The organism is Nocardia sp. CA-120079 (assembly GCF_050955745.1).
GTDB lineage: Bacteria > Actinomycetota > Actinomycetes > Mycobacteriales > Mycobacteriaceae > Nocardia.
Genome location: NZ_CP192088.1, coordinates 7835784 through 7893454 on the forward strand (window position 1 = coordinate 7835784; position 57671 = coordinate 7893454).

The 57671-nt window shown below is 66.3% G+C and carries 44 protein-coding genes, 3 tRNA genes and 6 pseudogenes (2 of these 53 cut by a window edge); 20 read left to right on the forward strand and 33 right to left on the reverse strand.

Annotated elements, in window-relative coordinates:
• Both ACQPYR_RS35720 and ACQPYR_RS35725 read right to left on the reverse strand, forming a co-directional pair.
• Positions 1-314, reverse strand: the 5' portion of a protein-coding gene (locus ACQPYR_RS35720; RefSeq protein WP_433623455.1) for a MarR family winged helix-turn-helix transcriptional regulator. It extends 67 nt beyond the left edge of the window; 314 of the gene's 381 nt are visible here — the first part of the coding sequence; it begins with the start codon at positions 312-314; its stop codon lies beyond the left edge, outside the window.
• A 32-nt stretch (positions 315-346) separates the two neighbouring features.
• Positions 347-2173 carry a helicase HerA-like domain-containing protein gene (locus ACQPYR_RS35725; protein WP_433635331.1) on the reverse strand — a complete coding sequence of 609 codons (1827 nt, stop codon included), beginning with the start codon at positions 2171-2173 and terminating at the stop codon, positions 347-349.
• Between the two features lie 260 nt (positions 2174-2433).
• Between ACQPYR_RS35725 and orn the strand changes: the two genes are divergently transcribed.
• Positions 2434-3087, forward strand: coding sequence for an oligoribonuclease (gene orn, locus ACQPYR_RS35730; protein WP_433623457.1), 654 nt, complete (start codon positions 2434-2436; stop codon positions 3085-3087).
• 54 nt (positions 3088-3141) lie between these two features.
• Positions 3142-3214, forward strand: a tRNA-His gene (locus tag ACQPYR_RS35735).
• A gap of 47 nt (positions 3215-3261) precedes the next feature.
• Here ACQPYR_RS35735 and ACQPYR_RS35740 read toward each other — a convergent pair.
• Together ACQPYR_RS35740 and menC are read right to left on the reverse strand one after the other, a co-directional pair.
• Positions 3262-3384, reverse strand: coding sequence for a hypothetical protein (locus tag ACQPYR_RS35740; protein ID WP_433623459.1), 123 nt, complete (start codon positions 3382-3384; stop codon positions 3262-3264).
• Complete coding sequence (gene menC, locus ACQPYR_RS35745; protein ID WP_433623461.1) at positions 3381-4493, reverse strand: o-succinylbenzoate synthase; 1113 nt, start codon at positions 4491-4493, stop codon at positions 3381-3383. The genes ACQPYR_RS35740 and menC overlap by 4 nt, the downstream gene beginning before the upstream one ends.
• 143 nt (positions 4494-4636) lie before the next feature.
• On the opposite strand from menC, the gene ACQPYR_RS35750 reads away from it, so the two are divergent.
• Entirely contained in the window at positions 4637-4915 is a 279-nt protein-coding gene (locus tag ACQPYR_RS35750) for a hypothetical protein (protein WP_433623463.1), read from the forward strand.
• An 8-nt stretch (positions 4916-4923) separates the two neighbouring features.
• On the opposite strand, the gene ACQPYR_RS35755 is transcribed toward ACQPYR_RS35750, so the two are convergent.
• The gene (locus ACQPYR_RS35755; protein ID WP_433623465.1) at positions 4924-6138 is read right to left on the reverse strand and encodes a L,D-transpeptidase; all 1215 of its coding nucleotides are present in this window, start codon (positions 6136-6138) and stop codon (positions 4924-4926) included.
• A 314-nt stretch (positions 6139-6452) separates the two neighbouring features.
• Between ACQPYR_RS35755 and ACQPYR_RS35760 the strand changes: the two genes are divergently transcribed.
• Positions 6453-6525, forward strand: a tRNA-Lys gene (locus ACQPYR_RS35760).
• Between the two features lie 140 nt (positions 6526-6665).
• Here the strand turns inward: ACQPYR_RS35760 and ACQPYR_RS35765 are convergent.
• Positions 6666-7040 carry a cupin domain-containing protein gene (locus ACQPYR_RS35765; protein WP_433623467.1) on the reverse strand — a complete coding sequence of 125 codons (375 nt, stop codon included), beginning with the start codon at positions 7038-7040 and terminating at the stop codon, positions 6666-6668.
• A gap of 77 nt (positions 7041-7117) precedes the next feature.
• Between ACQPYR_RS35765 and ACQPYR_RS35770 the strand changes: the two genes are divergently transcribed.
• From ACQPYR_RS35770 to ACQPYR_RS35780, 3 genes are all read left to right on the forward strand, one after another.
• Positions 7118-7588 (forward strand): MarR family winged helix-turn-helix transcriptional regulator, encoded by a 471-nt coding sequence (locus ACQPYR_RS35770; RefSeq protein ID WP_433623469.1) that lies wholly within the window; start codon positions 7118-7120, stop codon positions 7586-7588.
• Between the two features lie 532 nt (positions 7589-8120).
• Entirely contained in the window at positions 8121-8753 is a 633-nt protein-coding gene (locus ACQPYR_RS35775) for a transglycosylase SLT domain-containing protein (RefSeq protein WP_433623471.1), read from the forward strand.
• 94 nt (positions 8754-8847) lie between these two features.
• Positions 8848-9159, forward strand: coding sequence for a hypothetical protein (locus ACQPYR_RS35780; protein WP_040687518.1), 312 nt, complete (start codon positions 8848-8850; stop codon positions 9157-9159).
• A gap of 1 nt (position 9160) precedes the next feature.
• Here the strand turns inward: ACQPYR_RS35780 and ACQPYR_RS35785 are convergent, their stop codons facing one another.
• Positions 9161-9625, reverse strand: a complete 465-nt coding sequence (locus ACQPYR_RS35785) for a MarR family winged helix-turn-helix transcriptional regulator (protein WP_433623473.1) — start codon at positions 9623-9625, stop codon at positions 9161-9163.
• Positions 9626-9683: 58 nt separating this feature from the next.
• Between ACQPYR_RS35785 and ACQPYR_RS35790 the strand changes: the two genes are divergently transcribed.
• Together ACQPYR_RS35790 and ACQPYR_RS35795 are read left to right on the forward strand one after the other, a co-directional pair.
• Positions 9684-10661 carry a pirin family protein gene (locus ACQPYR_RS35790; protein WP_433623475.1) on the forward strand — a complete coding sequence of 326 codons (978 nt, stop codon included), beginning with the start codon at positions 9684-9686 and terminating at the stop codon, positions 10659-10661.
• Positions 10662-10797: 136 nt separating this feature from the next.
• Positions 10798-11094 carry an excalibur calcium-binding domain-containing protein gene (locus ACQPYR_RS35795; protein WP_040687515.1) on the forward strand — a complete coding sequence of 99 codons (297 nt, stop codon included), beginning with the start codon at positions 10798-10800 and terminating at the stop codon, positions 11092-11094.
• A gap of 60 nt (positions 11095-11154) precedes the next feature.
• On the opposite strand, the gene ACQPYR_RS35800 is transcribed toward ACQPYR_RS35795, so the two are convergent.
• Positions 11155-11376, reverse strand: coding sequence for a DUF3618 domain-containing protein (locus tag ACQPYR_RS35800; RefSeq protein ID WP_040687513.1), 222 nt, complete (start codon positions 11374-11376; stop codon positions 11155-11157).
• A 110-nt stretch (positions 11377-11486) separates the two neighbouring features.
• Here ACQPYR_RS35800 and bcp point away from each other — a divergent pair, with 110 nt between their 5' ends.
• Positions 11487-11960, forward strand: a complete 474-nt coding sequence (gene bcp / locus ACQPYR_RS35805; RefSeq protein WP_433623478.1) for a thioredoxin-dependent thiol peroxidase — start codon at positions 11487-11489, stop codon at positions 11958-11960.
• A gap of 107 nt (positions 11961-12067) precedes the next feature.
• Here bcp and ACQPYR_RS35810 read toward each other — a convergent pair whose 3' ends face one another.
• Positions 12068-13327 (reverse strand): hypothetical protein, encoded by a 1260-nt coding sequence (locus ACQPYR_RS35810; RefSeq protein ID WP_433623480.1) that lies wholly within the window; start codon positions 13325-13327, stop codon positions 12068-12070.
• Between the two features lie 313 nt (positions 13328-13640).
• Between ACQPYR_RS35810 and ACQPYR_RS35815 the strand changes: the two genes are divergently transcribed.
• The gene (locus ACQPYR_RS35815; protein WP_245721387.1) at positions 13641-14261 is read left to right on the forward strand and encodes a TetR/AcrR family transcriptional regulator; all 621 of its coding nucleotides are present in this window, start codon (positions 13641-13643) and stop codon (positions 14259-14261) included.
• Between the two features lie 66 nt (positions 14262-14327).
• Here the strand turns inward: ACQPYR_RS35815 and acpS are convergent, their stop codons facing one another.
• Positions 14328-14762: a holo-ACP synthase AcpS gene (gene acpS / locus ACQPYR_RS35820; RefSeq protein WP_040687506.1), complete on the reverse strand. Its 435-nt coding sequence runs from the start codon at positions 14760-14762 to the stop codon at positions 14328-14330.
• A 91-nt stretch (positions 14763-14853) separates the two neighbouring features.
• Positions 14854-24207 (reverse strand): fatty acid synthase subunit beta domain-containing protein, encoded by a 9354-nt coding sequence (locus ACQPYR_RS35825; protein WP_433623482.1) that lies wholly within the window; start codon positions 24205-24207, stop codon positions 14854-14856.
• Positions 24208-24592: 385 nt separating this feature from the next.
• Here ACQPYR_RS35825 and ACQPYR_RS35830 point away from each other — a divergent pair.
• Positions 24593-24674, forward strand: a tRNA-Leu gene (locus tag ACQPYR_RS35830).
• An 869-nt stretch (positions 24675-25543) separates the two neighbouring features.
• Here ACQPYR_RS35830 and ACQPYR_RS35835 read toward each other — a convergent pair.
• The 10 genes and pseudogenes from ACQPYR_RS35835 to ACQPYR_RS35880 all read right to left on the reverse strand — a co-directional run bounded on the left by ACQPYR_RS35835 (position 25544) and on the right by ACQPYR_RS35880 (position 36389).
• Positions 25544-26680 carry an Mrp/NBP35 family ATP-binding protein gene (locus ACQPYR_RS35835; protein ID WP_433623484.1) on the reverse strand — a complete coding sequence of 379 codons (1137 nt, stop codon included), beginning with the start codon at positions 26678-26680 and terminating at the stop codon, positions 25544-25546.
• A 63-nt stretch (positions 26681-26743) separates the two neighbouring features.
• Complete coding sequence (locus tag ACQPYR_RS35840) at positions 26744-28126, reverse strand: FAD-dependent oxidoreductase (RefSeq protein WP_433623486.1); 1383 nt, start codon at positions 28124-28126, stop codon at positions 26744-26746.
• The gene (fdxA, locus tag ACQPYR_RS35845; RefSeq protein ID WP_433623488.1) at positions 28123-28458 is read right to left on the reverse strand and encodes a ferredoxin; all 336 of its coding nucleotides are present in this window, start codon (positions 28456-28458) and stop codon (positions 28123-28125) included. Before fdxA ends, ACQPYR_RS35840 begins: the two co-directional genes overlap by 4 nt.
• Positions 28455-29222, reverse strand: a complete 768-nt coding sequence (locus ACQPYR_RS35850; protein WP_433623490.1) for an ABC transporter ATP-binding protein — start codon at positions 29220-29222, stop codon at positions 28455-28457. The genes fdxA and ACQPYR_RS35850 overlap by 4 nt, the downstream gene beginning before the upstream one ends.
• Complete coding sequence (locus ACQPYR_RS35855; RefSeq protein WP_433623492.1) at positions 29219-30091, reverse strand: ABC transporter permease; 873 nt, start codon at positions 30089-30091, stop codon at positions 29219-29221. The genes ACQPYR_RS35850 and ACQPYR_RS35855 overlap by 4 nt, the downstream gene beginning before the upstream one ends.
• Before the next feature lie 34 nt (positions 30092-30125).
• On the reverse strand, positions 30126-31556 hold the full coding sequence (locus ACQPYR_RS35860) for an ABC transporter substrate-binding protein (RefSeq protein ID WP_433623494.1): 1431 nt from the start codon (positions 31554-31556) through the stop codon (positions 30126-30128).
• A 21-nt stretch (positions 31557-31577) separates the two neighbouring features.
• Positions 31578-31805, reverse strand: coding sequence for a 4Fe-4S dicluster domain-containing protein (locus tag ACQPYR_RS35865; protein WP_357313342.1), 228 nt, complete (start codon positions 31803-31805; stop codon positions 31578-31580).
• Positions 31805-34470, reverse strand: a pseudogene (locus ACQPYR_RS35870) (fumarate reductase/succinate dehydrogenase flavoprotein subunit). Before ACQPYR_RS35870 ends, ACQPYR_RS35865 begins: the two are co-directional and overlap by 1 nt.
• 12 nt (positions 34471-34482) lie before the next feature.
• Entirely contained in the window at positions 34483-35337 is an 855-nt protein-coding gene (locus tag ACQPYR_RS35875; RefSeq protein ID WP_433623497.1) for a GntR family transcriptional regulator, read from the reverse strand.
• A gap of 122 nt (positions 35338-35459) precedes the next feature.
• On the reverse strand, positions 35460-36389 hold the full coding sequence (locus ACQPYR_RS35880) for a LysR family transcriptional regulator (protein WP_433623499.1): 930 nt from the start codon (positions 36387-36389) through the stop codon (positions 35460-35462).
• Between the two features lie 118 nt (positions 36390-36507).
• Here ACQPYR_RS35880 and ACQPYR_RS35885 point away from each other — a divergent pair, with 118 nt between their 5' ends.
• Both ACQPYR_RS35885 and ACQPYR_RS35890 read left to right on the forward strand, forming a co-directional pair.
• A complete protein-coding gene (locus tag ACQPYR_RS35885; protein ID WP_433623501.1) occupies positions 36508-37503 on the forward strand; it encodes a YeiH family protein in 996 nt (331 codons plus the stop codon).
• Between the two features lie 119 nt (positions 37504-37622).
• Positions 37623-37784, forward strand: a complete 162-nt coding sequence (locus ACQPYR_RS35890; protein WP_433623503.1) for a hypothetical protein — start codon at positions 37623-37625, stop codon at positions 37782-37784.
• 65 nt (positions 37785-37849) lie between these two features.
• Here ACQPYR_RS35890 and ACQPYR_RS35895 read toward each other — a convergent pair whose 3' ends face one another.
• Genes ACQPYR_RS35895 through ACQPYR_RS35910 form a run of 4 tightly spaced genes read right to left on the reverse strand, consistent with a single transcriptional unit; the run spans position 37850 to position 42033 of the window.
• Entirely contained in the window at positions 37850-38314 is a 465-nt protein-coding gene (locus tag ACQPYR_RS35895) for a nitroreductase family deazaflavin-dependent oxidoreductase (RefSeq protein ID WP_433623505.1), read from the reverse strand.
• A 32-nt stretch (positions 38315-38346) separates the two neighbouring features.
• A complete protein-coding gene (locus tag ACQPYR_RS35900; protein ID WP_433635332.1) occupies positions 38347-40698 on the reverse strand; it encodes an FtsX-like permease family protein in 2352 nt (783 codons plus the stop codon).
• A gap of 5 nt (positions 40699-40703) precedes the next feature.
• Complete coding sequence (locus tag ACQPYR_RS35905; RefSeq protein WP_433623507.1) at positions 40704-41444, reverse strand: ABC transporter ATP-binding protein; 741 nt, start codon at positions 41442-41444, stop codon at positions 40704-40706.
• The gene (locus tag ACQPYR_RS35910; RefSeq protein WP_433623509.1) at positions 41419-42033 is read right to left on the reverse strand and encodes a TetR/AcrR family transcriptional regulator; all 615 of its coding nucleotides are present in this window, start codon (positions 42031-42033) and stop codon (positions 41419-41421) included. Before ACQPYR_RS35910 ends, ACQPYR_RS35905 begins: the two co-directional genes overlap by 26 nt.
• 395 nt (positions 42034-42428) lie before the next feature.
• On the opposite strand from ACQPYR_RS35910, the gene ACQPYR_RS35915 reads away from it, so the two are divergent.
• Positions 42429-43574, forward strand: a complete 1146-nt coding sequence (locus tag ACQPYR_RS35915) for an alpha/beta hydrolase (protein WP_433623511.1) — start codon at positions 42429-42431, stop codon at positions 43572-43574.
• A gap of 274 nt (positions 43575-43848) precedes the next feature.
• Here the strand turns inward: ACQPYR_RS35915 and ACQPYR_RS35920 are convergent.
• Together ACQPYR_RS35920 and ACQPYR_RS35925 are read right to left on the reverse strand one after the other, a co-directional pair.
• Positions 43849-45122, reverse strand: a pseudogene (locus ACQPYR_RS35920) (chloride channel protein); the annotation flags it as partial.
• A 54-nt stretch (positions 45123-45176) separates the two neighbouring features.
• Positions 45177-47414 (reverse strand): hypothetical protein, encoded by a 2238-nt coding sequence (locus ACQPYR_RS35925; RefSeq protein WP_433635333.1) that lies wholly within the window; start codon positions 47412-47414, stop codon positions 45177-45179.
• Positions 47415-47597: 183 nt separating this feature from the next.
• On the opposite strand from ACQPYR_RS35925, the gene ACQPYR_RS35930 reads away from it, so the two are divergent.
• From ACQPYR_RS35930 to ACQPYR_RS35950, 5 genes and pseudogenes are all read left to right on the forward strand, one after another.
• Positions 47598-48083, forward strand: coding sequence for a MarR family winged helix-turn-helix transcriptional regulator (locus tag ACQPYR_RS35930; protein WP_433623513.1), 486 nt, complete (start codon positions 47598-47600; stop codon positions 48081-48083).
• Between the two features lie 304 nt (positions 48084-48387).
• Positions 48388-49695 (forward strand): IS4 family transposase, encoded by a 1308-nt coding sequence (locus tag ACQPYR_RS35935; protein WP_433621300.1) that lies wholly within the window; start codon positions 48388-48390, stop codon positions 49693-49695.
• Between the two features lie 150 nt (positions 49696-49845).
• Positions 49846-49941 (forward strand): annotated as a pseudogene (locus ACQPYR_RS35940) (NAD(P)-binding protein); the annotation flags it as partial.
• 148 nt (positions 49942-50089) lie between these two features.
• A pseudogene (locus tag ACQPYR_RS35945) lies at positions 50090-50188 on the forward strand (hypothetical protein); the annotation flags it as partial.
• Between the two features lie 71 nt (positions 50189-50259).
• Positions 50260-50373 (forward strand): annotated as a pseudogene (locus ACQPYR_RS35950) (NAD(P)-binding domain-containing protein); the annotation flags it as partial.
• 55 nt (positions 50374-50428) lie between these two features.
• On the opposite strand, the pseudogene ACQPYR_RS35955 reads toward ACQPYR_RS35950, so the two are convergent.
• From ACQPYR_RS35955 to ACQPYR_RS35980, 6 genes and pseudogenes are all read right to left on the reverse strand, one after another.
• Positions 50429-50620 (reverse strand): annotated as a pseudogene (locus ACQPYR_RS35955) (LysR family transcriptional regulator); the annotation flags it as partial.
• A 168-nt stretch (positions 50621-50788) separates the two neighbouring features.
• Positions 50789-54067, reverse strand: coding sequence for a protein kinase domain-containing protein (locus ACQPYR_RS35960; protein ID WP_433635334.1), 3279 nt, complete (start codon positions 54065-54067; stop codon positions 50789-50791).
• A 351-nt stretch (positions 54068-54418) separates the two neighbouring features.
• Positions 54419-55330 (reverse strand): LysR family transcriptional regulator, encoded by a 912-nt coding sequence (locus ACQPYR_RS35965; protein WP_433623516.1) that lies wholly within the window; start codon positions 55328-55330, stop codon positions 54419-54421.
• Between the two features lie 76 nt (positions 55331-55406).
• Complete coding sequence (locus ACQPYR_RS35970; protein WP_433623518.1) at positions 55407-56192, reverse strand: HpcH/HpaI aldolase family protein; 786 nt, start codon at positions 56190-56192, stop codon at positions 55407-55409.
• Positions 56193-56222: 30 nt separating this feature from the next.
• On the reverse strand, positions 56223-57404 hold the full coding sequence (locus ACQPYR_RS35975; RefSeq protein WP_433623520.1) for a DUF3500 domain-containing protein: 1182 nt from the start codon (positions 57402-57404) through the stop codon (positions 56223-56225).
• Positions 57394-57671, reverse strand: partial view of a zinc-dependent alcohol dehydrogenase gene (locus ACQPYR_RS35980; protein ID WP_433623522.1) — the 3' portion only. The gene runs 823 nt beyond the window's last position; 278 of the gene's 1101 nt are visible here — the last part of the coding sequence; its start codon lies off the right edge, out of view; its stop codon occupies positions 57394-57396. Before ACQPYR_RS35980 ends, ACQPYR_RS35975 begins: the two co-directional genes overlap by 11 nt.

Sequence of the window (57671 nt, forward strand, 5' to 3'; positions counted from 1 at the left end):
GTCGAGAACGGCGCGAGCAATTCGACCACCGCCACATCGGCGGTGCGACTGGCGGCATCGAGCCGATCCCGTCCGCTCGGCATCAGATGCACGGCATAGCTGCGCCGAGCCCGCTCGTCCTTATGCCGTTCGGCCAGCCCCCGCCGCTCCAGCTCGCTGATGATGTAGACCATCGATGACTTGTCCAGCTGCAGCCGGTCGACCAACGCGCGCTGACTGAGCGGCCCCACCTCGGCCAGACAGCCGAGCACCCCGAGATGACGCAGCTCGAGCCGCTGTTCCCGCCACCCTCTCGTTGGTCCGCAGACCAGCACCGCCCGGCCCGGCTCGGGGTCGGTACTCGCGCTCAGCGCTTGCGGGTGCCGAAAATGCTGCGGCTGATCTCGCGGCCCGCGGCGGTCGCGGCCGAACGCAGGAAGCTCTTCACCGCCGGATTCCTCATGATGCGCTCGGCGGCGGATTCCTCCTCGGGGGCGGCCTTCGAGCGCCCCGGAGCCGGAGCCGCCTCCGGTTCCTGTTGTGCCGCAGTAACTTTCGCGGCCATGACCTCGTAGGCCGACTCACGATCGATGGTCTGGCCGTATTTGGCGGCCAGCGCGCTGGACAGCGCCCGCGACTTGATCTGATCCTCCCCGATGGTATCCATCAGCGAGCGCGGCGGCTGAATCCTGGTCCACGCCACGGGCGTCGGCGCGCCCTTCTCGGAGAGCACCGTCACGATCGCCTCCCCGGTGCCCAGCGAGGTGAGCGCCTGCTCCAGGTCGTAGACGCCGGTCTTCGGATAGGTGCGCACCGTCTTGGACAGCGCCTTCTGATCGTCGGGCGTGAAGGCTCGCAGCGCGTGCTGAATGCGCGCACCCAGTTGGGACAGGACCGGATTCGGGATATCGGTGGGCAGCTGGGTGCAGAAGAAAACGCCGACACCCTTGGACCGGATCAGCTTGACCGTCTGCTCCACCTGCTCCAGGAAAGCCTTCGAGGCATCCGCGAACAACAGGTGCGCCTCGTCGAAAATGAAGACCAGCTTGGGCTTTTCGACATCACCGACCTCGGGCAGCGTCTGGAACAGATCGGCGAGTACCCACATCAGGAAGGTCGAGAACATCACCGGCCGCGCCGCCTGCGCACCGAGCTCGAACAGCGTGATCACGCCCTGACCGCCCGCGGTGCGCAGCAGATCGGCCGGATCCAGTTCGGGCTCACCGAAGAAGGTGTCGCCGCCATCGGCCTCGAGATTCACCAGCGCGCGCAGGATCACCCCCGCGGTGGCCGCCGAAACCCCGCCGATGCCTTTGAGATCCTCCTTGCCCTCCGGACTCGTGAGATGGGTGATGACCGCGCGCAGGTCCTTCAGATCCAGCAGACCGAGACCCGCCTTATCCGCCCAGTGGAAAATCAGCCCGAGCGTCGACTCCTGAGTTTCGTTGAGCTCCAACACCTTACTGAGCAGCACCGGGCCGAATGCGGTGATGGTCGCACGGATCGGCACCCCGACACCGCCGGTGCCGAGCGAGACGAATTCGGTCGGATAACCGGCCGGCGCCCAGTCCGGTACACCCGTCTCGGCGGCCCTGGCGCTGAGCTTTTCATCGGCCTGCCCCTGCTGTGCGAGCCCCGACAGGTCGCCCTTGATATCGGCGAGTACCACCGGAACCCCGGCCCGCGAAAGCTGTTCGGCGATGCCCTGCAATGTTTTCGTCTTGCCGGTGCCGGTCGCACCGGCGACCAGCCCGTGCCGATTCATGGTGCGCATCGGAATTCGCACGTGCGCAGTCGAGTCCACGGCGCCGTCCACGACGACCGTGCCCAATTCCAGCGCTGCTCCGTCGAACGCGTATCCGGCGGCGATCTGCTGCGCCACCGACTGCTGCGCGGCCTGCGCGGTCTTGGTCGCCGCCAACTGTGCGGATTCCACCGCGGCAGCGCTGGCAACCGCGGTCTCCGCCGTCGCGGCGGCCTTGGATTGCGCCGCCTCGGCCTGTCCCACCGCAGGCGCCGCATTCGGATCCGCGCTCGCGGCCGCCGCCTCCTGCTCGGCCAACTCGCGCTCGGCGGCTTCCGCGGCAGCGGCGGCTTCCGCGGCCACGCGCGCTGCCTCCTCGGCTGCCTTCCGTGCCGCGGCCGCCTTCTCCTGAGGGGTCGGCCCACCCGTCGCCCGACCGCCACCCCCCATCGAATCGCTTCGCGATCCTGCGTTCATCGCGTCCTCCGTCTGGTCCGCAGTGTTAGCTGTCGTGCCGAAAACGCATACGCCGATCTCCCGCAAACTCTATCGCCGCTGCTCCCCTCGAGACGGCTCAACTCAGTGGTGACGTGCCCTCCTGAGCAACCAGCACGGGCACAACCTCCGGTTTCGAGCGAAGCGAGACATCCGGGGGCCGCGAACACGCGATGCCGAAGGCATCGCCGATAAATACAGCTAATGTTGCCGGGGTGTCCGACAAATACGTGGTGTGGATGGATTGTGAGATGACCGGCCTGCGCCTCGACAGCGACAAGCTGATCGAGGTGGCCGCGCTCGTGACCGACAGCGACCTCAATGTTCTCGGTGACGGCGTGGATATCGTCATCCACGCCGACGACGCGGCCCTGGCCGCCATGCCGCAGGTGGTCGCCGATATGCACGCACGTTCGGGCCTGACCGAGGAAGTGCGCCGCTCCACGGTCACACTCGCCGATGCCGAAAAGCAGGTACTCGACTACATCCGCGAATACGCCCCGACCGCGGGCACGGTCCCACTGGCCGGCAATTCCATCGCAACCGACCGCGGCTTCATCGCCCGCGATATGCCCGCACTCGATGCGCATCTGCACTACCGGATGATCGATGTGAGTTCCATCAAGGAGCTGTGCCGCCGCTGGTACCCGCGCATCTACTTCGGCCAGCCGGAGAAGGGCCTGACGCACCGCGCCCTGGCCGACATCAAGGAATCCATCCGCGAGCTCGAGTACTACCGACGCACGGCCTTCGTCGCCGCCCCCGGCCCGTCGACCACAGAGATCACCGCCATAGCGAACGAGCTGAGCGGGGCCGCCGCCGCAGCCCGCGAATCGGGTGGGCAAAACGCCACGTCAGAAACCGATTAGGGACTCACGGGGTCAACACGCTAATATCGACCGCGCCGGTAGTAACCGGCGATGGTGGCTGTAGTTCAGCTGGTAGAGCACCAGGTTGTGATCCTGGGTGTCGCGGGTTCGAGTCCCGTCAGCCACCCGAAGCGGGCCAGGTCGGAGCATACTTGCTCCAACCTGGCCCGTTGTCTACTCGAGGCATAGCGTCTCCAGGGCCATCGGCCAGTCCAGCAGCGCGGTGCCGAGCGCGAGACCGACGGCGGTACCCGCGCCGCCGATCGCACAGATGATCCCGAGTTCGCTGCGATTCATGTCGGCGACAACCATTCCTTGCTCGTCGTTGCCGCCTTCAGCACATCCGGCAACGGGTCTACACCGAGGCCGTGCCCGTCAGGCACGGGGATGTATCCGGCTTCCAGCCGCAGCGGTTCGATGATGTCTCGTTCGTAAGAGCGATCCGAGGCCACGATATCCGCGGGCAACGTACAACCGGGTAGCGCCGCTACCGCCAGATTCGCCGCCTGACCGAGCCCGGTTTCCAGCATTCCACCGCAAAATGCCGGTGCGCCGTGCGCCGCACAGACATCGTGCGTCGAGCGGGCCTCGAGATAGCCGCCGACTCGTCCGGCTTTGATATTCACCACCGAGCACGCCCCCACCTCGATCGCGTCGGCGGCGCCCCGGGCCGAAAGAATCGATTCGTCCAGGCAGATCGGTGTACGCAAGCGACGGGCGAGCATCACGTGATCGCGACAGCGGTCCTCGGCAAGAGGCTGTTCCAGCATTTCCAGTTCGAACTCGTCGAGACCGGCAAGGTGGTCCGCATCGGCCGATGTATAGGCGCCGTTCGCGTCGACCTGTAGCTCGAGAGCGGCGCCGAAGCGCTCCCGTACCGCCCGCACCGGCGCGATATCCCATCCTGGCTCGATCTTCAGCTTGATCCGCTGGTAGCCCTGTTCCAGATATTCCGTGACGGTATCCAGCAGTTCGGGTATCTCGTCCATGATCCCGATCGAGACACCCGCGGCAACCGAGGTGCGGGTCGCGCCGAGATATCCGGCGTAAGACCGTCGTCGGGACCGCAGCCAGGCATCGAGGATCGCCATCTCCAACGCGGCCTTGGCCATTCGATGACCACGAAACCGCGCAAGCGTGGGCGCTACATCTTCCGGGGTGAGATCGCGGCCGGCCAGCGCAGGCAACAGAAACCGGCGGATGACGTCGGCGGCACCATCGATGTACTCGGAGGAAAAACTCGGAGACGGCAGGGCCACGCACTCGCCCCAGCCCTCGGCGTCCGAGGCAACGACCCGCAGCAGGAGAATGTCACGCCACAATTCGACCCCGAACGAGGTCCGAAAAGGGCTGCGTAGCGGCAGGCCCAGCCGACGCAGCTCAACGCCCTCGAGCCGCACCTTCACAGCTTGGCATATCAGCGCTTGTCGCTAGCCGCTTACCATCACGATTATCTGACATATAACTGTTTCACTCCGTAGACTGCGGGCATCAGGGGCGGTGTCACCGGGACGCCACCCCGACCGATCAGAAAGACACCAGGTTCGTGATGCGTTCGGCGGTAATCGCAGCTCTCGTCGGCACAACCCTGCTCGCCGGCGCCACCGGTACCGCGACCGCGGATATCGTGGTCGAACCGGGCACCGGATCCAGTACGGGTTCGAGCTCGACCACTACCGGCTCCGCCGGTGGTGTCACCACCACCGGCTCCTCGGGCACCGGCTCGGCCGGCGCCGCGATGTCCGGCTTCGAGAATCTGCTGTTCGGCGGGCCGCTGCTGTGCGCCGCGCTCGGGAGCGCCGTCGGGGCGACGCTCAGTTGCGCGTAGGCGATTGCCTAGCGATTGTCGGCGTTGCCCGCCTTCCACTCCGCCCAGGGAATGTTCCAGTCACCGAGTCCGTCGACGCCCGAAAGCGTGCCGCCCACGGTGTTCTTGACGATGGTGATGTCGCCGCGCTTGGCGTTCTGCAAAACCCACAGCGCGTTCGCGGGGCTCAGGTTCAGGCAGCCGTGGCTGGTATTCGAGGAGCCCTGCGCACCGACCGACCAGGGCGCGGAATGAAAGAAGATGCCGGAGTAGGAAAGTCGGGTCGCGTAGTCGACCGGCGTCTTGTAGCCGTTCGGCGAACTCACCGCGACACCGTAGGTCGAGGAGTCCATGATGATGCGGTCGAATCGGTCGCCGACGATGTAGATGCCGTTGTCGGTGGGGGTGCTGTCCTTACCCATCGAGGTGGGCATGGTCCGCACCACCTGACCGTTCATCTCCACCGTCACCTGCTTGGTGTTGTCGTCCGCGGTGAAGATCGTCGGGTCGCCCACGGTGAAGAACGAGTGGATATTGTCCTGGCCGAACAGCCCGCTGCCGAGATCACGGCCGTAGACGTTCACATCGATGGTGACCTTGGTGCCCGGCGCCCAGAAATGCTCCGGCCGCCACCGGACCTCGCGCTTGTTCACCCAGTAGAAGGCGCCCTCGACCGGCGGCTCGGTGGTGATCTTGATCGCCTTTTGCGCGGCCATGCGGTCGGGGATGTTCTCGTCGAACTGCACGGCCACCGGCTGGCCGATGCCGACCACTTCGCCTTCGCCCGGCAGCAGATAGGGCTTGGTCTGGCTGTCCGGGGAGCTGGTGGTGAAACTCAATACCGTGGAGTTCGCGCCGCCGAGACCGATTGCGTCGGCCTTCAGCTTGTAGGTCTTGCCGTAGCCGAGTACCTCGGTGTTCTCCCAGGCCCGGCCGTCCGCGGCCAGCTTGCCGGCGACCGGAACACCCTGCGGGCTGGTCAATGTCACGGTGGTGAACTTGCCGTCGTCGACCTTGAAGGTCAGCGGCACGCCCGGCGAAACTCCCATGTCACCGTCCTTGACCGGCGACAACAGCTTGGGCTTCATCAGTTCGGTGATCGGATTACGGTCGATAGCCACTGTCGAGGCGTCGGTGGCGTTGGACGACGAACACGCCGTCAAGGCCAGCGCCAACACCGCGCATACGACTACCGGTCCCGTGATCTTTCTCATCGACCGATGTCGACCCTGACCAACGTTCATTACCAACCCCGTTTCAAGTCCCGATGCAGCCAGGGCACCGACGGCTTCGGATCCAACCCGACCACGCTCCTCCCGCAACGCCACGGAGTTTGGTCCGGACCACGCTCCAGACATTCTGCCAGCGCAACGGGTCCGGTCCAATGGAAAATCACTCCGCCACAGGCGAGTTCCATCGGTTAGATCATCCGCACCCCGCCGGGCGTTAACACCCATCGCGAACTCTCCATCGCCCCCGGTCAGAAACCGATTTCACTTCTGGGCACTCGGCCTGTTAATGTTTGTCCCGCACCGGAACACGGAGCGCAGCAAGACACGCGCCATTAGCTCAATTGGCAGAGCAGCTGACTCTTAATCAGCGGGTTCGGGGTTCGAGTCCCTGATGGCGCACAACAGCAAAATCCCCCGCCGGAGGCCGAACCTCCGGCGGGGGATTTTTCGTTTCATCAATCCAGCTGCGCACGGCCATCGAAGCGGTGGCGCCGGGAGTGTTGTTCGTCACCCCGTCCGCCACGCGGGAGCGGCGCGGCTCAGCCGACCCAGGGCGGGTTGATGACGGTTCCGTCGAGCAGTTCACCCTGGAATCCGACCGGGACGGTCACGACGAGCACGGCCGGCTCGGCGGCCGAATTCGTCAGGGCGATCAGCGAATTCGCGGGCGCCACCGCGGCGTCACCGGCCACCAGCGCCTCCGCCCGGCCATCGATCGTGATCGTCACCGCTCCCTGGATCACCACGAACGCCTCCTCGCGCAACACCTTGTGCGGCACGCCTTCCGTCTCGGCCGACACCTGGATCTGCCAGACACAGAGTTCGGCGCTGCCGGTCCCGGGACGGATGTAGGAGGTGAATCGGGTGCCGTGCATTTCGTGGACTTCGGCATCGGCGGCGCGGGTTACTGGCATGTCTTAACTCCTTCATTTGGTCAAGCAGCTTGACTATATAGTCAAGCAACTTGCCTATCCGTGTCAAGATGGCAGTCATGTCGAATCCGAAACCCGCTTCGACCCTGCGGCCCGGCCAGGATCTCGCGCTGCTGCTACTCGCCGCAGGAGCGGCTGCCACCGACGCCATTCACGCCGGGGTTGTCGCGGCCGGGTTCGCCGATGTGCGGCCGACGCACGGGTTCGCCTTCGTGCGGCTGTCACCGAACGGGGCGACGGTCGGCGAGTTGGCCGAACACCTGGGCGTGACCAAACAGGCGGCCAGTCAGTTGGTGGACGAACTCGTGCGCAAGGGTTACGCCGAGCGCAACGCACACCCGGACGACGCGCGCGCACGGTTGATCACAATGACCGCGAAGGGGTGGGCCTGCACGCGCGCGGCCGATGCCGCGGCGGCCGAATTCGCCGACCAGTGGGCGTCCGTTTTGGGTGATTCCGCGGTGGCCCAATTGCGTAACAGTTTGACCCGCGTGGTGGCCCCCGGAAGGGTCCGTCCGGCCTCTTGGTGACCAAATCGAGACAAAGTGGCCTGCGTTACCCTGAAAATTCAGTGAGCTGCGTCACATAAGGTTTGACAGCAAACTCCCAGCATAAATGGGGTTTCGAGAAGCCCGACCTGGGCTTTCCAAGATCGGCAACCCCTGCCATTCATTATCCGTTCATGTTGCGTTAACCGACCGTGACCAAGCTGAGATCAGGTCGCAAACAGACCTACAGTTTGGTTACACCGTGGAGCGATCCACACACAGTCGGAAAACGACCGCAACGGCAGACGAGTTTCACCCGCCGCGGTCGCCGGAGATATCAGCGGCACCACGTCCGCAATCTCCCCGCTCGACAGCGGCACCCGCCGGGAACCGACCCCGGGTGGCTTACACCGCGTCGCGCGCCAGGGCTCGCCTGGCCTTCACAACAAAACCCGAAAACAGCATACGGAACCGATTCAGGCGGGCCTTCCCACCGGGTGCCCCGTCGGAGATCCGCGCTGCCTCAACCGGGCCGGATCCCCTCTCTGGACACGATCAAGGAACTGATTTCGAAATGCTCGACAAACGCCTCACCTCTTTCCGCCGCCTATCGCTGCGTGACAGTGTCACCCTCGCTGTGGCCGCGGCCGGTCTAATCGCCGTCGGCACCTCCTCCGTAGTCGCGCTGGCCGACGACAGCGTTCCGTCGCGCATTGCCATGGTCGCCGAGGAGCAGCCCGCCCCCGCGGTCGCCCCCGCGGTCGCGCCGGCGGTCGATGCGGCGGCCACGCCGGTCGATGCCCCGCTCGTCCCCGGCCTGCCCGCGCTGCCGGAACTGCCCCCGGTCCCCGGCCTGCCCCTGCCGCCGCCCCCGGCCCCGGTCTACGAGGACAACCTCGACGGCTGGATCCACCACGCCCTCGACATCATGGCGGCGAACGGCATCCCGGGTAGCTACAACGGCATCTACCGCAACATCATGCGCGAATCGGGCGGCAACCCCCAGGCCATCAACCTCTGGGACTCCAACGCCGCCGCCGGTATCCCGTCGAAGGGTCTGCTCCAGGTGATCGACCCGACCTTCAACTCCTACCACGTCGAAGGCACCGCCTGGGACATCTGGGACCCGGTCGCCAACATCACCGCGGCCTGCAACTACGCGGCCCACCGCTACGGCTCGATGGATAACGTCAACTCGGCGTACTGATCCACGACTTCGCGAACAATGCCTCCCCGCCCGATGGCGGGGAGGCATTGTCGTATGGTCGACCAGGCCCGACCACCACCGAGCGGATTCCGCCATGACCGATTACGCCCACTCCGACCATGCGTCGAAGAGCCGCGCCGAGAAGGCGCGCCGCCTCGCCACCTTTATCTGGGACCGCGGCATCACCGGAACGGAACTGCTGGACATGCCTGCGGCGGTCCGCCGGAAGCTGGCGCGCGCGGCCGAGACGAATCCGCCGAGCACCGACGAGACGTGGACGACGGTGGCGAAGCTGCTCGACGAGAAGGACACCTGGGCCGCTCGGCATCCGAATCACCCTGCCGCACAGCGTAATAACAGCGACGAGAAGCTGCTGTGGGTGAAGCCGCCGATCACCCCGTGGTGATTCAGTAGCCGAGTTCGGACTCGGTCTCGGCCTCGACGACCACCTTGTCGGCCAGCGCGCGCAGCGCCCGCGCCTCGGCGGGCGTCATCGGATCGATGAAGATCCGGCGCACCAGTTCGACATGGTTCGGGGCCGCCTTCTCGAGCACCTTGCGTCCCTCGGGGGTGAGTTCGACCAGAATCCCCCTGGCGTCGTCCTGGGCCGGTCGCCGGTCGACCAGTCCGCGAGCGGCCATGCGCGCCAAGTGTTTCGAGAGCCTGCTCTTCTCCCAGCAGACCTCGGCGGCCAATTCCTTGGCGCGCAGACAGCCGCCGGGTGCGGCCGACAACGGCACCAGGAGTTCGTAGTCGGCGGCGGACAGGCCGTCCTGGGCCAGACCGGCCGATAGCGCCGCATCCAGGCGCTGGCGCAGCCGGATGAAGGCCTGCCAGGTCTGCTGCTCGTCATCGCTCAACCAACGCACCACGGGAATGATCCTAGCCAGCGATTGGTTGACATGGACACCAACTACTCAGGAGGTGCCAATGCCGGCCATCACCGTCCCCGACATCATGGTGCTGCCGCGACTCCCTCGACCCACGGATTCGACGCGGGAACGCAAGGTGAGCAGCATCAGCACCGCACATCAGCAGCGCGAAGGCGCGGGCTTCGAGGTGCGCAGGCCGTTCCCGAGCATGGATCTGCGCTCGGCCGATCCGTTCATCCTGCTCGACCAGATGGGTCCGGTCGCCTATGAGCCGTACGAGGCCAAGGGCGCGCCGTGGCATCCGCACCGCGGCTTCGAGACCGTCACCTACGTCATGGACGGCACCATGGTCCATCACGATTCCAATGGCGGCGGTGGCGTCATCAGCGAGGGCGATACCCAGTGGATGACGGCCGGTTCCGGCATTCTGCACGATGAACTGCCCGCCGAGGAATTGGTCATCGCGGGCGGCTGGTTCCACGGCATCCAACTGTGGGTCAATCTGCCGCGCGCGCAGAAGATGGCCGCACCGCGCTATCAGGATCTGCGCGGCAGTGAGTTGACGCTGGTCAGTTCGCACGACGGTGGCGCACTGGTGCGCATCATCGCGGGCGAGATGGGCGGCTTCGAGGGTCCGGGTTCGACCTATACCCCGATCTCCTACGCACATGCCTCCATCACCCCGGGCGGCCAGCTGGAAACCTCATGGCCGCAACGGTTTACCGCGATGGCATACGTACTGTCCGGCAGCGGAACAGTTGGCGCCGAGCGCCGGCCGATCAGCGAAGGCCAACTCGCGGTATTCGGCCCCGGCGACTCGATCACCGCCGCCGCGGATGCATTGCAACACAACCGAACCGGCGACCTGGAGGTACTGCTGCTCGGCGGCCTGCCGATCAAAGAGCCTGTGGTGCAATACGGTCCGTTCGTCATGAACACCCGCGCCGAAATCATCCAGGCCATGGCGGATTACCAGGCCGGACGCATGGGCAATATCCCGGCCGGACATCTGGCGGGTAGGCGTTTGGGCGAATAACGAACGAAGGGGCGTTGTCCCCTAATGCCCCTAATTGTTTTGCTGCGCGGTTGACAAGTACGCGGCCCGTCACAACAGTGGATGCGGCGTCTCCCCCTGGACGCTACTCCACCGCAGCACACAAACAGAGGAATATATGAACGTTCGCCGGCTCACCGTCAGCGTTGCCGCCGCGGGACTCGCCTTCCTAGCGGCGCCCGCAGCCCTGGCCGACGTCCCTACCGGTTCCGCGGGAACAGGCTCATCCGCCATCGATACCGGATCGGCCGCGACCGGTTCGGCAGGCATGTCCCAGACCGGCTCGGCCGGTGGCGCATTCGCCAACTGCGACGAGGCCCGCGCGGCCGGTCGGGCACCGCTGTTCCGCGGGGAACCGGGCTACGGCCCGCATTTGGATCCGGACGGCGACGGGTTCGCCTGCCCGACGGTCTGATAGTCCTGAACGTAGAACACCCGGTGTGGCTGGCCACACCGGGTGTTCTACGTTTTCGGCTCAGCGGAAGATCTTGACCAGCACCAACCCGACGACCACCGCGGCCGCGCCGATCAGGCTGTACTTCACCTTCGGCTGGTTGAGCTTCGCCAGCACCATGTGCTTGGTGTCATCGGCGATGCGCTGCGGATCGGCCCGTACGGCGATTTCGTCGAGCGTGCTCGCGAGCCGTGTCCGTGCGGCCTCGATCTCCCGTTCGATCCGCTCGGTATCCCTAGCCACGTATATCCTCCTGAATTCAATATGCCGCGAACCGCGCTGCCGACGAGTCTAGCCAGCCGGGCTGCGTCGGTGCGGCCGCATTGTCGGGGCGTTCGATTACCGTGCAAGAGGTGACCGACAACCAACGACTCTCCCCCGGCGATGCCGCCCCCGCTTTCACCCTGCCCGACGCCGACGGCAAGGACGTGTCGCTGTCCGACTACCGCGGCCGCAAGGTGATCGTCTACTTCTACCCCGCCGCGAGCACCCCCGGCTGCACCAAACAGGCCTGCGATTTCCGCGACAACCTCGCCGAGCTCGAGGGTGCGGGCATCGAGGTCATCGGTATCTCGCCTGATAAGCCCGCCAAATTGGCCAAGTTCCGCGACAACGAAAAGCTCACCTTCCCGCTGCTCTCGGATCCGGACAAATCCGTCCTCACCGCATGGGGTGCGTTCGGCGAGAAGACCATGTACGGCAAAACCGTCACCGGTGTTATCCGCTCCACATTCCTGGTCGACGAAAAAGGCGAAATCGAAGTGGCGCAATACAACGTCCGCGCCACCGGACACGTTGCCAAACTCCGTCGCGACCTGTCGGTGTAGACCGCAGCACAGATCGGCTTGCGCCCAACGGGTTTCGCCCGGCTCGAAGGCGCATGAAACGAAAGGTCCGGAGCCACTGGGGCACCGGACCTCTCGAAGATCGCCTCCTAGGTGGGCTGCATCTGCTGGGCCGCCCATTGCACGAGCAGACGGACGTGGTTGTCCCACCAGTGGTAGAACTCGGGGGTGAAGGCCGCCGGCGGCGGCTCCTCACCGGGGAAAAGCATGGCTTCGTTCGGAGCACCGACTTTGGTGGTCGGCCCCTGGGTTCCGGTGCCCGGGAGTTGCTGAGGCGATCCGGCGGCCTCGTTTCCGTGCTCGTGTGCATCCGGAGCGGCCAATACGGATGGCAGAGCGCCCCAGTGCTCGTTGTACTGCGGAAGGTTGTCCAGATCGAAGCCGGTCACCGTCGAGTCGGTGGTGTTGCCGGCGGCCGCGGGTTGCCGGGCCTCCGGACGATCGAACGGGCTGATATTCGGCTGCACCGCGGAACCCGCGGTCGAGCCGCTCGCCGATCCGGTATCACCGTCGACCACGCGGGCGTCCGCGGTGACCCGCGCGTCCGCGACGACTGCCCCCGTCCGCGTTGTCACATACAAACCGCCCGCGACCAGTCCGCCCGCTAGCACACTTGCGGCGGCGAACATAGCCGTGTGACTGCGCGTACTTCGAACCCGTTCGACCGGCTCACTCACGCCGATCACGTCGCTCATCGCGAACAGCGCCGCACCGACCGCCGAGGCGGAGGTCGCGATCTTGCACGGCAGCACCGGAGCGCCGAAGCCGTCCATCGCCGTGGCCACCACCGCGCCGTCCGCCGCCGATCCGATCGGCACCACCGCATCCGGCCGAACCATTGCGGCTTCGAACTGGTCCCACGCATCCGACACCGCGACGTCGAGCGCCTCGGCGGTCGCATTTCCGGAATGACTGGTCGCGGCCAGCACCCGGCTGCGCTTGCGGTCGATCAGCGTGAACGCCTGATGGCCCGGGACCACCTCGCAGATGAGCAGATCGTCGAATTCATCGAGCCAGGTCATGACCCCGGCCACACTCAGATGTGCCGACTTGGCCGATACCAGCGAGGCAGTATGCCACGGGCCGGACGCTAATTTGGTGACGATGGCACGCCGCTCGGCGGCATCGCGGTAGGTGACCGCCGCACCCACGATATCCCGCTCGGATTCCAGCTCCGCCGCTAGCGTGTCCATCGCCGTCTGGACCGCAACCGCCAGGTCCGCCTTAGAATCGCCTCGAGTTTTCACCACCCGCTGCAGCAGCACCCGCTCGGATAGCTTCTCGCCGCCGTCGGCGAGGGCTACCGCGTGAACGGCGCCGCGTTCGGTGGAAACGCCTAGAGTTACCACAGATCGAGCTCCCACTGATCACGCCTTCCCAGTGCAATTGCCGAGCTCACGAGCTTGCCGAAACCCCTGAGCCCCTTGGATTCCCCGGCACGAAACGTGCGTTGAGATGCACGCACGCTCGGTATGTGTTCGGTGCCATCCCAGGCTTGGATGGGTGATGAAATGTGACAGTCCTCAACGCGCAGATACGGTGCGCGTGTCGCATATGTGTCGATACCGCTAGCCTTGATACGTGGATGTACGCACGGAGGCCAGGTCGAAGCAGCGACGTCTGGACCCTGCGTTGGACCTGCAGGACGACCCGCAGGAGCTCATGCCGCGGCGCAGGCCGACTCAGGAACGCAGTAAACGCAAGTTCGATGCCCTCTTGCAGGCGTCCCGGGAATTGCTCGTCGAGGTCGGGTTCGAATCGTTCACCTGTGAAGAGGTGGCGGCGCGGGCAGAAGTGCCGATCGGCACGCTGTATCAGTTCTTCGCCAACAAATACGTCATCGTCTGCGAGCTGAATCGTCAAGACCTGGTTGCGGTTTCCCAGGAACTCGCCGATTTCCACGGTGAAATCCCGTCATTGGACTGGCTGCGGCATATGAACCAGTTCGTCGACCATCTGGCGAATCTGTGGATGACCGACCCGTCCCGGCGCGAGGTGTGGCTGGCAATGCAGTCCACCCCGTCCACCCGAGCCACCGGCGCGATCCACGAAAAGGAATTCGCCGAGGTCGTCTCGCAAATGTTGCGTCCGCTGACCCCGCGCACCCCCCGCGCGCGCCGCACCATGATGGCCGAAGTCCTGGTGCACGTCGTCTACTCGATGCTGAACTTCTCCGTGCAAGACGACCAGAGCAACACCGAAGCGGTATCCGAACTCAAACGGCTGATGGTGGCATACCTCATGGTTGCCGAAAAGGAATCCCGAACCGGCGGCCAGCGCTAACTTTCAGCAATCCGCGTTCGAGCCGGGCATCCTGCGTACAGGGTGCCCGGCTCGAACATCGGTCGGCTATTGCGCCTCGCGACCTTCGATCAGGTCGGCGAGTTCGCCCGGATCCTCGAGGACGACCATGGCGGCGGCGGTGTCGCCGTCGTGTGTCAGGGAAAGGTGAACCCTTGCGCGGGGCAGGAATTCGGCCGCCAGGCCGTGCAGTTTGATGCTCGGGCGACCCCACGCGTCGTTGACCACCTCGATGAGGGGGTATGGGTTGTCGCCGATCTGCGGGCGGCGCGCGAAACGCGAAGACGCCCAAGCCTTCAACACTGCCTCTTTGGCCGCCCAGCGCGCCGCGTAACTGCGTGCCGGGTCGGTGCCCTTGCTCTGACAGTAGCGCCGCTCACCGGCGGTGAAACTCTCCCGGAGCATGGTGGTTCCGGACCGTTGCAACTGTTCGGCGAACTCGGAGATGGTCACCAAGTCCAAGCCGATACCCAGGATGGTCAATGCGTCGCCGCTCCTCAGCCTTCGAGCTCAATGAAAAGTCAGAGTGCGGCCGCCGTAGCGACCGCACTCTGCACGGTAATGGCCGAAGCCGCTATGCCATAGAGCCACCGGCATCGAGTTGCCCGAGAATCACTGCCCCGGTGCCACAACCCGCGCCGTCGGCCCGGTAGGTGCCGTTGCCGGACAGCCGCGCCTCCGGCGAGAGCAGCACGTCGGCCTCCAGCTGCCGCTTCTGCTCCGACGGCGTGCCGTCGGCACCGAGGCGACGATCGGCCGGCCGCTCGTACAGCGGGGCGCCGCCGCACATGGCCTCGGTGAACCGCTGCCGTCCGGCGAGTTGACGCTGCTGCGCCCGGCGCTGGTAGTCCTCGCGCCGACCCGGTTCGATCGCCTGGATGAACGCCTCCGGATGCACCACCGCGAGCAGACCCGAGACGTGGCCGAAGCCGAGCGAGGTCAGCAGACCGGCCTTGAGCGGGAACCGCTCACCGAAGCGCAGCGGTTCACGCGCCCAGACCAGATGCGGGTAGGCCTGCATCTTGTCGTCGACACAGTCCAGGCTCCGATTCGGCGGCACCACACCGTTTTCCAGCACCTGGCACAGGCCGATGAGCTGGAACGCGGCCGCGCCACCCTTGGCGTGTCCGGTCAGGCTCTTCTGCGAAACCACGAACAGTGGCGCGCCTTCGGAGCGTCCGACGGCCGTGGCCAACCGCTCGTGCAGTTCGGACTCGTTCGGATCGTTGGCCGCGGTCGAGGTGTCGTGCTTGGAGATGACCGCGATATCGTCCGGCGCCACACCGAGTTTGCGCAGTTCGGCGGCGAACTTGGATTCCCGGCCGCCACGCCCCGCACCCAGCGCGCCCAGGCCGGGCGCCGGGATGGAGGTGTGCACGCCGTCTGCGAAGGACTGCGCGAAGGCGACCACACCGAGCACCGGCAGACCCATTTCCACCGCCACGTCGCCGCGCGCCAGCAGCACGGTGCCGCCACCCTGCGATTCCACGAAGCCGCCGCGACGGCGGTCGTTGGCGCGGGAGAAGTACCGGTCGCTGATGCCCTTGGCGCTCATCGCCGCCGAATCCGCGGTAGCCGACATATCGCCGAAGCCGACGATGCCCTCGATACCGAGATCGTCGAAGCCACCGGCGACCACCAAATCGGCCTTGCCCAAACGGATCTTGTCGACGCCCTCCTCGACCGACACCGCAGCGGTCGCGCAGGCCGCCACCGGATGCACCATCGCGCCGTAGCTGCCGACGTAGGACTGCACCACATGCGCGAGCGCGACGTTGGGCAGCGCCTCCTGCAGGATGTCGTTCGGGCGCGACTCACCGAGCAGGTTGTCGATGTAGAGCGAGCGCATCGAGGACATGCCGCCCATACCGGTGCCCTGGGTGTTGGCGACCAGGCTCGGGTGCACCCAGCTCATCAGCTCGGCCGGGCTGAACCCGGAGCTGATGAACGCGTCGACGGTGCAGACGATGTTCCACAGCGCGACCCGGTCCACCGAGGCCGCCATATCGGCGGAGATGCCCCAGATGGTGGGATCCCAGCCGGTCGGGATCTGACCGCCGACGGTGCGCGACAGCTTGGCCTTGCGCGGTACCCGAATCTCGGTACCCGCCTTGCGGATCACCTGCCAGTCACCGGAATCGGCGACCGGGGTGATCACCGTGTGCTCCGGATCAGCGGCGTAGAAGGCGCGTGCCTCGGCTTCGCCGCCGACCGTGAAGGTCAGATCCTGGTCCAGGAAGACCGAGGTCATCAGCGGCGCGGCATTGTCGATCATGGCGCCGTCGTCCTCGTAGCGGCGCACACCGCAGCGCGCGACGACCGCGTCGTGGTACTTCTCGGCCAGCTCGTGTTCGGGGACGTAGTCACCGGATTCGGCGTCGTACCAGCCGGGCTTGGGATCGTTCTCCCAGGCGACCAGGCCGGTGGTCCAGGCCAGTTCGAGCACACCGGCGGCCGAGAGCTCGTCGGAGACCTCCATCTCGAACCGGGTGCGCGCCGAACCGTACGGGCCGAGCTCACCGGCACCGACGATGACGACCATATCGGCGAGATCGGCGGTCACCGAACCCCATTCGGGCACCGGCAGCGCCGAGCTCATGGTCGGCGGTGCGGGCAGCGCCGAAATCGTGCCCGCCGCAACGGCTTCCTCGGTCTCGGCCGCGGCGGCCTCCTGAGCCTGCTTGGCCAGTGCGGGCAGGTCGAGCTTGACCCTGGCGAGTCCGCCGGTGAGGTCGATCTGCTGCGGTCCGGTGGCGGTCACCTGACGGGCCCGCGAGGTGCACCACTTGAGCAGCTCATCGGCCATCTCGGCGGTGGACCAGGTGTGCACGCCGGCCTGCTCGACCGCGGTCACCATCGGATCGTTGTGGCCCATCAGCCCGGTGCCGCGCACCCAGCCGATGAGGGCGTGTACCAGGGTGACTCGGCTCGACCACGACTTCTCGGCCCGCCACTTGGCGACCACCGCGTCGAGTGCGGCCTTGGACTCACCGTAGGCGCCGTCGCCGCCGAACATGCCGCGGTTGGGCGAACCCGGAAGCACCACATGCAGTTTCGCGTCGACATCGTGATCGATGCCGATCTTGGACAGCCCACCGATCAGCCGCTCGACCGACCAGAGCAGGACCCGCATCTCCATTTCGGCGCGGGCGCCGGCGTCGGCGAGATCACCGGCGACCCGGGGTGCCGCGAACGGCAGCAGCAGGGTCGGGGTCATCGCGTCCTTGATCTTGACCTTCGCACCACCCGCATTGTCGACCTGCTCGCTGCCGACCCAGTCGATCAGCGCGTCGACGTCCTGGTAGGACGCCATATTCGCAGGGACGACCCAGAGCGCGGCACCGTGGCGCGCGTTCTCGCGGTAGAGCTTGCGGTAGAAGCCGAGCCGCTTGTCGTCGAGGCTCGAGGTGGTGACCACCACCGTGGCGCCGCCGCCGAGCAGTCGACCGGTGGCCGCCGCCGCGATGGAACCCTTACTGGCACCGGTGATCACGGCGATATCCGAGGACCACAGGCCGGACTCTTCGGTGTTCAGCGCCGCATCGGCGATGCGCTCGTACAGGCCGGCCAGTACCGAGCGGGCCTCGTGCTTGGCCTTCTCACGCCACCAGTTCGCCTGTGCCGCAACGGCTGCACCGGCACCGAGGAAGCCGTCCACCGACTCCTCACCGGAGCCGACGTCGTCGAGCAGCCAGAGCTTGGCCAGATCCTCGCGTGCGGTCGCCCAGCGGTCGTCGATCAGCACGGCCTTGCGGGCGTCGAAGGCGGGCGCGACCAAACGCGGCCAGTCCGAACCCAATTCGGCCGAGACGAGGTCGACCAGGGTGTCATCGGAGGCCTCCGGCGCGGAGGCCTGTTCGGTCAGGCCGAGCTGTTCGAGCACCACGCGGGCCGCCGTGGCCAGCACACCGTCGCGACCGGTGATCTGTTCGGTGAACTCACCAAGCGCCGCGGCGTCCACGGTGGCGCCGCCACCACCACCCGCGCTCGGCAGCGATACCGCGACACCGCGACGGGCCGCGACGGCCTGCACGGCGGCGTCGATGGCCGCATCGACCGAGGCGGCGTCGCTCACACTCGCGACAAGTCCGCCGAGATCGCCACCGCGCACGCTGACACCCTCGCGGGTGCCGAGCGAAACCTCGGCGGTGACATGGTTGGCCCAGCCGTCACCGAGCTCCCAGACCTTCTTGACCCGCTCGGCGATCGCGGCGGGCCGCTTACCGGACGGACCGAAGACCTTGCGCAGGTGATCGCCGATGGCATCGGAGAGCACCGAACCAAAAGGCTTGTAGGTGCGGGCAAGTCGCTCGACGGTGGCCGAGAGCGCACCCATATCGGCATCGGCGGCACCGTCGATCGCACCGAGCGACAGCTCGGAGCCGAGGTCGACGAGCAGCTGGTTGCGCCGCGACGAGACTCCGTCGCAGAGGCCCTCGATGGTGTCGACCGGGCCGATCTGATCCAGCCGCAGTTTGGTCCACAGCGCGATCAGTACGCGGGTGGCGTCGGCGGCGGTGAACGCGATGTCATCCGGACGCGGACCACCCGAGCTCGCGACCGGAGCGGACACCGGGGCCGCCGCGACCGGCGTTGCGGCCGAAGCGGTTTCGACCGGCTCGTCGGCGGGCTCGTCGACCGGGGCGGGATCGGTATCGGTCGAGTAGACGACCGCGGCCTCGCGCTCGATATTCAGCACCTCGACGGTGACCGTGCCGAAGGCGGGCAGCTTCAGCGTCTGGCTGGCCAGGTTCGCCACCGTCGGCGTTGCGCCCAAACCGATTTCGACGAAACGCTGGACCCCGAGCCCACCGTCGGCGGCATCGGCGAACAGCAGATCCTGGGTCTCGATCCAGCGCACCGGGCTGGCGAACTGCCAGGCCAGCAGCTCGATCAGCACCACGCGGCACAATTCGGTCGGGCGGGCGGCCCAGCTGTCGAAGTCCGCGAGCACGGTGGCCAGCGGCTCCGAGGGCACCAGATCGGCGATCTCCTGGATGAACGCGCGCTCCAGCGAGAACGGCTTGGGTACCAGGTTCGGAATGTAGCGTCCGAGCAGGATTTCCGGGTGCAGGTCCGCCGGCAGCAGCTGTTCGAGCTTCTGCCGGAACTCCGGCACACCCTCGCGCAGCACGGTGGAGTGGAACGGCACATCGATGCCCGGGACCAGGATGAAGGCCCGCTTACCGCCGAATTCGGCACGGCGGCGGTCGATTTCGGTCTCCAGCGCATCGAGGCCCTTGACCGTGCCTGCGATGGCGTACTGCGAACCGCGCAGATTCAGGTTGACGACCTCGAGGAATTCCCCGACGCTCTCGCCCACACCCTTGACGAAGTCGATGACCTCGTCATCGGGCAGACCGATCTGCGACGGCCGGATGGCAGCCATCCGATAGTCGCTGCGGCCCTGCGCATCCCGGGGCACCAGCTCGTGCATGGCGGAACCGCGCTGGAAGACGACCTCCAGCACCGCCTCCAGCGGCAGCACACCGGCGACGGCCGCGAGCGCGTTGTACTCACCGACCGAATGTCCGGCCAGCATGGCGCCCTCGACGTAGGCGCCGGCCTCGCGCAACTCGGCGACCTGGGCCACACCGAGCACCGCCATGGCGACCTGGGTGAACTGGGTCAGGTGCAGCACGCCGTCCGGGTGCCGGTGTTCGACACCGCGCGCCTTGAGGTAGGTCGGATTGTCCCGCACCACGGCCAGGATCGAAAAGCCGAGTGCCGCACGGGTGTGCTTATCGGCGCGCTCCCAGATCTCCTTGGCGGCCTTGGAGCGGGCACGGGCGTCCAGGCCCATGCCCTTGCGCTGAATGCCCTGGCCCGGGAAGGCGTAGACGGTCTTCGGCGCGGCGGTGCGGCCGGTTGCGGTCATCACCAGATCGCCGTCGGCACGGCAGGAGACCTCGACGATCTCACTACCCGCGTCGACCGCGATCCGCTCGACGCGCACGTCGATCTCCGCGCCCGGGCGGACCATCCCGAGGAAGCGGGTGGTCCACGCCGTCAAAGTCCGTGCCGGAGTGGAGCTTTCGGGATCCACCGCGGACACCGCGTGCTGCGCGGCGGCCGAGAGCCACATACCGTGCACGATCGGGCTGCCGAGTCCGGCCAGCTTGGCGGCCGAATCACTGGTGTGGATCGGGTTGTAGTCACCGGAGACCGCGGCGAAGGCACGCATGGTGCGCGGCGCCAGGATGGTGACATCACGACGGCGGCGACGCGGGGTGTCGGTGGCGGCATCGGAGACCACACCCGCCGCGCGCGGCGGATCGGTCAGCTCGCCCGCGCCGTTGCGTCCGCGGATGGCGAAGCGTTCGGTCAGCGTCGCCAGCGGCACCACGTCGAGGCCCTGATCCCGCATCTCGCCGACGGACACCCGCACCTCGACGACGCGTCCCAGGTCGGTGTCGACAACGTCACCCGATTCGGCGCGGACAACGAGAATGCTGGTGTCGTGCGGCAGGTCGCGCTCGAGTGCGATCTGGTGATCGAGGTGGACCAGATCCAGCATGCCCTCGATGACACTGTCGCCGTCGGCGCTGCGGGCGGCACCGAGTACCGCGAAGACGGCGGGCCAGCACGCACCGACGAGCACATCGGGCACGCTGCGCCCGAGCGTGCTCAGTCCGCCGGGCAGGCCCGAACCGGTGACGCCCGCGTGATCGGCGATGAGGTCCGGGGTCCAGGCGACATTGAGGTGTGCGACCTTGCCCTTCACCTCCGGCAGCGCCTGGCCCGCGGCGACCGCGAGCAGCGCGGACATCGCGGTGTCGGCATCCGTCTCGGTGATGACCGGTGCGCCGCCGTTGTAGAGAGAGGTCGGCACGGTGATGCGCAGGCGGATACGCACGGCGTCACCGCCGAACAGCGGCACCGTGAGCTCGACGTAGGCGTGATCGGCATCCGGGCCGGTGGTTTCGGTGATCGTCGCACCGGTCGGCGGATGGACGGCGCCCTTGTCGTCGACAGTCCACTTGGCGAGGTCGCCGAGGCGATGGATCGGGTTGACCGTGGTGCGGCCGGACCATTCGACATCCGGCGCGGCCAGCACCGCATCGACCGGCCCCTCGGTCACGCCCGCGGAGCGGCGCGCGTCGACCGCGACCGGCGAGACACCGGCACGCACCAGCGCGTACGCCGTGTCCTGCTCGAAGCGATCGAGCAATTCGCCGACCGGCTCGTCGACGCGGGTGATACCGGCGACCGCGACCGTGCCCGGAATGACACAGACCTGATCGGCCGAGTAGCGCGGATCATGGGCCTGCCACAGCGAATCCGAACGCCACCAGCGGCGCACGTCACCGTCCACCACCGGCACGAAGTTCACCGGCTTACCCGGGGTCTTGCACAGGCTGACGAAGAACGGCACATCCGCCGGGTGCAGCAGGGTCTGCTCGGCCGCCGGGTACTGCTGCTTCAGCGTGCACAGCGCGTCGACCGGGTTCTCGAAGGCCTCGTCGGATTCGAAAAGCGTCGGAATCTCGCCGCGATCGGCCGGGTGCAGCCGGGATTCGGTGCGGCGCATCATCTCCGCGAACCGGTCCCGCCACGTGATATCGAGCCAGACCGAACGGGTGGCCTCCAGGATGGCGTCGCCGAGGTCGCTGCCGCAGTCGAAGTCCTTGCGTCGGTCCAAGCCGACGGCCAGCTCGACGTAGCGTTCCAGCCACTCGAGGTAGGTCATGGTGGCGACATCGCCGAAGTACGGCTTGGCCGTGGCATTCAGCGCGGCGACGATCTCGTCGCGACGCTCGGCGACCGCGTCGGCGTCACCGGCGACCTCGTCGAGCAGGCGGCCGGTGCGCGAGGCCGCATTGTCGATCTCGTGGATATCGGCGCCCAATTGGCTACGGCCGGATGCCATTCCGCCGGTCGCGGTGCCCGCGCCGACCCAGTCCGGGGTACCGGGGGTGTCGACGAGCAGCTGCTTGACCTCCGGTGCGGTGGTGGCCTCGAGCGTCGCCATGGCGGCGGTGCCGACCAGCACGCCATCGAGTGGCATCACCGGATAGCCGTGCGGCACGGCCCATTCACCGGTCAGGTATTCGGTCGCGCGCTCCGGGGTACCGATGCCGCCGCCGACACAGACCACCACATTGTCGCGGTTGCGCAGCTCGGCGTAGGTCTCGAGCAGCAGGTCGTCCAGGTCCTCCCAGGAGTGGTGTCCGCCGGCCCGGCCGCCCTCGATGTGCATGATCACCGGGTAGTCCGGCACCTCGTCGGCGATGCGCAGCACCGCGCGGATCTGGGCGACGGTGCCCGGCTTGAACGCCACATGCGTGATACCGACCTCGGTCAGCTCCGCGATCAGCGCGACGGCCTCTTCCAGCTCCGGAATGCCCGCGGTGACGACGACACCGTCGAACGGCGCACCCGCGGTACGGGCCTTCTGCACCAGGCGCTTGCCGCCGAGCTGCAGCTTCCACAGGTACGGGTCGAGGAACAGCGAGTTGAACTGCACCGCGCGACCCGGGTGCAGCAGCGTCTTCAGCTCGGCCACCCGGTCGGCGAAGATCTGCTCGGTAACCTGACCGCCACCGGCCAGCTCCGCCCAGTGGCCCGCATTCGCCGCCGCCGCAACGATTTTCGCGTCAACGGTGGTCGGGGTCATACCTGCGAGCAGGATCGGCGAGCGCCCTGTCAGCTTGGTGAACGAGGTCTCGACCACGACGCGTCCACTCGGCAGACGCACCGGGCGCGGCGCGAAGGCCGACCACGGCTGAGCCGCCTCGGGCGCGGCGCCGGGGGTCAGCAGGCTGCGCTGACCCGCGCGGGTCGCGGCCGCGAGGATGCCGACGCCGGTGCCCTTGAGCGAGCCGCTGGTGAGCCGACTGAGCAGATCACCGGGGCCCAGATCGAGAATCCACTGCGCACCGGCGGCGACGACGCCGTCGACCTCCTCGACCCAGTCGATCGGGTCGACGAGGATCTCCTTGGCCAGCGAACTGGCAAGCTCGGCATCCAGACCACACTGGGCCGCCCAGCCGCTCACGATGTCGACCGTCTCGGCGAGCGCGGGGTGATGGAAGGCGACATCGACGGCCAGATCCTCGAAGACCGGCGCGAACACCGCGCCACCGCGCGACTTCGCATCGCGCTCGCGAGTCTGCTCGTCATGGATCTGGGCGCAACGCTGACGCACCCGCTCCAACTGGGTCGGCGTACCGGAAAGCACCACGCGCCGCCGACCGTTGCGAATCGAAACCACCGCGGCCGCGGTGGGGTCGACGCCCGCGGACACCTCGGCCACTACCGTGCGCAGATGCTCGGGATCGACATTCGATACCGCGACCATCGACGAACGCTCGCCCACCGGCATGAGACCGCGCCGCCGGGCAACCAAACCCGCTGCGGCGCCGATCATTTGGGCAATGGCGAGCAGTTCGGCGTCACGCTGTCCACCGGCCTGCACCGAGGTCGCGGCGAGGCGGCCCTGCGAGTGGCCGACGACCGCGACCGGCGCGTGCTCGTTGGCATCCAGACCCTGCAGCCGCAGCGCGCGCACGGCGGCCACCTGCGTCAGGAACACGCCCGGCATCGACACCACGGCCGAGCGGAGCACCTGCTCCGAAGGCGCGGCGGAAACATCCGCCTCGTCACCGTCGGCGAGCTCGTTCTCGAGCATCCAGCCGATCGGGTCGAAACCGACCGGTCGCACCACAAGCAGTTGTGCCGCAACAGGTTCCAGCAGCGTCGCCGCTTCATTGACCAGTGCGGTCAGTTCGGGCTCCAGTGCGGCATCGCGCCCGATCTCCTCCAACTCACCGAGCCAACGCGCACCCTGCCCACCGAAGGCCAGCGCGTAGGGCGTTCCACCCAGCAGTCGATCCAGCAGCGGAGCCCTCGCCCCCCCTTGCTGTGGCGCCCCAACCACTTTCGGGCTCTGTCCGGTTCCGGCCGCAGTGCTCTCATTGATCGTCAAGACGCTTCGACTTCCTTCTCTGGCGACATGCCGTCGAGACACGCCGCTCCCTCCGGTGCGCAGGTGTTCCTCACCAATGAGCCCTGATGACTGCAAGGATTCCAGAAAATCATGAGGAAATCCTCACGTTTGCTCTCGGGATCCCCGCTTACCGCCGGGTATTTCCGTACTCTCGTACCAGAATACTCAGAAACATGACCCTCCCTCATGTTCAAAGCCGCTGGTCCACCTGGTTACCAACGCGTACGAAACATGAGCACTCCTCATGTTGACCGTTACTGAATCGTTATAATGCCAGGTGGTGTTACTGGCGAGTACGACATGCCGGGGCTGCGCTTCGCGATGTCGGTCAAGCCCGGTAGAGTTTGGACGGTCGTACCATCAAGCGCGAGTGGCGAAATTGGCAGACGCGCCAGATTTAGGTTCTGGTGTCCACGGACGTAGGGGTTCAAGTCCCCTCTCGCGCATTACTCGAGCACGTATTTGCGTCAAATCTGACGCAAATACGTGCTTCACCACCCACTCTTCCCCCTCCAAGTCGCTCACGGCCGCCTCTTGCGTGGCTCACATGCGCCGAAAGCAGCACTCGCACCACACATTTACGTCAGAAAGGCCGTCTCCCGCGTGTTCGAGTGAATTTCACCCAGTTCTCTACCACGCACAATCGGCGCAACTGAGCCATCCGCGTGCACGAGGGCTCCCTCGCACACCCGCTGGCGCACGGGCATTACACAGTGCAGCCAACCCGAAACGTTTGCTGGACAGTGTCGAGGATCCACGAACATCCTGATCGAGTCGGCGATCGATGGCGTGTCGGCGCCGTCGCGTCGGCCCTCACGCCGATGCACTGCGCTGTCTCCAGGCCATGTCGGCGCGCACGGCCGCTCACGTCCCGCCGATCACTGCCATGACTATCGCGGTTGGCAAAGCTGTCGAAGCACGTCGACATACCGCTGGCCATGTCGGCCGATGTGGGTCGAAGTGATAGCGATGTGTTCGCTGCGATTCTGCTCGTTCCTCGGGTGCCCTGCGGCGGCATAAGCAGCCCTGTGGCCGCCGTCCGCCTGCACAGGGAGCTCCGGGGGTTGGAGCTCGACTCCCTGGATCAATCATTGTCAGCCTGGCAAAGGGAGCCAGAAATGAAGCGAACCGACACAACAGCCCCCGGATTTGAACTGCTCTCGTACGTCCACGCGGCAGGCTTCGTCTCCGTGGACCACTTCATCGCGACGCTACGAGTTGACCCATTCGCCGATTCAACCCAGCTGCCACTGCTGGCTCCGGCCCTACCTTCTCGTCCCGGACGGCACCGCCAATGAGGCACCCCGCGGTGTTGTCAGCCGGGTGCCACAGCCAGCCGTAAGCCGACAAGATCGCGGGGTCTGCGAGCCAACGACATCGCTATCGTGCGAAAAGCATTCGCGGCGTTCGCATTCGGATCGGCTTGCACGATCGGGGTGCCGAGGTCGCCGGTGGTGCACACTGCCGGATCGAAGGGGATCTGCCCGAGCAGTGGACAGCTTGCGCCGAGGATCTCAGCGAGCCGTTGGGCGACCATCGCCCCACCGCCCGTGCCGAAGAGTGCCAGGCGTGCGCCATCCGGCGCGTCGAACCAGGACATATTCTCCACGACGCCGACGACCCGTTGTCTGGTCTGCGCCGCTACCGCGCCCGCTCGTTCGGCGATCCGGGCCGCCGTCTGCTGAGGTGTCGTGACGACCACCAGTTCCGCGGTGGGCAGGAGTTGGGCGAGCGAGATCGCGATATCGCCGGTCCCGGGTGGCAGGTCGACCAGCAGGATATCGAGATCACCCCAGTAGACGTCGGCAAGGAACTGCTGCAGTGCGCGGTGCAGCATCGGGCCGCGCCAGACGACGGGCTCGTTGCCTTCGACGAACATACCGATCGATATCACCTTCACCCCATTCGCGGTGGGTGGCATCAGCATTCGATCCACCTGAGTGGGACGAGCCGCCAGGCCGAGCATGGCGGGAATGGAGTGGCCGTGGATATCCGCATCGAGGATCCCGACGCGCAGGCCGCGTTCGGCCATGGCGGCAGCAAGATTGACAGTGACACTGGATTTTCCAACGCCACCCTTGCCCGATATGACGCAATAGACGCGGGTGAGCGAACCGGGCTGAGCAAAGGGAATCGTCGGTTCGTCGCCGCGCGCCTTCTTGCGCAACGTGGTGCGCTGCTCGTCGGTCATGACACCGAATTCGACGGTGATCGCGGCGGCGCCCGGAATGTCGAGCACGGCATCTCGGACCTCATGCGATATCCGGTCACGCAGTGGGCAGGCCGCGACGGTGAGCCGGATCTCGACGGTCACCCGGTTGTCGGTGTCGATGGTGAGATTGCCGACCATGTCGAGTTCGGTGATGGGGCGGTGGATTTCGGGATCCTCGACCAGGCTCAACGCCTGCAGGATTCGCTCGGTGGTCAGTGGCTGGATAGATGTGGACGGCATAGCTCGACCTGGCTTTCATAGGAAACACAATTCGGCAGCGGGGCAATTCGGCGCTGGAGCGGTTCAGCGGCGTCCGAGACCGACGTGGAGCATGTCGGCGCGCTCCACAACCTTGACGCGCTCGCGCCCCTCGAGCTCGCCGAGGGCGCGTTCATGCGCGTCGAGCCGGTACCAGCCCTGCCATGTGGTGAAGCTGATCGACTTGGACCGGAGGAACTCGACGATCGATGAGGGATCGGGATCGGTTGCTCCCGAGAGGTTCTCGCGATCGTCGAGCAGGCACCCCACCGTTTCGTTGGCGTCACCTTTGGTGTGGCCGATCAGCCCGATCGGGCCGCGTTTGATCCAACCGGTGACATACACTCCGGACAGATGACGTGTGGTTTCGTTGGCATTCTGGTTGATCAGCACGCGCCCTGCCTCGTTCGGTACCACGCCCGCTCGGTCGTCGAACGGCAACTCGGGGATGCTCTGCGAGAGGTAGCCGACGGCACGGTAAACCGCCTGGACGTGCCATTCCTTGAATACGCCTGTGCCTTCGACATTTCCGGTGCCGTCGAGCCGGGTGCGCTCGGTGCGCAGGCCGATGACCTTGCCGTCGGCCCCGAGGATCTCGGCGGGCGATTCGAAGAAATGCAGGAACAGTCTGTGCGGTCGGTCACCGATATCGCGGATTGCCCACTGCTCCACCGTATTCGCCACCATGTCGACCTGTTTCGACTGCCGCCGCGCGGTCTCCGAACCCGCGTCGTAGTCGATGTCCTCGGGATCGACGATGACCTCGATGGTCGGCGAATGGTCGAGTTCACGCAGTTCCAGGGGTGTGAATTTGGCCTGGGCCGGTCCACGGCGGCCGAACACATGCACCTCGACGGCTTTGTTGGCCTTCAACCCGTGGTAGACGTTCGGCGGGATTTCGGTCGGCAGCAGTTCGTCGGCCGTCTTGGCGAGTATTCGCGCCACGTCCAGCGCCACATTGCCGACGCCGAGGACTGCGACCTTCTCGGCCTCGAGCGGCCAGTCCCGCGGCACATCCGGATGTCCGTCGTACCACGACACGAAGTCCGCCGCACCGTAGGAGCCGTTCAGATCGACACCGGGAAGTTCCGGCGCGCGGTCGGTGTCGGCCCCGGTCGCGAAGATCACGGCGTCGTAGAAGATCCGGAGGTCATCGAGGGTGACGTCGATGCCGTAGTCGACGTTGCCGAACAGTCGAACCTGCGGCTTGTCGAGCACCCTGTGCAGAGCGGTGATGATGCCCTTGATCCGGGGGTGGTCCGGTGCGACGCCGTAGCGGATCAGCCCGAACGGTGCGGGCATGCGTTCGAACAGGTCGATCGAGACGTCGTTATCCGACACCGATTTCATCAACGCGTCGGCGGCATAGATACCGGCCGGTCCCGCGCCCACAATCGCCACGCGCAGTGGTCGTTTCGAACCGCTCATGGCTGATATGCCTGCACGAATGTCGTGTCGATGCCCACCGCGCCGAGTTTCGCCGCGCTGCCCGGCGATCCCAGCGCGGCGGCGCGGCCCGGCAGCGGCTCATCGAAGAACCTGGCGTTCTCGGCGATGAAGGGCCGCTGCTCGACGGGTATGTCGGCTTCGAGATAGATCGCCTCGACGGGGCAAACTGGTTCGCACGCACCGCAATCCACACATTCGGTGGGTTGAATATAGGCCATGCGCCCGCCGGTGTAGATGCAGTCGACCGGGCATTCCTCCACGCACGCCCGATCCATCACATCGACGCAGGCCGCGCCGATGACGAAAGTCATGATGCCTCCTCGGTATTCGCGGCGGCCAGTTCGGCGTCTTCGCCGAGTGCCGCCAGGATTTCGTAGCGCCTGCGGGCGAATTCGGGTTCGAATCGCGCACCGGGCGCGCGCGGATTGTCGATCGTGACGATCCGTTGGATCCGCGCGGGGCGCGGGGTCAGCAGCACGATCCGGTCGGCGAGCAGCAATGCCTCGTCCACGTCGTGGGTGACGAACAGGACAGTGGTGCGGTGCTGCTGCCACACCGAAATCAGCAGCCGCTGCATATCAGCTCGGGTCTGCGCGTCCAATGCCCCGAAGGGTTCGTCCATGAGCAGTACCCGTGGCTGGGTGGCCAGGGTGCGGGCCAATTGAACCCGCTGGCGCATACCGCCGGACAACGCGCCGGGCAGGTGGTCGCCGAAACCATCGAGCCCCACCTGGTCCAGTAATTCGAGTGCTTCGCCGCGTCGTCGGCCGCGCTTCACCCCGCGTAGCTTCAAGGCGAATTCGACGTTCTTGCGAGCCGTACGCCACGGCAACAGTGCGTCCTCCTGAAAGACCATCGCGCATTGTTCGCCACTGCCGCCGTCCACCTCCGCGGTGCCGCCGACCGGCTCCAATAATCCGGCCATGGCCCGCAGGATTGTGGATTTGCCGCATCCCGACGGCCCGAGCAGCACCACGATCTCGCCGCCGTCTATGTCGAGATCCACTTCGGCGGTGAGTATTTCGTCGTAGGCGATGCGCAGTCCGCGCATGCGCACCGCCGCGCCCGCGTTCATCGCGCCGCCCTGGGCAGCCAACGGTTGACCCGGTGTCCGGTCATTTCGACCAGCCACGCCGTGGCCCAGCCGAGCAGCCCGATCGACAGCATGCCGACCACCACCCCCGGATAGTCGAGCAGGCCGTAAGACTGCCAGGTGAAGTAGCCGATACCGAACTGTCCGGAAATCATTTCGGCGCTGATCACACAGATCCAGGCGACGCCCATCGCCACCGACAAACCGGAGAAGATGCCGGGTAGCGCACCGGGTAGGGCGATTCGGAACAGGATCTCCCACCGCCCCGCGCCGAGGGTATGCGCGGCTTCCTCCCATACTCTCGGCAGCGCGTGCATGGCGTGGATCGTGCTGACCGCCACCGGGAAGAACGCCGCGAAGAAGGTGATGAACACAATCCCCTGCTCCCCCGTCGGGAACAGCAGAATCGCCAACGGCACCAGCGCGATCGCCGGAATCGGCCGGAATACCTCCAGCACCGGCCGGATCAACGCACTGACCAACCGCGAACGACCGATCGCCATACCGATCAGCACGCCGGCCACGGTCGCGAGTCCGAATCCGATCAGGATCCGGCGCATACTGGAAATGATGTTGCTGTAGTAGGACCGGGTGCCGAGCTGGATCCGGAAGGAGTCGTAAACCTCTGCCGGGGTGGGGATCTTATCGAAGCGTAGCCAGAACACCACGTGATTCGCAGTGAGCAGATACCACAACAATACCAGCGCGGCCAACGGCGCCATGGTCAGCGCTGCCGTGCGCAGCCGCTCCTGGAACCGACCGCGGCCGTGCCAGCGACGAGACCGCGATGCGATGGTGATGTCGGAAGGTGTTGTCGGGATTAGGGATATCGGTTCCGTCGACACCGTCATGTCGAGCCTCCTGATCTCGTGTGCGACCCCGCTGCTATCGAGCGAGCAACGCCGCCTGGTAGTCGATGACGGCACTGCCGGGATGGGCGCTGGCATAGGACTTGGCATCGGCCTCGATCGCAAATGGCCGCAGCTGTTCATCCGGCCCGGCCGCCGGATCGCGCACCCATGTGGCGGTGGCCGCGAAGATACGGACGCCCGATGCGGTGTCGGGCACGTAGGCGGCGCCGGTTTCACTGCCACGCTGGGCGATCAGGCGGAGCAGGCAGGCCGGGGTCTTGGCGACCGCGGTGGTCTGCTCGCCCTTGAACCACACCTCCGAGGCGGTCGCCGGGTTGTCGACGGCACCGCCGCAGACGGTGTCGGTACCGACCAGCGGGCTCGGTGCGACCGTCGAAGCGCGCTGGGCGTCATAGTCCGCCCCGTACAGCGCCCGCACATAGCTGTCGTTGACGAACTCACCGAGATCCAGATCAGCGAGGGCGCCGAGTCCCTTCAGGAACGGCAGCAGCGTGCCGAGCGCGTCGACCTCTTGTGACTTGATGGTGGGGTCGAAACTCACCAGCCCGTTGGGTCCGTTGTAGAGGTAGACCACCTCCGCAGGTATCCCGGTGATCTCGGCGACGCGCTGCGCGGCGGCCAGCGGATTGTGATTGAGGTAGTCGGAGGTTTCGCGCTGGGCCGCCAGGAAGGCGTTGACGATATCCGGATTGTTCGTGTCGAAGCGTTTGTTCGCGACCACCGCGTGGAAGGTCGGGATTTTCGCGCTGCCTCCGTCATAGAGCAATCGCGCCTTGCCGTCGAACACGAGCTTCTGCGGCCAGGGCACGAATTGCGCCAACGCGGATACCTGGTCACCCTGCAATGCCGACGCCCCGACCGCGGGGTCCTGGCCGAGCAGCTTCACATCGTCCAAGGTCAGGCCCGCGCCGGACAGACCGGTGGCGAGCATGCCGTGCGCGGCCGAACCGACGCTGGTCGAGACGACCTTGCCGCGCAGATCGGCCAGGGTGGCGGCGGGTGAATTCACTGGCACGACAATCTGATTCAGCGAACCGCGCAGGTTGTAGCCGGTCACCGCGATCAGCTCGGACTTGACGTCGTCGTGGCCGCGGGTCTTCGATCCGTTGACGAGGATGGGTGCATCACCCATCGAGCCGATATCCACTTGGCCGGCAAGCATCTGCGCGGTCAGCGGCGGTCCGGCGGCGAAGTCTTTCCATTCGACCTTGTAGGTCACCCCTTTCGGCTTCCCGAGTTCGGCCAGCTTCGTTTCGAAGGTGCCCCGATCGCGCAGCAGCGTGCCCGCGGTGACGGTATTGATCGTCTTGGACTGGTAACCGATACTGACCGTGACGGTCTTGCCGTCATTCGCCGAGCCACAGCCTGCGACGACGGTCACGGCGGTCGCGACGCCGAGCAACAGTGCGACCGAACGCCGGATCTTCCCGCGTGGTGTCCTCATTGTGATGTCCTCCGCCCGCGGTCAGCGCAGCAAGTAGGGGATGTTGACGGTCACGGCTCCAACCGGGCAGCGCGCCGCGCACGGGCCGCAGTACCAGCATTCATCGACGTGCATGTACGCCTTGCCGGAGTCGGGGTGGATCGCGAGTGAATCCAGCGGGCACATATCGACGCACAGTGTGCAGCCGTCGATACATTTGACTTCATCGACGGTGACGGGCACGTCGATTCGAGTGTTGACCTGGGCCATCAGATTTCCTTTCCAGAGTTGGCAATGCCGATGCGGGCGAAGGCGCGGACATCGGCGTCCGGGTCTTGCATGGCCGAGCGGAGCGCAGTGGCGACCTCGGGCCGTTCGGCGATCCGCTCGGCGAGCGCGCGCACCGCAGCCTTGCGGACATCGAGGTTGTCGTCGGTAACCACCGAGATCAGGTGCGGTGCGGCGATTTCCGGATCGGCGACGGCGAGTGCGATCGCCGCGCCCTGGCGGACCTGCCAGGCCGGATCGCCGATCCCTGCGGCGGCGATGGCCGCCGCCTCGTCACCGCATCCGGTGCGCGCCAATCCGGTCAGCGCGGCGGCGCGGACCAATGGGTCGGTATCGCGGGCCAACCCGATCAGGGTGGTAGTGCCTCGTGGATCGCCCACTGCCGCTATACCTTTGGCGACCGCGATGCGGACCAGCTGGGCCGGGTCTGCGGCGGCCGCGTCGAGTTCACGCAATGCGTCCACCGAGGTCAGTCCGCCGACGACGGTCCGGCGCACCTCGGCATTCGGATCGGCGAACCACCCGAACAGTTCGGCCGCGTCGCTGCGACGGTGCCGCCACAGCGCCTCGATCGCCGCCGACCGCACCGCGGGTTCGGCCGCGAATACACAAACGCGCAGTGCCGCATCGAATTCCGCGCCGGGAACGAGTACCTCGAGCAGTTCGGTCAGCAAGCCGATGGCCGCGTGACGGACGGTCACGTCGGAATCGGACAACCCGGCCGCGATCAACGGCGAGGCCTGCTCCCACTCCTCGGTGGTCTCACTGAGCACCGAGAGCGCGGTACGCCTGACCTCCGGATCCGGGTCGGTGAGAAAGGGGTGCAGCTCGTCGAGTTCGGGCCACTGCTCGGCCATATCCATCAGCCGCAACAGTCGCGTACTCATCTGCCACCCCACGCGCCGACCAGTACCGGAGCGGCGACATCGGCGACACCATCCGGGCGGACGAAACCCGGCACCGGCACGATGTACGGGGCGACGGGCCGGGTGGTGAACTCCATCGCGCCGGACTCGCCACGGAACAAGTTGAGATGGCAGAACCATTCCGCGTCATCGCGCTGCGGCCAGTCGGCGCGTTGATGGTAGAGGCCCCAGCGGCTTTCGGTGCGCCGCAGGGAGGCACGCGCGGCCATCTCGGCGCAATCGCGGATGAACGTCACCTCCGCACAGCGCATCAACTCGTGCGGTGTGTGCGCGCCCATCTGCGCGATATCGCCATGCATGCGCTCGAACGACTCCAGGCCGAGGGTCAGATACCGGTGTGCCTTGGGCGGTTGCAGATAGTCGTTCACGAAGCGACGCAGCTTGTATTCGACCTGCTGTTGCGGCGGCCCGTCCGGATTGCTCAGCGGCCGGTAGATGAGCGCGTGCGCGGCCTCGATCTGATCCTCGGGCAACTCCGGACGCACCGCGCCCTTGGCGTATTCGCTTGCACTCTGACCCGCGATATCGCCGTAGACGAAGGCCCCGATCATGTAGTTGTGCGGGACCAGCGCCATATCCCCCGCCGCGTACAGCCCGGGCACCGTCGTCGCGGCAGACTCGTCGACCCACACTCCGGAAGCGGAATGTCCACTGCACAAGCCGATCTCGGAAATGTGCATCTCGATATCGCTGGTTCGATAGTCGGTGCCGCGCCCGGCGTGGAAGGTGCCTCGGGTCGGGCGCTCGGTGGTGTGCAGGATGCCCTCGATCTGCTGGATCGTGGCGTCCGGCAGATGGCTGAGCTTCAGATAGATGGGCCCGCGCGCACTGTCGAGTTCCCGTTTGACCTCCGCCATCATCTGCCCGGACCAGTAGTCGCAATCCACGAAACGGTTGCCCTCGGCGTTGACCTGGTAGCCGCCGAAGGGATTCGCGACGTACGCGCAGGCCGGGCCGTTGTAATCCTTGATCAGCGGATTGACCTGGAAACATTCGATACCGGACAGTTCCGCACCCGCGTGATAGGCCATCGCGTAGCCGTCGCCGGCATTGGTCGGATTCTCGTAGGTGCCGTACAAATAGCCGCTCGCGGGCAGGCCGAGCCTGCCGCAGGCACCGGTGGCGAGGATAACGGAGCCCGCCGAGATCGTGACGAATTCACCGGTGCGGGTATCGAATCCGACCGCACCGACCGCGCGCCCGCCGACCGTGAGCACCCGGACCGGCATCACTCGATTGCTGATCGTCACCTTGGCGCGCACGTCGCGGGCGCGCAGGGTGCGATAGAGCACCTTCTTCACATCGCGCCCCTCCGGCATCGGCAGCACATAGCTGCCGGAGCGATGCACCTTGCGCACGGCGTATTCACCGTGCTCGTCCTTCTCGAACTTGACTCCATAGCTCTCCAGCCGCTGCACCATCTCGAAGCCGCGGGTGGCGGTCTGATAGACGGTGCGCTGGTTGACAATTCCGTCGTTCGCGACGGTGATGTCGGCGACATAGTCCTCGGGGCTGGCCTTGCCAGGAACCACCGCGTTGTTCACGCCGTCCATCCCCATGGCCAGCGCGCCGGAGTGCCGCACATGCGCCTTCTCCAGCAGCAGGACATTCGCGCCTTGTTTTGCCGCGGTGAGTGCGGCCATCGTGCCTGCGGTGCCGCCGCCGACAACGAGGACGTCGCAGCTCAACTCCCGGCGCTGCGCGACAGGTGGGATATCCATGGACATCGCAGATCAACCCCTTTCGTTCGGTTCGGTCACACCGCGATTCGGTGTGACCGGGATGCGGTGCAGTCGGCCCGACAGCGAGAAGCGGTCACCGCGATAGCGGACGTATTCGAGGTCGATGGGCCGACCGGAGTCGGTGTAGGTGAGCCGTTCCAGGAACAGCAGCGGGGAGCCAGGCCGGACTTCGAGGAGTTCGGCGACGGTCGGATCGGCCGCGACCGCTTCGATGGAGACCGCCGCCGAGCCGAGCGGCAGCCCGAGTTCGGCCTCCAGCAAACCGAATACGTCGCATCCGGTCAGGTCCAGATCCAGCAGCGGCGCACCGACATCGGCGGTCAGGTAAGAGGCGTCCAGGGATAGTGGGGCGCCGTCGAGGTAGCGGATCCGCTCCAGCGCCACCACCGGTGTCGCGGGTTCGAGCTCGAGCCGCTCGGCCACGATCGGCGTCGCGGGCACGACCTCGGCGAGCAGTACCCGGTTGACGACGCGATCGCTGCCGGTTTCGAACGTCTCGGCCAGGCCGCGCAACCTGTCGAGCCCCTGCACCGCCTTGTCCGAGACAACGAAGGTGCCCGCGCCGGGAACCCGGTCGACCAAACCCTCATCGCGCAGCAACGCCAATGCGTCGCGCACGATATTGCGGCTGGTGGCGAAGTCGGCGGCCAACTGCGCCTCCGCCGGTAGCGGACGATTGCCATAGACGCCGCTGCGGATGCGCGCCCGCAGAATGTCGCTGATGCGGCGCGCCGGTGCCGAACGCCTACCGGCGCTGTAACGCGTGACCGGCGAACCACCGCCGGCGATGCGCCGATCCGGGATGCCCGCCTGGGTCTGATGTCCCGAGTACGTTCTGCCTGTCATGCCGCAAATGCTGGAAACCGATGATTACGCGCGACGCTCCCCGCGATTACCAGATGGTTACGCCAGTTAGCATCCGCGACGCAACCCTGTCACCTGCGCAAATACTGGCCGAGCGTGGTGTATCACCAGCCGGTCGAGGTGACCGATCCCATCCGCACGGCGTATTCGACCAGAATCTCGGCCGCGCCAGCGGGCGGAGTCCGGCGGCGCCAGATGGCGCGGAACTTGCGGGTCAACATCACCGGGGGCGCCAGCTGGACCTCCACCAGCGCCCCCGTCGACAAGGCGGGCGCGGCGATCAACCGGCTCAGCACCGCAGGCGCGACACCACTGCACGCGGCGGCGGTGATCGCCACCGCGGAGCCGAGTTCCGCCGCAGGCGCCGCGGGCTGACCTGCCGTGCTGAGTATCTCCCAGACGGTCTCCCTGGTCCCCGATCCCGGTTCACGCCACAGCAGCGCCGTGCTGGCAAGTTCGCGCAGGGTCACCGGTTCGCGGCGAAGCGCCCACGGATGTTCCGGCGCGACGACCACCACCAAGTCATCGGCTCCGAGCACCCGATTGCCGAGACCGTGCGGCGGATGCGGCCCCTCCACGAAGCCGAGGTCCGCTTCGCCGTCGCGGACCAGTGCCACGACCTGCCGGGTGTTCTCCACCTCCAGCGCCACCAGCACATCCGGACAGGCGGCACGCAACGCATTGAGCCACTGCGGAATCCGATGATCGGCGATCGTCTTCGAAGCCGCGACGCGCAGCCGCGGAATATCGATGGCCTGCAACGCGGCCATACCCGCGACCAGAGACCGGGCGGCAGCGAGCACCGGCAGGGCGTGACCGACGACAACCCGGCCCGCGTCGGTCAGTACCGAACCGGTCGGACCGCGGTCGAGCAATCGCACCCGCGCGCGACGTTCCAGCGCGCTGATCCGCATACTAGCGGCCGGTTGGGTGATGCCGTGGCGTCGTGCGGCCGCGCCGAGACTGCCCAGCTCCGCAACGGAGACCAATAGGTCGAGCACGTCCAGATCGGGCGTTCCCGGCGGCAAGGTCATCGCCCGATTATGAGCCGATCATCGCGTCGCGGCATGTCCAGACCCATCAGCATCGCTGATGAGCTGCTTGCGGATCGTGGTCTACCGGCGGGGCAACCGGGCCGTGATCGTGAGAAATATGACCTGGTTACGCCGAAATCTTCCCGGGATCGTGCTCGCCGCCGCGGTCGCCGGTGCCGCCACGGGGTCGGGCCGGGTGTTACCGATGGTGGGCGCGCCGATCATCGCCTTGTTCGGCGGAGCCGTGATCGGTGCCCTCCGACGTCGATCGGTGATGGAGACCGGGATGTTCGCGCCCGGTCTCGCCCTGATACGTCAACGATTGCTCGGCATCGCGATCGTGCTGCTCGGTCTCGGGTTGCCCGTCGGGTCGGTGCTCACCGTTGGACGGCAGACCGCCACAGTGCTTGTCGGCACACTGATCGTCGGGGCGGTCGCCGCACTCGTCGTCGGCAGAATGCTTGCGCTGGACCGTGATTCGGCGACTCTGGTCGCGGTCGGGACGACGATCTGCGGCGCGTCCGCGATCGCCGCAGCCACCGCGGTCATCAAGCCGGACAAAGAGCGGGTCGCATACGCGCTCGGCACGATCTTCGTCTTCAATATCGTTGCGGTACTCGTGTATCCGCCTCTCGGGCGGTTGCTCGGATTGTCCCAAGAGGCATTCGGTCTCTGGGCGGGTACCGCCATCAACGACACCTCCTCGGTATTGGCGGCAGGCGTAATATTCGGCTCGGCGGCAGCGCATTTCGCGGTGATCGTCAAACTCATCCGCAGTCTCATGATCGTCCCGATGTGCTTGGGCCTGCATTTCACCCGCCGCAGCTCCGGCAGCGCGAAAACCCCACTCCGGCAGAGCTTCCCGCTCTTCGTGGTGCTGTTCCTCGCCGCATCGGTCATCTCCGGCCTCGGCATCGTGCCCCGCTCCTGGACCGCACCACTCGGGCAGCTCAGCGCCTGGCTCATCGCCGCCGTCCTCGCCGCAATCGGCACATCCCTCACCTGGCAACAGCTCCGCACCGCAGGTGCACGACCACTACTGTTCGGCGGCACCCTCGCCGTGATACTGGCGGCCAGCAGTCTCGCACTGCTGACCGCCACCGGCTGGCGTTGATCCGCCGGTCCTACCCGATTGGACGGCATGTCGCTGAACAAGATCGACCGCAGCAATGCGCTTGGAGCGGTATCGGTTTCGCTCGGCGCGGCGCACGCACATCCCGAAGAAGCCGGGCCGTGTCCACCGTGCTGGTGGCCACCCCCCTCGGCGGTGTCGTCGGCCCCAACCTCACCGCCCCCACCGGCACCTTGGCCCGCGCGGCCGGCGTTCCTTATCTGGCCGGGCCGTTTCTGCCGCACCCAGTACAAGCGCAGTCCCGCGCGCAGCAGACGGGGTGACGGTTAGAGCGGTCGCGATCAATCCCGACGTCATGGCACACCGATGCCTTGGCCCGGGGCACAAGCTATCCGGTGACCAGTCGAACCATGGGGAGGGTATCCACCGGTGAACCGGTGGCGGCTTCGATGGTGCCGCGCAACCTGGTCCACGCCTTGGGATGGTGGTCGATGTAGCGTGCGAGCGCCAGCGCGGATTCGTCGGTTGTCATCGGTGTCGCGATCGCGGCCACCTTGCGGCGGAATCCGGTGGAGATCAGCACGTGCGGGTTCGCGGTGATATTGCGGTACCACTGGGCGCCGACGCCGAATCCGGAAACCACGACGTACATAGCGGATTCGGGGTGATCGACCACCTCCAGGATGACGTATCGGCGGGCGCCGGTCCGTCGCCCGGTGTGCTCCAACATCAGCAGCCGCGATCCGAACAGGAATCCGAGGCCGACCCGATAGAGGTTTATCGGTGCTCGAACCACCCATCGGGTTCGCAGCGCGCGAGCGCCGAATCTTTCGGTTCGGCTGGGAGAGTCCATTGCTCATGCTCCTTCGTCGATGGTATCGGGTGTCATTGGGCTCGTTCGCGCACGACGTGAGCGATGTCGATGCGTTGGACCAGACGTGCCGCCGGGAACTGTGACAGTCCGGCGGCTGCCAGCACCGCCACGACGGCGAGCACGGGCGCGGCGTCGCCGAAGGCGAGTCCGAAGGTGAACATGTCGCTGGTGAACGAGCGCAGCAATGCCCAGGCCGCGAAATATCCGGCGGCCAGTCCGATCGGGACGGCCAGCAGTGTCGCGGTGAGGTTTTCCGCGGCCAGCGACGCGGTGAGCCTGCGCAAGGGCACGCCTGCCGCGCGCAGGGTGGCCAGTTCGGTGGTGCGTTCGGCGAGGTTGACCGTCACGGTCACGTAGATGACCGTGAAGGCGAGCACCGTGCCGAAGATCAGCATCGCTGTGATGAACGCCCAGAACAGCCCGAGGAACCGGTCGATCTGGTCCTGCATGGCGTGGGAGTCGCTGTAAGCGATGACGCCGGGCAGCTCGGTTACCGTGGCGCGCAAGGCGTCTCGATTAGCGTTCGCGGTAAAACGTAGTAGGTAGCCGTGCAGTCCGGTGCCGCCGATGTCGGTGACGGTCGCGTCCGTGGCGTAGGCGTAGGTTCCCAGCGGTTCATCGAGCAGGCCCTTCAACTGCTCGGCTTTCGGCCTACCGGCCGTAGGTGTGACTGTGAGAATATCGCCGACCGAGACGCCGAGCTGCTTCGCCGCCGCGGCCCCGGCGAGGATGCCGGTGTCGGGCAACCGCACGCTGCCGCCACCGGGTGCGCGGAAACCGTGCATCGTGGTGTCGGGCACCAATCCGGTCAGCGTCGTGGAATACGAACGCCCACCGGCGGACAAGGTCACCGGCGTGAGACCGGTGGGCTCGACGGTGGTGACGCCGGATATGGAACGCAGTTGGGCGGCAAGCTCGTCCGACGGACTCGAGGTGATCACCGTGGCGTCCTCGCGTTCGATCTCGTCGAATTGGATGTGCAATGCCGAGCGCATGCTGGTGAGCAAGCCGACCGAGGCCAGGATCAGGACCAGGGCGAGTACGGTGCCGGTCATCGTCGCCACCGTGCGGCGACGGCCGCGCGCCAAGGAGCGCACCGTCATTCGTGCCACCACGGGTACGCGGTGCCAGTGCGTGCTCGACCGGGACCATCTATCTGGGCGCGCGGGGTGCAGGGCGTCGCCGCGCATTGCCGCGGCGGGCGCGATGCGCGCCGCGGCCACCGCCGGGGCCAGACCCGCCGCCACTCCGGTGAGCAAGCCGAGCAGCACGGCGACGATCGCGGTCGAGGGCCGGTGATCGACAACGGTGTCGGGAATCCCGACCGCCTTGGTGTAGGCGGCGGTCACCGCCGAGGTGGCGAGAAACCCACCGAGCACACCGAACACCGTGCCCGCGAGCACCATTCCCAGCCCGTAGCCGACGTAATGGCCGACGACCGTACGTCGGCGTGCGCCCATTGCCAGCATCGTCCCGATGATCGGCCGCTCAGCGAGCACGAGCCTGGTGATCAACACATATTCCGCGACAGCCGCCGCGACGAGGAACAGCGCCAGGAAGGCGACCGCGAGTTCGGAGAAGCCGCTGAGATCCTCGTGCAGGGCCGCGTTGGACGGCTGATCGGCCTTGGTCTGCACGTCGAGGGCCCCGGCGTCACGCAGCAACCGGGTGACCTGGGCGTGCTCGGATGCCGTTGCCCCGGAATTCATTTCGACGAGGGTCTGGTCGGGCCCGGGACGTCCGGACAAGCGCGCCACGTCGTTTTGGGGGGCGAACACGACCGCGAAGCCGTGCGGGTCGCCGAGCACTTCCTGGCGGCTGCGGGCCGGCCACAGGTACTCCGGTGACCAGGCGATGCCCGAGACCGTGACGGTATGCCAGCTCGTGCCGTCGAAGGTGCGCACCTGACTACCCGCGTGCAGGCCGAATGTCTGCGCCGCGTGATGCTCGACCACCACTTCGTCCGGATGGGCCGGATCCGGCAATCTCCCCGCGGCCAGGCTGATCTCGTTCACACCCGCGGGCTCGGTCAGGCCCACGATCCTGCCGAGCAGTTTCGTGTCGCCGATCGACATCGCCGTATCGGCTTGGGTGCGCACGGCAACGCGCGCCACGCCAGGTGCCCCGCGCACAGCGTCGGCGATCCGCACCGGATCTGCGCCGGTGGCGGTGAAATCGGCGAAGTGCAGGCGAGCGTAGGTCTGCTGGTAGGAGGTTTCGAGGTTACGGAAGGAGTCGTAGCTGGCCACGAACAGCAGCACACCGAGCAGCACGGTGACCGCGATCGCCGCGACCTGCGCGCCTCGACGGCGCAGATCGCGCAGAATCTTCTTCGCGAGCACCCGGTTCGACACCATGAACATCGCACTCACCACCGAATGGTCGCGGCGGCAACCGGATTCGTGTTCACCTCGTCGGCGACGACACGACCGTCGCGCATGTGGATCACCCGATCGGCGATGCTCGCTGCCGCCTCGTTGTGGGTGACCATGACAACACCGCGACCGGCCCGGCTGGTCTGCTGCAGAAGTTCGAGCACGCCCTGCCCGGTGGCCACGTCCAGCGCGCCGGTCGGCTCATCGGCCAGCAGCAGGTCCGGATCAGTCGCCAGCGCCCGCGCGATCGAGACGCGCTGCTGCTGCCCACCCGACAGCTGCGACGGGAAGCGATCGGCACGGTCGGCGAGTCCGACCGCGGCCAGCAGCCTCCGCACGCGGCGGCGATCGCCACGGCCGGTCAACTCGACGATCACCTCGACGTTCTCACGCGCGGTCAGGGTCGGGATCAGGTTGAAGAACTGGAATACGAATCCCACGTGATCGCGCCGGAATTCCCCCAGCGCAGCCGGGCTCCGGCCCGAGATATCGCGCCCCGCGACAACGATCGAACCGCAGTCGGGCGCTTCGATGCCACCGATGACATTGAGCAGTGTGGTCTTCCCCGAACCGCTCGCCCCCAGGACCGCGACCAGCTCGCCCGGTCCGACGTCGAGGTCCACATCGGTCAACGCGTGCACCGCGGCCTCGCCCGTGCCGTAGGTCTTATTCACGCCCCGCAGCGTTATGCCGCCGCGGCGGCGAGCATCACCGCTCGCATCCGTCCGATCCATCCGACTTCGCCTCGCTCGCTTGGTTTTCGGTCAACCCCGCCGCACGAAGCAGCGGGCCGGTCACATCCACCGCGCCCGGACTCGGATCGATCAGGCGATGCAGGATGAGTCCGTCCAGCAGCGCCGCGACCACCACAGCCGTCGCTTCGGGATCGGTCACCACGCCGTTGGCGCGGAACCAATTCGCCATCGCCGCCCGCGCCTCGGCCAGCAATCGGCCGAGCTCGATACGCAGCCGTTCGTGTCGCGTGGCCGCCAGCATCATCTCCGTCATCGCCACCGTGACCGGATCGGCCGCTGTATACGAGGCGATGGCGGCGAGCATCCCGCGCATCGCCTCCGGCCCAGGCAGCGCCAGCACACCGGCCATCACCGACTCGTACTCCCGCCGCGCGGCAGACACCGACGCATCGATCAACAGGTCGGTTACCGAGTGGAAGTGATAGTGCACCACCCCGGGACGCACCCCGGCGCGCTCGGCCACCATGCGCGTACTCACCGCGCCCCAGCCATATTCGGCGACGAGTTCGATCGCCGCTGCCATCAGGCGGGCACGGGTCTGTCGACCTTGTTCGGCTGCGGTTGCCACCAGACCTCCGATTGGACGATCACCTTGGGCGTATGCCCAAAATAACATCAATCGATGGCACTCTGCAATAGTTGCAGCATGCTTGTATCTGAAGGCGTGGCGCTACCCGCACAACCATTGCCGCAATAGTTGTTCGAAACCACGCTCTGCCGAATCTATCGATGCTGACATCGCACGGCCGTGCCGATCCTGCCGCGACCGGGAGCACCTTCCATCGGAGGCCAAAGGCGGCATATCGCAACTGTTGCACTAGGCGTTGATCCGGTAGCCTCCGATTCCGTGACGCACGACGCTCCGGCACGAGGTCCCCTGTGCTCGATGCCTGTTTCCGCTCGCGGAATCGCCGTGGCGCAACGGGATACGATGGCGGATGAAGGCCGCCGCACGACGATTCGATGAGCCTGACCGGCGATTGGCTTTTCTACACCGTGATCGCCGCGGCTCTCGCCGCGGTTGTGATCACTCTGTCGGCCTGGAATTCGGTGCGCGGCCCGCGCTCGGTGCGCTGGCTGACTCGACTGCTGATGATCGGCATGTGTCAGGCGACCGCGGTCGCGGTACTGGGGCTGTGGGTCAATGACAATTTTGCTCTCTACAGCTCGTGGAATGATCTGCTCGGCGAACCGGCCGCCGACGACACCTCGTCGGGCGGGTCATCCGGCGCCGCCATCTTCCACGACCTTGGTGACCGGGTCAGCGCCGCTGAATACCGCGGCCCTCGGTCGCGTCTTCGGGGGCGGGTATTGGTCTGGACGCCACCGCAATACGACCAGCCCGAGTACCGCGGCGAGCGTTTCCCGGTGATCATGTTGTTGCACGGAGTTCCCGGAACGCCGCAGGCATGGATCAAGGGCGGCCGCGTCACCACCGGGCAGGCCGAGATGATGCGCAAAGGTCAACTGGCGCCAGCGATTCTGGTCATGCCACGGGTCGATCCCGGTGGAAATACCGACTGTGCCGACATGCCCCGCGGCGCGCAGACTGCGACATGGCTGTCCCAGGACGTGCGCAATCTGGTTACCGGCCATTTTCGTGCGATCGGCGAAGCCTCCGGGTGGGCGATGGCCGGGGACTCGACCGGTGGCTTCTGCGCGATCACGTTGCCACTGCGGTATCCGGCACAGTTCGCCACCGGACTCGCGTTCAGCCCCGACGACTTTCACGGCGATCCCGATGTCGTGCCGAGCCGGACGCTGCGTCGGCTCAACGACCCGATTCGCCTTGTCGGCACTGGAGCGCCGGTTGCGCTGCTGGTGGCGACGAGCCGGCGCGACCCGTCCAGCACACCCGCCAATGCCCGAGCGCTGGTCGCCGACGCGAAGGCGCCGACGCAGGTCGCGCCGCCGCTGATCGTCGATGACGGCGGCCACAATTGGGGGACCTGGCGGGCGATGTATCCCACAGCGTTCGGCTGGCTCAACACTCATCTGAGTCCACCACAAAAACCATCCGCGCCAGCCGCACAGGCCATCCCCCAGCCCGGCACCACCGAGCCGCCGCAACGGCGCCAGCCCTGTCCGTCGGTATGTTCTCCGCATTGACATCGGCTCTGCCGCAGTCGATCCAGATGAGCGCGCTACCGGCCCGGTTTCGGGTGTAGGACCGCGAGCAGGTCTTCGTGGTTATCCAGCCGATCACGGCGGTGTGGTCGGAATCGACCACGGGAAGCCCGGTGCCGCCGTGGCCCGCGAGTGCGATGGCGACGTCGCCGCGGCGCAGCAGTTTTCGCGTGTAAATGGTGTCTTTCGACAATAGCCGCGACACCGCTGTGGCCATTGCGACGGCGGCCATCAGGGGCAGGATGATGCGGTACTCGCCGGTGAGTTCGAACAGGATGATGACCGCCGTAATGGGAGCGCGGGTCGCCCCGCCGAGCGCCGCGGCCATCCCGACCAAACCGTACGCACCGGGGGATTCCTTTGCGCCGGGCAGGATCTGGTGCGCGATCTCACCGAATGCGGTACCGGCCATCGCACCGATGAACAAAGTGGGCGCGAAGACCCCGCCGGAGCCACCGATACCGATCGTGAGGCTGGTGGCCACTATCTTCCCGACCAGCAGCAGTGCCAGCATGCCGAGCAGGTACTTGCCCTCGACCGCGTTTCCAGCACGGGGTATCCGACGCCGTACATCTGCGGCAGGGCGATGAGCAGTCCGCCCAGCAGCAGTCCGCCGACGGCGGGGCGCGCCCATTCGGGACCGCGCCAGGCCCAGTCGCATAGATCCTCGATCAGGTACAGCACCTTCGAGAAGCACACGCCCACGATCCCCACCGCCAAGCCGAGCAGCAGGTACAGCGGGTATTCGACGGGGTTGCGGACCGCGAAGACCGGCAGGGTCAGAAACGCCTGGTCGCCGAGGACGGCCCGGCCCACCACGCTCGCGGTTACGCTGGACAGCACGATCGCGCCGAAGGATTCGGCGGCGAAGTCGCGCAGGATCAGTTCCATGGCGAAGAACGGCCCGGCCAGCGGTGCATTGAAGGTCGCGGCGATACCGCCCGCCGCGCCGCAGGCCACCAGCAGTCGCACACGCTGGGTATCGAGCCGAATCAGCTGTGCGACGGCCGATCCGGCGGCCGATCCGATCTGCACGGTCGGCCCTTCCCGGCCCACCGAGCCGCCCCCGCCGATACACAGCGCCGAGGCCACCGCCTCGAGCACGACCACCTGCGGCGCGATGCGTCCGCCGCGTTCGGTCACCGCGTACATCACTTCGGGTACACCGTGCCCGCGCGTTTCCGGCGCGAACCGGTACACGATCGGCCCGTAGATCGCACCGGCCGCGACCGGGGCCAGCAGCAGGAACCAGCAGCCGAGTGCGGGCCAATGGGCCCAGGTGATCCGGCCGAGCCCGGAGTAGTCGTCGTAACCGGTGAACAGGCGGGTGGCCGCGCTGATCAGGAACCGGAACGCCACTGCCGCGACGCCTGTCACCACGCCGACGCCGACAGCCATGACCTGGACGCCCGCCGAGCTCTCCCGCAGCCAGCCGGGAAGCGTCCGGTGCGAGCCGAGAGAGATTCGGAGCCTGTTTTGCGTGGCCCCGTCGAGCAATAGCATGCAGTATGCAATAGTTGTCGTATACATGCGATCCCGGTTGCGGCATCCGTGATCGAAGACCCCGCACCCGGGCTCGGATGATCAGACGAGTACCGGGGCCGTCGAGGGCTCGGTCTCGGGACCGAACTGTTCCACGGCCGTGTCGGCGTCGATGCCGCCGCCCCGACGGCGCTCGCGACGGTGTGACCACTGCAGCAGGCCAAGACCCAACAGTCCGGCCAGGGCGGTGGCGATGCCGATCTTCCAGCCCGGCGGCCGCCAAGCCACGATCAGGTCGCTACCGCGGGTGCCAGGCGGGATATCCACGGCGACAAAGGTATTCGCGACACGGTGGAAGCCGATGTCGAACCCGTCGAGGGTGACGCGATAGCCGGGCCAGGCCAGCCGGGCGAACACCAGCCGCCCACCTTCGGCCGAGTCGACCCGCAAGTGGCTGCTGACACTGTCGCGGCCGACCTGGGTGAAGGTGACGCCCTGTGCGTCGGCGGGACCCGCGCTGGTGGAGATCGGGCCGTCCTCGCGTTCGAGCACCCATATGTCGCGTTCGTGACCGGGGGAATCGACAAATTTCCACCCTGGTGGGGCGGGATGGTTGCCCGCGTCCGGATACTGGGCACGTTGCAGCACAACACGATCCACCTTCATCAGGTCGACATAGGTTCGCCCGGTGGACGGTTCGACCGAGAAGGCCGCGCCGAACGCTGCCGGGCAGGTGCTGCCGTCCCAGCCCATGCACAACAGCTTGCTGAACTTCCGGTAGCCGATCGGGGTGTAGGCGTTGACGTATTCCAGCCCCATGTTCTTGGCGTAGTTGCCGAACGCCAGCGAACCCCAGGCTCGGTCGAGGCTCTGTTCGGCGGGCGGCACCAAGGCGCGGTCGCCGAGTTGCAGTGTGACGCCGTCGAAATGCGGGAACACCGCACGCACGTCCGAACGCCGTTCCGGGAAGTGATACGACAAAGGTGTCGGCGCTTGCGCCGCGACCTGGTAGTACGCGATGGGGAACATGGCCGCTATGGCAAGCACGCAGGCCGCCGCCACACCACGAGTACGCGCCAGCCACACCAGCGCCGCGGTGAGCACGGCCACGACTGCCACCGCTCCCAGATGCCGCAGCACCAGATGCGGCGCCGCGCTGAAGGATCGGACGAACAGCAACCCGATCAGCACCGCGACCGCGACGCCCCGGCGTCGCCAGTCGGCGAAACTCCCGTATCGGGACAGCAATACACACACCAGCACCAGCAGGCCGACCGCCAGCATGGGCAGCACTCGGGCGGGCCAACGCAACGGACCGATGCGCCCCGGCCCCGCGGTCCACATCAGGAACATGAGCGCGAACAGGCCCGCCCCGGCGAACTCGCGCCACGACCGCCGCACGGCGGCCCAATCGATGAAAGCCAGCAACGGAATCAGGAACCAGGCGATGTAGACCATGGGGATCGGCTGCACGTATCCCCACCAGCCGGTGAAGGCCGGAACGGTGCTGGGCAGGCTGGCGTTCAGCGATTCCGACCAGCCCACATTCAAGAAGTCCTCGTTGAGGACGCGCTGGTTGCCGCGCCACGTCACCGATGAGGAAAGCATCCCCGGTAGATAGGTTTCCAGTCCCGCCAGGCCCGCGCAGGCCGCCACGGCCAGCAGCCGCAGCGAAGGCCCCCATGCTCGCCGGTACACCACCTCCCCGACAACCACCGCCACGATCATGAGCGCGGCTTCGACCGCGGGAAAAACGTATTGGACCGAGATGGCCAAGTACAGGAACACGAACACCGGAATCGGCCCGTTCCACCAGCGCCTGTCTTCCGACTCGACACGCACATAACGCACGGCCGAGGCCCACGCGTGCAACATCCACGCGGTGCCGGTGAGCGAAGTGGCCCAACTGGATTCGTCGAAGAACAGGAACCATCCCGACAGCGGGAAAGCCACGCCCGCCACCGCGGCCCACGGCGTGCGCGCCCCATAGGCCAGACACACCCGAAATACGCCCAATGCGGCGATGATCGAGAAGATCAGCTTCACGACCGTCACATACAGCGCCAGGTTGTCCACCTCTGGCGCGAACCAGTCCACCAGCAACTGCGGCGGGTTGTAGAGTCCCGCCTCCTCCAGGGAGTAATTGCCCGACATCCACTCCCACGGCACCAATGCCGGGAACCGCCCTTGATGCAGGTGCCGCCCCAGCATGACCCACATGGGCCCGTACTGCGATTCGGTGTCGTCGGTATAGAAGTGGCGCGGATTGGCCAGCAGCACCGACGCATACCCCGCGACCACGCCGACGATGGTGACGAATCCCCACCGGCACACGTCCATTCGAGCCTCGGGCGATGTGCGAACTACCACGAGTCGTGGACCCTACCGGATAAGAGCAGTATGCAACAGTTGTGGTTTGCCTGAGTTCTGTACCGGCACCACGGCGATCCGGATACCCGCGAGCAGGGCGCGCGCGGCACGATAGAAAGATAGGTACACACGGAGTCGGTGGAGGTGGTCGCGATGGCGAAAGACACAGTGGTCGGAGAGTCGGCCGACGAGATCACCGATGCGCTGCTGGCCGCGTCCCGATTGCTCGTCGCCATGTCCGCGCGCTCGATCGCACTCGTCGACGAATCCATCACCATCCCCCAATTCCGGACCCTGGTGATCCTGTCGACCCGGGGACCGTCCAAGGTCGTCACGCTCGCTCAATCGCTCAATGTTCAGCCGTCGACGGCGGCCCGCATGGTCGACCGACTGGTCACCGCGGGGCTGGTGAACCGCAAACCCAATCCCGATTCGCGCCGCGAGCTGATCATCGAGTTGACCACGCTCGGACATCGAGTCGTCGACCGGGTGACCGACCATCGACGGAACGAAATCGCCACCGTCGTGGAACGGATGTCCGAGCGGGACCGATCCGGGCTGGTGCGGGCGCTCACCGCCTTCACCAATGCGGGCGGCGAACCCCAGCTCGCGTTCGACATCGACAGTTATCAACTCTGATCGAAAACATCCGATCCTACGACGAGCGGCGTCACACCGTTCTTCCCCGGACGGCGAGCGCAGGATTCTTGTTGTGCTGCCCGACCCCTCGACGGGTCGTGTGCAGCCGCCGAGAGCCCCGGCGGCCTAGTGGCAAGGCCGCGCAGTTAGCGGTTCAGTTGGTGTGTCAATCGAATGATGGTGTGGGGCTTGGTATGCCGTGACGTAGGACAGCGGAGCGCCTGGTAGAAGAGGTTTGTCACTCCAAGACAACTCTTCACTGGGAGCTCCGCTGTCGGATCAGTCTGTCATCAACCGACGCGGCATGGTAGCCGCGGGTGTATTCGCGCCGGGTCATCTGGGGGAACTGACCCGGATCGTGTCGTTCGACCTGGTCGATGCGGCGCTGGAGGCGTCGGGCGCGGTGCAGTCGCGGGTGCGGCTGCTGCCCTCGCGGGTGGTGGTGTATTTGCTGCTGGCCGGGGCGTTGTTCACCGGGATTGGGTATCGGCAGGTGTGGGCGCGGTTGTGTGCCGGGCTGCCCGGCAGTCCGAGGGGGTGTCCGGGTTCCTCGGCGTTGTCGCAGGCGCTGCGCCGGGTCGGGCCCAAACCCCTGAAAGCGTTGTTCGACCTGGTCCGCGGGCCTGCCGTCGGTGCGGTGCGGTGGCGGGGTCTGTTGGTGTGCGCGATCGACGGCACCAGTGTGTTCGTGCCCGACAGCCCAGACAATGTGGCCGCGTTCGGTCGTCACGGCGGTGGTCACGCCCAGGCCGGTTACCCGATGCTGCGGTTGCTGGCAGTGGTGGCTTGTGGCACCCGCACCGTCGTCGATGTCGTGTTCGGACCCCTGCGGGTCGCCGAAACAGCCTATGCGCCACGCCTTTTCGGGTGTCTGCGTCCGGGCATGCTGCTGTTGGCCGACCGGAACTTCGCCGTCACGGCGTTGATCGAGCAGATCACCGGCACCGGCGCGGATCTGTTGATCCGCGCCAAACTCAACCGGCGCGTCCCCGCGATCGCGCGGCTGGGCGACGGGTCGTGGCTGACCCGCGCCGGCGCGGCGACGGTGCGGGTCATCGACGCCGAGATCGCCGTCTGCTGCGCCGGTGGGCCCCGGCGGGTCGAGCGGTATCGGCTGATCACCAGCCTGGCCGACGAGAAGCGTTACCCCGCACAGGAATTGGTGACTCTTTATCATCAGCGGTGGGAGATCGAAACCAGCTATTTCGAACTGAAATCGACCATGCTCGGTGGCCGGGTACTCCGTGCCCGCACCCCGGCCGGGGTCTGCCAAGAGGTCTACGCCCTGCTCATCACCTACCAGGCGCTGCGCACCGTCATCGCCGATACCGCCCTGGCCACAGGTGATTTTTCCGCGGACCGCGGAAGTTTCACCGTCGCCATGCACACCGCACGCGACCAACTGATCCACGCCGCCGGGATCATCAACGACACCACGATCGACCTCATCGGCACGATCGGCCACGCAATCCGGACCAGCCCGTTGACCCCACGCCGCGCACGCACCAGCCCCCGCATCGTCAAACGTGCCATCTCCAAACACCGCGCCAAGGGCGACATCGACCGCAACATCTACAAAACCCAGGTCAGCATTCATATCCTGCCCGGTTGACAACCGGGCAGAACCCCAAACTGCGCGGCCTTGGGCCTAGTGGACCAGTGGCACGCCAAACATGCTGGCGGGCACGATATCCCATCAGCTGCCCCGCTCCCGGCCACCGACAGGGGCACGGTCTGACCCCACAACTACGACGCCATCGTCATCGGCGGCGGCCAATCCGGACTCGCCGCCGCACACCATCTACGCCGAGCAGGCCACACCGTGGCACTGCTGGAAGCCAGCGCCGAACCCGTCGGCTCCTGGCCGCACTACTACGACAGCCTCACGCTCTTCTCGCCCGCCAAATACAGCTCCCTACCCGGACTTTCGTTCCCCGGTCCACCAGACCGCTACCCACACCGAGACGAAGTCATCGACTACCTACGCCCGAACCCTCGACGCCGACATCCACACCGGCCAACACGTCGACACCGTCGACTACATCGCCGACCGATTCACCGTGCACACCAGCACCGGCGACAACTTCACCGCCCCACGCCTGATAGCCGCCACCGGAACCTTCAGCACGCCCCACCTCCCGCCCCTGCCCGGGCAAGACCGCTTCAGCGGCGAATCATCCACGCCAGCAACTACCGCACACCCGTCGACTTCGCCGACCAGCACGTCGTCGTGGTCGGCGCCGGAAACTCCGCCGTACAGATCGCCACCGAACTCGCCGACCACGCCACCGTGACGCTAGCCAGCCGAGCGCCAATACCGGCAACAGACGGCGTGCCAGCGGCGTCAATACGTACTCGTGATCGCACCGGCTCAGCAGTTCGTCGTCGAAGTGGCGACGCAGGCACGCAAGCGCGGAACTCATCGCCGGCTGCGAGATGTGCAGTCGCTGGCCGGCGCGAGTGACGTTACGTTCCTCCAGCAACGCCAACAGTGACACCAGCAGGTTCAAATCCAGGCGAGTCAACGGCGTGGTCATGACAGGGTCCTTGCAGCAGCATAGTTACGGTAGATGGGTGGTCCGGCTGGGAATGGCATCGGCGACTTCGAGTCGAACAACGCAGGGAACTCAGACTCCTAGTTAAGCTTGCACAGCCGTGCAATGTGCGCCACACAGGACATCCGCCACAGATGCTCAGCACAAGTCCTATGCGGAACTCTCGCGCTGGGCTTCGTCCGCGATCCAGGCCGCAATCTGGGCGCGGGAGGTGAATCCGAGTTTGCTCAGGATATGTTCCACATGCCCCTCCGCGGTGCGTAGCGAGATCACCAATTTCGCGGCGATCTGCTTATTGGTGAGTCCCTGGGCAATAAGGTCTGCGACTTGCCGTTCGCGCTTGGTGATTGTCAGGTGGGAAGCGGGCGCGGCGGCGGTTGTCGACTCCCCCAGGGCGTAGGTCACCGCAGCGTTGTGCCCCATGGACCGGCCGCGCCGGAACGCGACGTCGAATCGTCGCTCCCCGAGCGCGCGACGCACCATGCGCTCGCATTCGTCGTGAACGTGAGACAGCTGCGGGAAGACAGAAAACCCGGAGGAGGCTCTCAACAGATTCTCCGCTGCCCCCATCAGCACGGCCGCGCGCTCACCATCGCCATCTGCGAGGGTCCAGGCCAGTCCCTCGAGATCGAACGCCGCGACGACAGGGCTGCGTATCCGCCGGTTGACTCGCAGCGATTCCCGCAGCAGCAGTTGTGCGCGCGAGCGCTCGCCTTGCTGCCATGCGGCAATGCCCAACCCCCACAGCGCAGTCGACCGATAAAGCGATTCACCGCATTCTTCGGTGATGGCCAGCATTTGCTCCTGATATTCGATCGACCGCGGTATATCGCCCTGCGCTGCGTGCGCCCAACCGAGCAGCATCAACGCAGAGACGTGGAGGTATCCCCGCCGATTCGAGCTGAACACCTCCACGGCACGCTCGAAGAAGGGGACCGCGCGAGCAGGTTCATCCCGATAAAGCGCCACGGCGCCGGTGGCGTAGGCGATCAGCGCTTGGTTCATGGGAGTGGGATCCTGCTCGGCGAGTGCGCGCGCCTGCTCCAGCAGGGAAGCGGCCGATCGAAGGTCCCGCTGCGTCGCGGCCATAAAAATGCAGGCTTCGAGCGCTTTGACACGGTCCGGTATCGAGCCCGCGTCGGGGTTGGCCAGGGCGCGGTCGAGCCACCGTCGACCTTCACCGTAGAGACCCCGAAAGCTCCAGAACCCGAACAGCGTGTTGGCAGTGCGCAGCCCGGCCTCGGCCGAGTCCGCACTGTCCTCGGAGAAACAGAACTCGAGCGCATCCCGCAGATTGGGTTGCTCGCGATCGAGGCGGGCCAGCCAGTCGGGCTGGCGATCACTGATCCACTCGGCCACGGAATCCCGCACCAACCGCTCGCACCAATCGCGGTGTCGCCGACGTAGATCCTGGTATTCGCCGGACTCTCGCAACTGCTCGCGCCCGTATTCACGCACGGTCTCGAGCATCCGGAAGCGCACGACGCCATCCAGTTCGTCGCGGAGCACAATCGACTTATCCACCAGCGACGACAACGCGTCCAACAGATCCTCCGCTGAACCCACATCGCACACCTGCTCGGCAGCATCGAGTTCGAAACCACCGGCGAACACCGACAACCGGACCCACAACCGCTGCTCGACCGGCGTGCACAACTGATAGCTCCAGTCGATACACCACCGCAACGTCTGATGCCGCCTCGGCGCGCTGCGACGACCACGAGTGAGCAGCGCGTACCGATCGACGAGCCGCTCCAGGATCTGCTCGGGCGACATAGCGCGCATCCGCGCCGCGGCAAGTTCGATCGCCAACGGCAACCCGTCCAGCCGCGAACAGATCCCAACCACAGCGGCCTTATTCTCCTCGGTGACCGCGAAACCCGGCACGACCGCCGCAGCGCGTTCGGCGAACAAACTCACCGCATCGTATTTGGGCAATCCCCGCAGCGTGGGCGCACTGCCAGCGCCCGGAACGGCCAACGGCCGCACCCGCAACACCGCTTCCCCGGCAATATCCAACGGCTCACGGCTGGTGACCAGGATCCGCACACCCGGACACCCCAGCAACAACTCCTCGGCCAGCTCCGCCAACGCATCCACAATCTGCTCGCCATTGTCCAGAACAAGCAGCATCTCCTGGGAACGCAGGAACCCGACCAGCACTTGCCGCATCGGCCGAGCCGAATCGTCGCGCAGGCCCATACCGGCCGCCACGACATCGACCAACAGTGCCCGGTCGCGCACGTCGGCCAATTCGATCATCCGCACACCATCCGCAAAATCGCGTCGAGCATTCGACGCCGCCTGCAGGGCCAGCCGGGTCTTGCCGACACCACCGATCCCGGCCAAGGTCACCAACCGCGATACCGACAGCAGGTTCTTGATCTCCGCCGTCTCGGTGCGGCGGTCGACGAAACTGGTCAGCTCGAGCGGCAACTCGCCGGGACTGCCGTGACCTTCTTCGGCCTGCCGCGGGGCCGATTCCGGCATCGACGGCATGTGCTCCTGCGGACCGGGAACGGCAGCGTGTGTGCCGTACAGGGCCATATCGCCCACCTGATATCCGTGGTGACGCTGTACCTGCCGGATGGCCTCGCCGACCTCCGTCGCCGACGGGCGTGCCTGCGGATCCCGGTTCATCGCCGATTCCACCACCGCCGACACATCATCGGGAATACCGCTATCCCGCAAATCCGGCACCGGCTGACTGGTGATCCGCAAAAACTGCGCCACCACCTGCTCACCACTGCGACGCTCGAACGCCGCATGCCCGGTCAACGCGCAGAACACCGTCGCACCCAGCCCGTAGACATCCGCAGCCGCCGTCGCAGTCTCGCCACCGAGCACCTCGGGGGCGGTGAACGCCGGGGACGCGGTCAAAATGCCCGTCGCCGTCTCGAACCCACCGACGATGCGGGCGATACCGAAATCGGTCAACGCCGGTTCACCGTAATCGGTCAGCAGAATATTGCCCGGCTTCACATCCCGATGCACGATCCCCAGTCGGTGTGCACTCTCCAGCGCGCCGGCGATCTTCACCCCGACCCACAACACGGTCTGCGCGGGCATCGCCCCCTCGCGACGGATCCACGCATCCAGCGAGTCCAACGGGTGATACGGCATCACCAGATAAGGGCGCCCGCCTGCGGTGACACCCACCTGCAGCACCGTCACGATGTTCGGATGCCCGGTCAGTCGTCCCATCGCCTGCTGCTCGCGGAAGAACCGCTCCCGATTGTCTTCGTCCAACTCGGCGGTCAGCACCTTCACCGCTACCGTGCGATCCAACGCCACCTGCGTGCACCGATACACCACACCGAAACCACCGCGGCCGATCTCTTCGGCATCCTCGAACCCGGAAGCGCTCAACTCCACCGAGACGGGCATATTCACATCACGGCGGGTCCGCGGCGGATCGTCGCCGACCATCAGAAGTGTGCGATCCACTCCGCACGTGCACGAACACCGGACACCATGCGCTTACCTTTCGACAATGCCCAGCGTATCGCCGACCACAGTGCATGGGCCGCGCTTCCGGGCCGCGCGTTGTCGGCCTTCAGCCCAGAGCGCCCTCAGCCGGAACCGCGGTGGGTGGAACCCGCTCGTCCCACCTGCGACGGAGTCAATGCGACGGAGTCAATCCGCTGGTCGCCGCACGGGCCAGGGCCGCGCAGGACGAACGCGAACCCGACACACCGGTGAGACCAGCGGCCACACGAAGCCTGGGTGACCGCTGGTGCGTTGATTCGGACAGCCTGTCGCGCCCGTAAAACGCTCGACTCAGGTGAGCGAGCAGGACTGCGGGAGATCGGCTCGCGCCAACAGTTGCGACTGGGCACGGCAGAGGATGTCGACGTAGACATCGGACAGATATCGAGAACCGGGTCGGGAGTACGCGCAGATTTCGCGGTAGATCGGCGGTGTCAACGACCGGGCGAAGCGACGATATTCCCCGCGTACCGCATTGTCGGGGACCAGCGTAACCGCCACACCGCCGGATGCCAGCTCCAATGCGGCCTGGACCTGCGCGGTCCAGACCGCGGCGACCGGTTCGAATCCGGCTGCGGCGCAGAGTGTTCTGATGACCCGCGTCAGTCCGTCCTCCTTGTCGAACAGCACCCACTGGTGGCCCTTCAGATCCGCCAGTGACAGCGGCGCGTCGGTCGATACACCACTGTCGGGACCGGCGACAAGGACCAGTTCTTCGAACCCGATGGTGCCTACCTCGGCGCCGGAGAAACCCGTTCGAGGACCGATCGCCAGATCGCCTTCACCGTCCCGGAACGCGGCCTCCATCGCTTTGGCATGCGGGTAATCCTTGATCTCTAGCACGACCTCGGGAAACCTTTCGTGCCAGACGGTGATCCCCACGGGAAGGATGCCGTTGGCCACCGATCGGACGGTGAGCACCTCCAGATCGCCTCGTTGACCGGTCCGCGCATCATCAACTGCGTGTTCGGCCCTCTCGACGGCGGCGAGAATATCTCGTGCCACGGGGAGCAGGGCCCGACCCGCGGGAGTGGGCCGAATGCCCTGCGGCGTGCGGTCGAGCAGCGGGACCTTCAGTTCTGTTTCCAGACGCTTTATCTGCTGGGAAAGTGAAGGTTGAGCGATGAACAAGCGCTCGGCCGCCGTGGTGAACGACTCCAGCTCACACACCGCGACGAAATATTGAAGCCGTCGTAGGTTCACGATTGCGCACGCTACGAGCCCGCATCGGCGTTGTCCATGGGGCCTGCGTCTCGGAGCTGGAACGTGCGCGGATCGGCTAGTCGGAGCCGTTGGACAGCTGTGCGAGATGGCTTTTGGCAGTCTTTTCCAGATGCACCAGATCGTTGGCGATACTGACCCAGTCGAAGCCTTCGGCGAGCTGGCGGGCGGCGGTGGCGCCGTCCGGACAATGCATGCCCACGGCTTTGCCCGCCGCTTGGGCCGCCTTCAGCACAGTGCGGACGGCCTCGTCGAACTCGGCGTCGACCGTGGGGTCGGTGGCACTGGTGCCGCCGAGCGACAGGCGCAAATCCGATGGTCCGATGTAGATGGCGTCGACTCCGGGAACCGATGCGATCTCGTCGACATTGCGGAGCCCGGACGCGGTCTCGATCATCACCACGCAGGCGATCTCGGCGTTGGCCTCGGCCGGTGACGGCCCGATTCGCAGCCCTGCACGCAGTGCCCCGTTACTACGGACACCTACCGGCGGAAAGCGACAGGCCGCCACCGCCGCTGCGGCCTCAGCCGCCGTATCGACCATCGGAACAATGACGCCGCGAGCACCCGCGTCGAGCGCCTGGGAGATCCAGAACTGATCATTGGCCTGCACCCGGACGAGCGCAGCCGTACCCGCTGCGTCGATCGCGGTGATACCTGCCAGCAGGCCCCGGTATTCGAGCAGGCCGTGCTGGGCGTCGAGGCAGACGAAGTCATAGCCGGACATGGCGATCCGCTCGGTGGCCACCGGGTTGTCGCATACCACCCAGTAGCCGATGGTCCGCCGCTTGGACCGCAACCGCTCGGCGAATCCAGTCGCGCCGTTCGTCGAATCATTCGTCATTGTGCTCATTTCCGGGCCAGGAGCGGCCTCTCAATGGGAGTGATGTTTCCGATGTTCGGCAAGGGTGTCGAAGCCGAAGTCCGCGGACAGATCCCGCCATATGGCATGCGCGTGATTCGCCTGACGCTGTGTGTTGTCGTATTCGATCAACAGGTCAGGGCCTTGTATCCGGTAGTAATGGGGATCATCCGGTGCCATGCCACCCGCCCAGCCGAACCAGGTCACGTCGAGTACCGCGTCGGTTGCATAACGCGCGAAATGCAGCTCTGTCATTGCGGTCGCGACCCGGCCGGTATACAACGCGATCAGTCGCCGGAGGTCGGCACGCTGCGTGGAATCGAGGTCTCGCGCGCAGATCCCCTTGGGCGGCACGGTAATCGCCAGGGCGGCGTGATCGGCTTCGGTGTAGCCGCTGGCCTGTTCCGCGCGCTCGTCGATGTCATCGACAAGCTTGTTCAGCGCGGGGTCCTCGAATTGGCCGCGCCATAGATCCTGCATATGCATCATGGTGTCGCCGTGTGTCACACGGGCTCGGTTGCCGGAAACGATGTCCGATATCGCGGACTCGTGCAGCAATGCATGTTTGCGCTGTTCCGCGGTGAAGGACCTGACCAGGTTCCGTGCGACATCCTCGATCCCGCCGAGCGGGCGAAGCGGCGCTCCACCCAGCAATAATGTGCTCGCCGGATCGGCGCCGATGAAGCACGGGGTCGTCGATACCAGGCGACCGTCGACGATCAGGTTGTTCAGCGAAATGTGGTGACCGCCGAAGCGCCAACCCCACACCGGGCCGCCCGGCACGCCGAAAACCCTGATCCAGTACAACCCGGGATCGCGCCCCCTTTCCCGCGCCCAGCGAGCCGTCCAGCCTTCAACCTGGTCCAGGACGTTCTCCAGACCGACAACAGTCGAGACGGTGGCATACCCGGCCCGCGACAGTCCCGACGCCACCAGTTGCATCGCCAAGCTCTGCTGGTGCGCCGACTGGTGACGCAACGCCAGCCCGCCATGGTCGGTCGGCGTGTAGTACCACCGCACTCGCTCCGCGTCGGCATCGGGCAGCAGCGGGGAATCGAACAGCGCGTCGCCACGCTGATCGGCGGCCAGCGCAGCCAACCATGCGGTGGCCGCGCCCTCCATCGCGGCGGCCACTGCCTGCCTCGGGTCGGTCACGACACTCGACGTCACCGGATCCTGGACGCTACCGACCATGGGTCGCTTCCGCGTCGTCGGATATGTCGAGCATCACCTTGATGGCATCACCTCTGCGTTCGGCATAGGTGTCGAATGCTTCACCGATGTCCTCCAGTGGGAAATGGTGTGTCACGAGTGCGTCGGTATTCAGCCTTCCCTGGCCTGCCAGGGAAACGGCTCGTGCCACCGAGCCCGTCCCTTCGCCACGCACGGTTTGCAGTGAGATTCCGTTCATAACGGCATGGTTGAGGTCGGCCAGCACCGGCTCCGCGAAAAAGCCGACGA

Bases quoted from the DNA above. Each gene is read 5' to 3' on its own strand.
- ACQPYR_RS35885 (WP_433623501.1), top strand. From the start codon at position 36,508: ATGACCTGGTTACGCCGAAATCTTCCCGGGATCGTGCTCGCCGCCGCG.
- ACQPYR_RS35770 (WP_433623469.1), top strand. From the start codon at position 7,118: ATGTCGAATCCGAAACCCGCTTCGACCCTGCGGCCCGGCCAGGATCTC.
- ACQPYR_RS35895 (WP_433623505.1), bottom strand. From the start codon at position 38,314: ATGGACTCTCCCAGCCGAACCGAAAGATTCGGCGCTCGCGCGCTGCGA.
- ACQPYR_RS35960 (WP_433635334.1), bottom strand. From the start codon at position 54,067: ATGGTCGGCGACGATCCGCCGCGGACCCGCCGTGATGTGAATATGCCC.
- ACQPYR_RS35935 (WP_433621300.1), top strand. From the start codon at position 48,388: ATGGTAGCCGCGGGTGTATTCGCGCCGGGTCATCTGGGGGAACTGACC.
- ACQPYR_RS35840 (WP_433623486.1), bottom strand. From the start codon at position 28,126: ATGAGCGGTTCGAAACGACCACTGCGCGTGGCGATTGTGGGCGCGGGA.
- ACQPYR_RS35875 (WP_433623497.1), bottom strand. From the start codon at position 35,337: ATGACAGGCAGAACGTACTCGGGACATCAGACCCAGGCGGGCATCCCG.
- ACQPYR_RS35740 (WP_433623459.1), bottom strand. From the start codon at position 3,384: ATGAATCGCAGCGAACTCGGGATCATCTGTGCGATCGGCGGCGCGGGT.
- ACQPYR_RS35865 (WP_357313342.1), bottom strand. From the start codon at position 31,805: ATGGCCCAGGTCAACACTCGAATCGACGTGCCCGTCACCGTCGATGAA.
- ACQPYR_RS35725 (WP_433635331.1), bottom strand. From the start codon at position 2,173: ATGGGGGGTGGCGGTCGGGCGACGGGTGGGCCGACCCCTCAGGAGAAG.
- ACQPYR_RS35780 (WP_040687518.1), top strand. From the start codon at position 8,848: ATGACCGATTACGCCCACTCCGACCATGCGTCGAAGAGCCGCGCCGAG.
- ACQPYR_RS35860 (WP_433623494.1), bottom strand. From the start codon at position 31,556: ATGAGGACACCACGCGGGAAGATCCGGCGTTCGGTCGCACTGTTGCTC.
- ACQPYR_RS35755 (WP_433623465.1), bottom strand. From the start codon at position 6,138: ATGAACGTTGGTCAGGGTCGACATCGGTCGATGAGAAAGATCACGGGA.
- ACQPYR_RS35790 (WP_433623475.1), top strand. From the start codon at position 9,684: ATGCCGGCCATCACCGTCCCCGACATCATGGTGCTGCCGCGACTCCCT.
- ACQPYR_RS35815 (WP_245721387.1), top strand. From the start codon at position 13,641: ATGCCGCGGCGCAGGCCGACTCAGGAACGCAGTAAACGCAAGTTCGAT.
- ACQPYR_RS35775 (WP_433623471.1), top strand. From the start codon at position 8,121: ATGCTCGACAAACGCCTCACCTCTTTCCGCCGCCTATCGCTGCGTGAC.
- ACQPYR_RS35900 (WP_433635332.1), bottom strand. From the start codon at position 40,698: ATGTTCATGGTGTCGAACCGGGTGCTCGCGAAGAAGATTCTGCGCGAT.
- ACQPYR_RS35835 (WP_433623484.1), bottom strand. From the start codon at position 26,680: ATGCCGTCCACATCTATCCAGCCACTGACCACCGAGCGAATCCTGCAG.
- fdxA (WP_433623488.1), bottom strand. From the start codon at position 28,458: ATGACTTTCGTCATCGGCGCGGCCTGCGTCGATGTGATGGATCGGGCG.
- ACQPYR_RS35750 (WP_433623463.1), top strand. From the start codon at position 4,637: ATGCGTTCGGCGGTAATCGCAGCTCTCGTCGGCACAACCCTGCTCGCC.
- ACQPYR_RS35880 (WP_433623499.1), bottom strand. From the start codon at position 36,389: ATGACCTTGCCGCCGGGAACGCCCGATCTGGACGTGCTCGACCTATTG.
- ACQPYR_RS35855 (WP_433623492.1), bottom strand. From the start codon at position 30,091: ATGACGGTGTCGACGGAACCGATATCCCTAATCCCGACAACACCTTCC.
- ACQPYR_RS35915 (WP_433623511.1), top strand. From the start codon at position 42,429: ATGAGCCTGACCGGCGATTGGCTTTTCTACACCGTGATCGCCGCGGCT.
- ACQPYR_RS35765 (WP_433623467.1), bottom strand. From the start codon at position 7,040: ATGCCAGTAACCCGCGCCGCCGATGCCGAAGTCCACGAAATGCACGGC.
- ACQPYR_RS35905 (WP_433623507.1), bottom strand. From the start codon at position 41,444: ATGGATCGGACGGATGCGAGCGGTGATGCTCGCCGCCGCGGCGGCATA.
- ACQPYR_RS35925 (WP_433635333.1), bottom strand. From the start codon at position 47,414: ATGGACGTGTGCCGGTGGGGATTCGTCACCATCGTCGGCGTGGTCGCG.
- ACQPYR_RS35850 (WP_433623490.1), bottom strand. From the start codon at position 29,222: ATGAACGCGGGCGCGGCGGTGCGCATGCGCGGACTGCGCATCGCCTAC.
- ACQPYR_RS35795 (WP_040687515.1), top strand. From the start codon at position 10,798: ATGAACGTTCGCCGGCTCACCGTCAGCGTTGCCGCCGCGGGACTCGCC.
- ACQPYR_RS35930 (WP_433623513.1), top strand. From the start codon at position 47,598: ATGGCGAAAGACACAGTGGTCGGAGAGTCGGCCGACGAGATCACCGAT.
- ACQPYR_RS35970 (WP_433623518.1), bottom strand. From the start codon at position 56,192: ATGACGAATGATTCGACGAACGGCGCGACTGGATTCGCCGAGCGGTTG.
- ACQPYR_RS35975 (WP_433623520.1), bottom strand. From the start codon at position 57,404: ATGGTCGGTAGCGTCCAGGATCCGGTGACGTCGAGTGTCGTGACCGAC.